Annotated in this window: 47 protein-coding genes and 2 pseudogenes (1 of these 49 running past the window's edge); 29 read left to right on the top strand and 20 right to left on the bottom strand. The window is 49.0% G+C overall.

The features are described 5' to 3' along the window. The 3 genes from yqjA to OGX98_RS11425 all read right to left on the bottom strand — a co-directional run. On the bottom strand, positions 1 to 347 hold the 5' portion of the coding sequence (gene yqjA, locus OGX98_RS11435; RefSeq protein ID WP_045447871.1) for a DedA family general envelope maintenance protein YqjA. It extends 316 nt beyond the left edge of the window; 347 of the gene's 663 nt are visible here — the first part of the coding sequence; the start codon lies at positions 345 to 347; its stop codon lies beyond the left edge, outside the window. Between the two features lie 350 nt (positions 348 to 697). After that, a complete protein-coding gene (gene exuR / locus OGX98_RS11430) occupies positions 698 to 1,474 on the bottom strand; it encodes a transcriptional regulator ExuR (RefSeq protein ID WP_045447868.1) in 777 nt (258 codons plus the stop codon). A 134-nt stretch (positions 1,475 to 1,608) separates the two neighbouring features. After that, positions 1,609 to 2,910 (bottom strand): MFS transporter, encoded by a 1,302-nt coding sequence (locus OGX98_RS11425; RefSeq protein ID WP_045449797.1) that lies wholly within the window; start codon positions 2,908 to 2,910, stop codon positions 1,609 to 1,611. Positions 2,911 to 3,383: 473 nt separating this feature from the next. Between OGX98_RS11425 and uxaC the strand changes: the two genes are divergently transcribed. From uxaC to OGX98_RS11410, 3 genes are all read left to right on the top strand, one after another. After that, complete coding sequence (gene uxaC, locus OGX98_RS11420) at positions 3,384 to 4,796, top strand: glucuronate isomerase (protein ID WP_048220509.1); 1,413 nt, start codon at positions 3,384 to 3,386, stop codon at positions 4,794 to 4,796. 14 nt (positions 4,797 to 4,810) lie between these two features. Continuing rightward, positions 4,811 to 6,298, top strand: coding sequence for a UxaA family hydrolase (locus OGX98_RS11415; RefSeq protein ID WP_200010043.1), 1,488 nt, complete (start codon positions 4,811 to 4,813; stop codon positions 6,296 to 6,298). A 206-nt stretch (positions 6,299 to 6,504) separates the two neighbouring features. After that, the gene (locus OGX98_RS11410) at positions 6,505 to 7,059 is read left to right on the top strand and encodes a YgjV family protein (RefSeq protein ID WP_048220511.1); all 555 of its coding nucleotides are present in this window, start codon (positions 6,505 to 6,507) and stop codon (positions 7,057 to 7,059) included. A gap of 16 nt (positions 7,060 to 7,075) precedes the next feature. Here OGX98_RS11410 and sstT read toward each other — a convergent pair whose 3' ends face one another. The 4 genes from sstT to OGX98_RS11390 all read right to left on the bottom strand — a co-directional run bounded on the left by sstT (position 7,076) and on the right by OGX98_RS11390 (position 11,374). Beyond that, positions 7,076 to 8,320 carry a serine/threonine transporter SstT gene (gene sstT / locus OGX98_RS11405; protein WP_200010041.1) on the bottom strand — a complete coding sequence of 415 codons (1,245 nt, stop codon included), beginning with the start codon at positions 8,318 to 8,320 and terminating at the stop codon, positions 7,076 to 7,078. Positions 8,321 to 8,563: 243 nt separating this feature from the next. Continuing rightward, the gene (locus tag OGX98_RS11400; RefSeq protein ID WP_045447852.1) at positions 8,564 to 9,532 is read right to left on the bottom strand and encodes a TerC family protein; all 969 of its coding nucleotides are present in this window, start codon (positions 9,530 to 9,532) and stop codon (positions 8,564 to 8,566) included. A 270-nt stretch (positions 9,533 to 9,802) separates the two neighbouring features. After that, positions 9,803 to 10,801, bottom strand: a complete 999-nt coding sequence (locus tag OGX98_RS11395; protein ID WP_286595310.1) for a Gfo/Idh/MocA family protein — start codon at positions 10,799 to 10,801, stop codon at positions 9,803 to 9,805. Between the two features lie 72 nt (positions 10,802 to 10,873). Then, on the bottom strand, positions 10,874 to 11,374 hold the full coding sequence (locus tag OGX98_RS11390) for a M48 metallopeptidase family protein (RefSeq protein WP_045447843.1): 501 nt from the start codon (positions 11,372 to 11,374) through the stop codon (positions 10,874 to 10,876). Between the two features lie 82 nt (positions 11,375 to 11,456). Between OGX98_RS11390 and rlmG the strand changes: the two genes are divergently transcribed. Further along, complete coding sequence (gene rlmG / locus OGX98_RS11385; protein ID WP_045447841.1) at positions 11,457 to 12,593, top strand: 23S rRNA (guanine(1835)-N(2))-methyltransferase RlmG; 1,137 nt, start codon at positions 11,457 to 11,459, stop codon at positions 12,591 to 12,593. A 49-nt stretch (positions 12,594 to 12,642) separates the two neighbouring features. On the opposite strand, the gene OGX98_RS11380 is transcribed toward rlmG, so the two are convergent. Together OGX98_RS11380 and ygjG are read right to left on the bottom strand one after the other, a co-directional pair. After that, entirely contained in the window at positions 12,643 to 14,661 is a 2,019-nt protein-coding gene (locus tag OGX98_RS11380) for an oxidoreductase (protein ID WP_048220515.1), read from the bottom strand. 225 nt (positions 14,662 to 14,886) lie between these two features. Further along, positions 14,887 to 16,266: a putrescine aminotransferase gene (gene ygjG / locus OGX98_RS11375; RefSeq protein WP_167493934.1), complete on the bottom strand. Its 1,380-nt coding sequence runs from the start codon at positions 16,264 to 16,266 to the stop codon at positions 14,887 to 14,889. Positions 16,267 to 16,696: 430 nt separating this feature from the next. Between ygjG and OGX98_RS11370 the strand changes: the two genes are divergently transcribed. After that, positions 16,697 to 18,217 (top strand): methyl-accepting chemotaxis protein, encoded by a 1,521-nt coding sequence (locus tag OGX98_RS11370; RefSeq protein WP_048220516.1) that lies wholly within the window; start codon positions 16,697 to 16,699, stop codon positions 18,215 to 18,217. Positions 18,218 to 18,267: 50 nt separating this feature from the next. On the opposite strand, the gene OGX98_RS11365 is transcribed toward OGX98_RS11370, so the two are convergent. Beyond that, positions 18,268 to 18,948 (bottom strand): PadR family transcriptional regulator, encoded by a 681-nt coding sequence (locus OGX98_RS11365; protein WP_167493935.1) that lies wholly within the window; start codon positions 18,946 to 18,948, stop codon positions 18,268 to 18,270. Positions 18,949 to 19,185: 237 nt separating this feature from the next. Here OGX98_RS11365 and OGX98_RS11360 point away from each other — a divergent pair, with 237 nt between their 5' ends. Beyond that, positions 19,186 to 19,971 (top strand): siderophore-interacting protein, encoded by a 786-nt coding sequence (locus tag OGX98_RS11360; protein ID WP_286595309.1) that lies wholly within the window; start codon positions 19,186 to 19,188, stop codon positions 19,969 to 19,971. Here the strand turns inward: OGX98_RS11360 and OGX98_RS11355 are convergent. Next, positions 19,965 to 20,813 (bottom strand): helix-turn-helix domain-containing protein, encoded by an 849-nt coding sequence (locus tag OGX98_RS11355; protein WP_045447824.1) that lies wholly within the window; start codon positions 20,811 to 20,813, stop codon positions 19,965 to 19,967. The two genes, OGX98_RS11360 and OGX98_RS11355, sit on opposite strands and share 7 nt — an antisense overlap. Positions 20,814 to 20,880: 67 nt before the next feature. On the opposite strand from OGX98_RS11355, the gene cfa reads away from it, so the two are divergent. Further along, positions 20,881 to 22,035, top strand: a complete 1,155-nt coding sequence (gene cfa, locus OGX98_RS11350; RefSeq protein WP_045447821.1) for a cyclopropane fatty acyl phospholipid synthase — start codon at positions 20,881 to 20,883, stop codon at positions 22,033 to 22,035. Positions 22,036 to 22,236: 201 nt separating this feature from the next. Here cfa and OGX98_RS11345 read toward each other — a convergent pair whose 3' ends face one another. Continuing rightward, positions 22,237 to 23,895, bottom strand: coding sequence for a glycerone kinase (locus OGX98_RS11345; protein ID WP_045447818.1), 1,659 nt, complete (start codon positions 23,893 to 23,895; stop codon positions 22,237 to 22,239). 277 nt (positions 23,896 to 24,172) lie between these two features. On the opposite strand from OGX98_RS11345, the gene OGX98_RS11340 reads away from it, so the two are divergent. The 3 genes from OGX98_RS11340 to dhaR all read left to right on the top strand — a co-directional run bounded on the left by OGX98_RS11340 (position 24,173) and on the right by dhaR (position 27,572). Further along, positions 24,173 to 24,406: a hypothetical protein gene (locus tag OGX98_RS11340; RefSeq protein WP_045449793.1), complete on the top strand. Its 234-nt coding sequence runs from the start codon at positions 24,173 to 24,175 to the stop codon at positions 24,404 to 24,406. A 50-nt stretch (positions 24,407 to 24,456) separates the two neighbouring features. After that, positions 24,457 to 25,554 (top strand): glycerol dehydrogenase, encoded by a 1,098-nt coding sequence (locus OGX98_RS11335; protein ID WP_045447815.1) that lies wholly within the window; start codon positions 24,457 to 24,459, stop codon positions 25,552 to 25,554. 92 nt (positions 25,555 to 25,646) lie between these two features. Beyond that, the gene (gene dhaR, locus OGX98_RS11330) at positions 25,647 to 27,572 is read left to right on the top strand and encodes a dihydroxyacetone kinase operon transcriptional regulator DhaR (RefSeq protein ID WP_045449791.1); all 1,926 of its coding nucleotides are present in this window, start codon (positions 25,647 to 25,649) and stop codon (positions 27,570 to 27,572) included. On the opposite strand, the gene OGX98_RS11325 is transcribed toward dhaR, so the two are convergent. The 4 genes from OGX98_RS11325 to OGX98_RS11310 are packed head-to-tail and all read right to left on the bottom strand — an operon-like array spanning position 27,550 to position 30,068. Continuing rightward, entirely contained in the window at positions 27,550 to 28,080 is a 531-nt protein-coding gene (locus tag OGX98_RS11325) for a cob(I)yrinic acid a,c-diamide adenosyltransferase (RefSeq protein ID WP_225761440.1), read from the bottom strand. The two genes, dhaR and OGX98_RS11325, sit on opposite strands and share 23 nt — an antisense overlap. Then, positions 28,081 to 28,434 (bottom strand): glycerol dehydratase reactivase beta/small subunit family protein, encoded by a 354-nt coding sequence (locus OGX98_RS11320; protein WP_045447809.1) that lies wholly within the window; start codon positions 28,432 to 28,434, stop codon positions 28,081 to 28,083. 19 nt (positions 28,435 to 28,453) lie between these two features. After that, positions 28,454 to 29,617, bottom strand: a complete 1,164-nt coding sequence (gene dhaT / locus OGX98_RS11315; RefSeq protein WP_045447806.1) for a 1,3-propanediol dehydrogenase — start codon at positions 29,615 to 29,617, stop codon at positions 28,454 to 28,456. Positions 29,618 to 29,639: 22 nt separating this feature from the next. Next, a complete protein-coding gene (locus OGX98_RS11310; RefSeq protein WP_045447799.1) occupies positions 29,640 to 30,068 on the bottom strand; it encodes a GlcG/HbpS family heme-binding protein in 429 nt (142 codons plus the stop codon). A 393-nt stretch (positions 30,069 to 30,461) separates the two neighbouring features. On the opposite strand from OGX98_RS11310, the gene OGX98_RS11305 reads away from it, so the two are divergent. The 6 genes from OGX98_RS11305 to OGX98_RS11280 all read left to right on the top strand — a co-directional run bounded on the left by OGX98_RS11305 (position 30,462) and on the right by OGX98_RS11280 (position 37,249). After that, the gene (locus OGX98_RS11305) at positions 30,462 to 32,129 is read left to right on the top strand and encodes a propanediol/glycerol family dehydratase large subunit (RefSeq protein WP_045447796.1); all 1,668 of its coding nucleotides are present in this window, start codon (positions 30,462 to 30,464) and stop codon (positions 32,127 to 32,129) included. 12 nt (positions 32,130 to 32,141) lie between these two features. Continuing rightward, positions 32,142 to 32,726, top strand: coding sequence for a propanediol/glycerol family dehydratase medium subunit (locus tag OGX98_RS11300; RefSeq protein WP_048220523.1), 585 nt, complete (start codon positions 32,142 to 32,144; stop codon positions 32,724 to 32,726). A gap of 2 nt (positions 32,727 to 32,728) precedes the next feature. After that, positions 32,729 to 33,157, top strand: a complete 429-nt coding sequence (locus OGX98_RS11295; protein ID WP_045447790.1) for a glycerol dehydratase small subunit DhaB3 — start codon at positions 32,729 to 32,731, stop codon at positions 33,155 to 33,157. 10 nt (positions 33,158 to 33,167) lie between these two features. Further along, positions 33,168 to 34,976: a diol dehydratase reactivase subunit alpha gene (locus OGX98_RS11290; protein ID WP_286595308.1), complete on the top strand. Its 1,809-nt coding sequence runs from the start codon at positions 33,168 to 33,170 to the stop codon at positions 34,974 to 34,976. A 140-nt stretch (positions 34,977 to 35,116) separates the two neighbouring features. Beyond that, a complete protein-coding gene (locus OGX98_RS11285; RefSeq protein WP_045449790.1) occupies positions 35,117 to 35,416 on the top strand; it encodes a DUF1889 family protein in 300 nt (99 codons plus the stop codon). 516 nt (positions 35,417 to 35,932) lie between these two features. After that, a complete protein-coding gene (locus OGX98_RS11280) occupies positions 35,933 to 37,249 on the top strand; it encodes a tyrosine-type recombinase/integrase (RefSeq protein WP_286595307.1) in 1,317 nt (438 codons plus the stop codon). A gap of 314 nt (positions 37,250 to 37,563) precedes the next feature. On the opposite strand, the gene yjjJ is transcribed toward OGX98_RS11280, so the two are convergent. Beyond that, positions 37,564 to 38,868, bottom strand: coding sequence for a type II toxin-antitoxin system HipA family toxin YjjJ (gene yjjJ, locus OGX98_RS11275; protein WP_286595306.1), 1,305 nt, complete (start codon positions 38,866 to 38,868; stop codon positions 37,564 to 37,566). Positions 38,869 to 39,112: 244 nt separating this feature from the next. Between yjjJ and OGX98_RS11270 the strand changes: the two genes are divergently transcribed. Then, a complete protein-coding gene (locus tag OGX98_RS11270) occupies positions 39,113 to 39,628 on the top strand; it encodes a Fic/DOC family protein (protein ID WP_286595332.1) in 516 nt (171 codons plus the stop codon). Here OGX98_RS11270 and OGX98_RS11265 read toward each other — a convergent pair. Continuing rightward, a complete protein-coding gene (locus tag OGX98_RS11265; protein ID WP_286595304.1) occupies positions 39,625 to 39,783 on the bottom strand; it encodes a hypothetical protein in 159 nt (52 codons plus the stop codon). The two genes, OGX98_RS11270 and OGX98_RS11265, sit on opposite strands and share 4 nt — an antisense overlap. 318 nt (positions 39,784 to 40,101) lie before the next feature. Here OGX98_RS11265 and OGX98_RS11260 point away from each other — a divergent pair, with 318 nt between their 5' ends. The 5 genes and pseudogenes from OGX98_RS11260 to OGX98_RS24080 all read left to right on the top strand — a co-directional run. Further along, a complete protein-coding gene (locus OGX98_RS11260; protein WP_286595303.1) occupies positions 40,102 to 41,112 on the top strand; it encodes a hypothetical protein in 1,011 nt (336 codons plus the stop codon). Between the two features lie 107 nt (positions 41,113 to 41,219). Further along, entirely contained in the window at positions 41,220 to 41,459 is a 240-nt protein-coding gene (locus OGX98_RS11255) for a helix-turn-helix transcriptional regulator (RefSeq protein WP_286595302.1), read from the top strand. Positions 41,460 to 41,520: 61 nt separating this feature from the next. After that, positions 41,521 to 43,035 carry a YfjI family protein gene (locus tag OGX98_RS11250; RefSeq protein ID WP_286595300.1) on the top strand — a complete coding sequence of 505 codons (1,515 nt, stop codon included), beginning with the start codon at positions 41,521 to 41,523 and terminating at the stop codon, positions 43,033 to 43,035. A 246-nt stretch (positions 43,036 to 43,281) separates the two neighbouring features. Beyond that, positions 43,282 to 43,980, top strand: a complete 699-nt coding sequence (locus OGX98_RS11245; protein ID WP_286595299.1) for an inovirus Gp2 family protein — start codon at positions 43,282 to 43,284, stop codon at positions 43,978 to 43,980. Between the two features lie 248 nt (positions 43,981 to 44,228). Continuing rightward, positions 44,229 to 44,581: pseudogene (locus OGX98_RS24080) on the top strand (IS481 family transposase); the annotation flags it as partial. 88 nt (positions 44,582 to 44,669) lie between these two features. Here OGX98_RS24080 and OGX98_RS11240 read toward each other — a convergent pair. Beyond that, positions 44,670 to 45,146 (bottom strand): hypothetical protein, encoded by a 477-nt coding sequence (locus OGX98_RS11240; RefSeq protein WP_286595298.1) that lies wholly within the window; start codon positions 45,144 to 45,146, stop codon positions 44,670 to 44,672. Between the two features lie 437 nt (positions 45,147 to 45,583). On the opposite strand from OGX98_RS11240, the gene hyoA reads away from it, so the two are divergent. Beyond that, a complete protein-coding gene (hyoA, locus tag OGX98_RS11235; protein WP_286595297.1) occupies positions 45,584 to 49,855 on the top strand; it encodes an NACHT domain-containing antiphage protein HyoA in 4,272 nt (1,423 codons plus the stop codon). Positions 49,856 to 49,858: 3 nt separating this feature from the next. Here hyoA and OGX98_RS11230 read toward each other — a convergent pair. Next, a pseudogene (locus tag OGX98_RS11230) lies at positions 49,859 to 50,018 on the bottom strand (IS3 family transposase); the annotation flags it as partial. A 163-nt stretch (positions 50,019 to 50,181) separates the two neighbouring features. On the opposite strand from OGX98_RS11230, the gene OGX98_RS11225 reads away from it, so the two are divergent. From OGX98_RS11225 to OGX98_RS11200, 6 genes are all read left to right on the top strand, one after another. After that, positions 50,182 to 53,742, top strand: coding sequence for an SIR2 family NAD-dependent protein deacylase (locus OGX98_RS11225; RefSeq protein ID WP_286595296.1), 3,561 nt, complete (start codon positions 50,182 to 50,184; stop codon positions 53,740 to 53,742). Between the two features lie 165 nt (positions 53,743 to 53,907). Then, entirely contained in the window at positions 53,908 to 54,771 is an 864-nt protein-coding gene (locus tag OGX98_RS11220; RefSeq protein ID WP_286595295.1) for a GTPase family protein, read from the top strand. 92 nt (positions 54,772 to 54,863) lie between these two features. Then, on the top strand, positions 54,864 to 55,688 hold the full coding sequence (locus OGX98_RS11215) for a DUF932 domain-containing protein (RefSeq protein ID WP_286595294.1): 825 nt from the start codon (positions 54,864 to 54,866) through the stop codon (positions 55,686 to 55,688). Positions 55,689 to 55,896: 208 nt separating this feature from the next. Next, entirely contained in the window at positions 55,897 to 56,607 is a 711-nt protein-coding gene (locus OGX98_RS11210) for a hypothetical protein (RefSeq protein WP_024198336.1), read from the top strand. Positions 56,608 to 56,632: 25 nt separating this feature from the next. Further along, complete coding sequence (locus tag OGX98_RS11205; RefSeq protein WP_000219797.1) at positions 56,633 to 57,169, top strand: DUF4339 domain-containing protein; 537 nt, start codon at positions 56,633 to 56,635, stop codon at positions 57,167 to 57,169. A gap of 41 nt (positions 57,170 to 57,210) precedes the next feature. Further along, the gene (locus OGX98_RS11200) at positions 57,211 to 57,648 is read left to right on the top strand and encodes a hypothetical protein (protein ID WP_024198335.1); all 438 of its coding nucleotides are present in this window, start codon (positions 57,211 to 57,213) and stop codon (positions 57,646 to 57,648) included. The last annotated feature ends 23 nt before the right edge of the window (positions 57,649 to 57,671 follow it).

The raw sequence follows: 57,671 nt of genomic DNA, 5'->3' as shown, positions 1-57,671 counted from the left end.
TGATGCGCACGTTGATGGTAATGGGCGGGAAGATGAGAAAGCCAGTTCTGTACGATACGGGTGTTACCCAACCACCGTCCCTGTATATAGCTAACCCAACAGCCGAGGCTGGCCGCGGTAGTAAGTAGCAGTACAGTTTGCGGAAAGCCCATTGCTCCTTTGGCAATAAGCACGCCGACCAGTACCAGTAAACTGTCACCAGGTAAAAAGGCCGCAGGAAGCAGCCCGTTTTCCAGAAACAAAATTGTAAACAGGACAAAATACAGCATACCAATCATAGAGGGATTGGCCAGAGTTTCAAAATCCTGAGCCCACAAGGCATTCAGTAATTGAGTCAGTAGTTCCATTCAGTATTCCTGGAGAATCGGTTGTCGTCACGCCGGTTGTCTGGAGTTTGTAATGCCGCAATTTTATTAATGTTTTTACATGGGGCGCGGTCTGACACAAATTCACGGCCTGAACTGTTCCCTGTTAAGTTGTGAAGTAAGCAAGCACTAACACACAAAAATTCAAAACGCTTTTAATTGTAACAAAGGTCAACGTAGTCCGTTATAGAAATTACGGTCGTTGAACTCTGATTTTGCTTATCGCAAAGGAGGGTGGCGAGAGGATTTACACAGGCTGACACTTTATACCTAATGCTTACCGAGCGTTATTCACAGGCACCGCCCTGATGCGCCTGTGAATATAAGAGCGTTTATTTTGCTGCGTTCGCGGCGGTATCCAGATGAACGACCGGATTTTCCGTGAAAAGATAACGGTCAGCGTTGAATTCAAAATCATCGCTGGTTTCGTTGAACAGCATCTGCTTCGTGTTCTCAAGGTGTTGCCACATCGCCAGTTTGGCCGCATGAGGATCTTTACGGATTAATGCCCGCAGGATCTGGTCATGGTCATCACACCAGTTATCTACCGTGCGGAGATCGATGTGATCGTGCAATTTCTTCCAGTAGGGGTTGTGTACGCGCTGAGTCCACATCTTTTCAACAATGGCGGCCAGAGCGGTGTTCTGCGTTGCCAGCGCGACCTGCACATGGAACTGGAGATCCCACTCAGAGTCACGGAAGCTTTTCTCGTTACGCGACTTCTCCTGGATTTCCACCAGTTTCATGATGTCCTGCTTGGTCACCTGGGTCGCGGCAAACTCAGCAATGTTGCTCTCAATGAGCTGGCGAGCCTGGAGAAGCTCAAAGGGACCATAGCTGGCAAACTCCAGGCTTTCATCCGGCGCGACATAGTGTTTTGGCTGGTTAGAGATGACGTGGATCCCCGACCCTTTACGCACTTCAACGTAGCCTTCAACCTCGAGCATGATGATGGCTTCACGGACCACGGTGCGGCTGACATTTTTTTCATCGGCGATAAAGCGCTCGGCGGGAAGTTTATCGCCCACCAGATAGACGCCCTGCTCAATGCGTTCTTTAAGATCAGCAGCAAGTTGTTGATACAAACGTCGTGGTTCGGTGATTTCCATATGCGCTCCAGGCATGATACGGCAGACTATATTTGTTATACCACTTTTGCGACTATGGCTCTACTCGCGACGATAAAAAAGCCGCCAGTTAGCTGGCGGCTTTGCAATTTATAACCTTGCTAAAAAGCGTCAGGTTAACTTTGCGTCGCGGGGTTGTTAGTTTGTGGCCCCGAGTCTATCTCGCTGGCCGGTTTGTTTTGCAACACCGTCCAGATAACCAGCGCACCGAGCAGGTCAAATACTGCCAGCACGGCAAACAGTGGGCTAAAGCCAATGGTGTCAGCCAGGGCGCCAACGACCAGCGCAAACAGGGTACTCGCAAGCCAGGCAGACATACCGGTCAGACCATTCGCGGTTGCCACTTCATTACGGCCAAACACGTCAGAAGAGAGGGTAATCAGCGCACCGGACAGTGCCTGGTGAGCAAAACCGCCGACGCACAGCAGGGCGATAGCAACGTACGGGCTGGTGAACAGACCAATCATCCCTGGGCCAATCATGAGGAATGCCCCCATGGTGACGACCATTTTACGTGAAACGATCAGGTTCACACCGAACCAGCGCTGGAACAGCGGCGGCAAATATCCCCCGACGATACAACCCAGATCGGCAAACAGCATTGGCATCCAGGCGAACATCGCAATCTCTTTCAGGTTAAAGCCGTAGACTTTAAACATGAACAGTGGGATCCAGGCGTTAAAGGTACCCCAGGCTGGTTCTGCCAGAAAACGCGGCAGCGCAATACCCCAGAACTGACGGTTACGTAGGATCTGGCCGAGCGACATTTTCTTCGCGGTGCTGTTTTTATGCTGTGATTCCTGACCGTTGAGGATGTAATCGCGCTCTTCATCAGACAGTTTTTTCTGATCGCGAGGATGTTTATAGAAGACAAGCCAGGACATGGCCCAGATGAAGCTCAGAACACCAGAGATAATGAACGCCATCTGCCAGCTGTGCATGACAATCGCCCAGACTACCAGCGGCGGAGCGATCATCGCACCAATAGAAGATCCGACGTTAAAGTAACCAACTGCAATAGAACGCTCTTTAGCAGGGAACCATTCAGAGCTGGCTTTCAGACCCGCAGGGATCATCGCGGCTTCAGCGGCGCCGACAGCGCCTCGCGCGAGTGCCAGACCACCCCAGCTTCCGGCCAGTGCAGTTGCACCACAGAAGACGGCCCACAGAACGGCGAACATCGCGTAGCCCACTTTTGTCCCGAGTACATCCAGAACATAGCCAGCGACGGGTTGCATAACGGTGTAAGCAGCAGAATACGCTGCGATGATATAGGAGTACTGTTGAGTGGAGATGTGTAACTCTTCCATCAGAGTTGGCGCAGCTGCCGCCACAGTGTTACGCGTCAGATAACCCAGCACGGTGCCAAGCGTCACCAGTGCTATCATGTACCAACGTAACCCTTTAATTTTACGCATGTAAAACCTCATCGTTTTGTTATTTCCGCAAGAAGCGCGGTCATCTTCCTGTGTAGGGCGGAGGATGTTCTTTTACGAAGGGCGTAACCGATAAAAACCGGTACTCCCCGAACTTTGCCATGTAAATAATCTTGCTAATTCGGTTTCCGTACCGGTCAATCCGATGGTGGACCATCGGTAATTTGCATTCCGTCGGCTTATGTATTGCGACGGCAAAAAGATAACTTGTCATACAGCTTTAAAAGGTGAGTGCCATCACAAAAGTGTGAATCTTCGTGTGGTCATTATTTCGATTCAGCAAAGCCAGTGCTGGAGCGGTCTGGCGCACGATTTACCTCTTTGAGAGTAATTTTTTTGTCATCATTAGTTGATCTAACTCACGAAAATATCTTCAGTATATGGAAATTGGTGTGATAACTTTGACAACATCAAAACATAAGCAATCTGACGCACTCGCTGAGAGGAAGACGATAATGACCCCGTTTATGACTGAAGATTTTCTGCTGGATACCGAATTTGCCCGCCGTCTCTATCATGATTACGCTAAAGACCAGCCAATCTTCGATTACCACTGCCATTTGCCGCCGCAACAAATCGCGGAAAACTACCGTTTCAACAACCTGTATGACATCTGGCTGAAGGGCGACCACTATAAATGGCGTGCTATGCGTACCAACGGCGTCGCTGAACGCCTGTGTACCGGCGATGCGTCCGATCGTGAAAAGTTTGATGCCTGGGCCGCAACGGTGCCGCACACTATTGGTAACCCGCTCTACCACTGGACGCATCTTGAACTGCGCCGTCCATTTGGTATTACAGGTAAGCTGCTTTCACCTGCTACGGCGGATGAAATCTGGAATCAATGCAATGAATTGCTGGCGCAGGATAAATTTTCCGCGCGCGGTATCATGCAGCAGATGAACGTGAAAATGGTGGGTACCACCGACGATCCGATTGACTCGCTGGAGCATCACGCCTCAGTCGCAAAAGACAGCACCTTTGCTATCAAAGTGCTGCCGAGCTGGCGTCCGGATAAAGCCTTCAATATTGAACAGGCGACCTTTAACGACTATATGGCGAAGCTGGGTGAAGTGTCTGACACTGACATTCGCCGCTTTACCGATCTGCAGACCGCGTTGACTAAACGTCTGGATCACTTTGCTGCTCACGGCTGTAAAGTGTCCGACCACGCCCTCGACGTGGTGCTGTTTGCGGAATCTAACGAATCCGAACTGGATAGCATTCTGGCCCGTCGCCTGGCGGGTGAAACCCTGAGCGAGCATGAAGTGGCTCAGTTTAAAACGGCTGTACTGGTGTTCCTTGGCGCTGAGTATGCACGCCGCGGTTGGGTACAGCAGTACCACATTGGCGCGCTGCGTAATAACAACTTGCGTCAGTTCAAACTGCTGGGGCCGGATGTAGGCTTTGACTCCATCAATGATCGTCCTGTTGCAGAAGAACTCTCCAAACTGCTGAGCAAGCAGAACGAAGAAAACCTGCTGCCCAAAACGATCCTGTACTGCCTGAACCCGCGCGATAACGAAGTGCTCGGCACTATGATTGGTAACTTCCAGGGTGAAGGTATGCCGGGCAAAATGCAGTTCGGTTCCGGATGGTGGTTTAACGATCAGAAAGACGGGATGGAGCGTCAGATGACGCAACTGGCCCAGCTCGGCCTGCTGAGCCGCTTTGTCGGCATGCTGACTGACAGCCGTAGCTTCCTGTCATACACACGCCATGAGTATTTCCGCCGCATCCTGTGCCAGATGATTGGTCGTTGGGTTGCCGCTGGTGAAGCTCCGGCAGATATCCAGTTGCTGGGTGAAATGGTCAGAAATATCTGCTTCAACAATGCGCGCGACTACTTCGCCATTGAACTGAACTAAGGTCCGGGGTTGATATGCAATACATCAAGATCCATACGTTGGATAACGTTGCGGTCGCGCTGGCAGACCTGGCGCAAGGTACGCAGGTAAGTGTCGATAACCATACCGTAACGCTACGACAGGATGTTGTACGTGGACATAAATTTGCACTGAGCGATATTGCGCAGGGTGAGAACGTCATTAAATACGGCTTGCCGATCGGCCATGCTCTGGCGGATATCGCAGCGGGTGAGCATATTCATGCTCACAATACGCGTACCAATCTGAGCGATCTGGATGAATACAGCTATCAACCCGACTTTCAGGAGCCAGAAGAACAACCGGCGGATCGCGATGTGCAGATCTACCGCCGGGCCAATGGCGATGTCGGGGTGCGTAACGAACTGTGGATCCTGCCGACTGTTGGCTGTGTCAACGCCATGGCGCGTCAGATGCAAACTCGTTTCCTGAAAGAGACTAACGATGCTGAAGGCATTGACGGGGTTCATCTCTTTAGTCATACCTACGGCTGTTCGCAACTGGGCGATGATCATATTAACACCCGTACTATGCTGCAAAATATGGTGCGTCATCCGAACGCGGGCGCGGTGCTGGTGGTTGGCCTTGGTTGTGAAAACAACCAGGTTGATGCCTTCCGTGAAACGCTGGGCGAGTTCGATCCAGAGCGCGTCCATTTCATGGTCTGCCAACATCAGGAAGATGAAGTGGAAGCCGGGATCGAACATCTTCGTCAGTTGTACAACGTGATGCGTAATGATAAGCGCGAGCCGGGTAAACTGGGCGAGCTGAAGTTTGGTCTGGAGTGCGGCGGGTCGGACGGCTTGTCTGGCATTACCGCTAACCCGATGCTGGGGCGTTTTTCCGACTACGTCATTGCTAACGGCGGTACGACTGTACTGACCGAAGTGCCGGAAATGTTCGGTGCTGAGCAACTGCTGATGGATCATTGCCGCGACGAGGCGACCTTCGAGAAGCTGGTGATGATGGTCAATGACTTCAAACAGTACTTCATTGCCCACAACCAGCCGATCTATGAGAACCCATCGCCGGGTAACAAGGCGGGTGGGATTACCACGCTGGAAGATAAATCGCTGGGCTGCACCCAGAAAGCGGGTTCCAGTAAAGTCGTGGATGTACTGCGTTACGGCGAACGTCTTAAAACACACGGCCTGAATCTGTTAAGTGCTCCGGGCAATGATGCCGTTGCGACCAGCGCACTGGCGGGCGCAGGCTGTCATATGGTGTTGTTCAGCACTGGTCGCGGTACGCCTTACGGTGGTTTTGTTCCAACGGTAAAAATCGCCACTAACAGTGAGCTGGCTGCGAAGAAAAAGCACTGGATTGATTTTGACGCCGGACAACTTATCCACGGTAAGGCCATGCCTCAGTTGCTGAACGAGTTTGTCGACACGATCGTTGAGTTTGCTAACGGCAAACAGACCTGTAACGAGCGTAATGACTTCCGTGAGCTGGCTATCTTTAAGAGTGGCGTAACGCTGTAATTATCCTTCATCTTTCGCACCACGATGGTGTTGGCTCTGTTCACTCACCCCGGTCACTTACTTCAGTAAGCTCCGGGGGATACCTGAACTTGCCACCTTGAGGTAGAACGAAATCTTTTGGGTAATTAATCTCGACTGGATTAAAAAAACGGCGTTTCATAATATGGAGCGCCGTTTGTTTTTGTGTTTCCTGACAAGGATCTTCCATGACCGCGTATTGGCTGGCCCAGGGCGTAGGTGTCATCGCCTTTCTGATCGGCATTACCACTTTCTTCAACCGCGATGAGCGCCGATTCAGGCTGCAGCTTGCTGTCTATAGTGCCACTATCGGCGTGCATTTCTTCCTGATGGGAGCGTATCCGGCGGGGATGAGTGCAGAGCTTAACACCATTCGAACGCTTGTCTCGATGCGTACCCGTAAACTGTGGGTGATGACCCTTTTCATTATCCTTACGCTGGTTCTGGGGCTGGCGAAATTACAGCACGCAATGGAGCTTCTCCCTATTGTCGGTACGCTGGCCAGCACCTGGGCGCTGTTTCGCTGTAAAGGTTTAACCGTCCGCTGTGTCATGTGGTGCGCAACAGCCTGCTGGGTTATTCACAATTTCTGGCTGGGATCAATTGGCGGCACGATGATTGAAGGAAGTTTTCTGGTGATGAACGGCCTGAACATTATTCGTTTCAGACGCATGCAAAAACGCGGAATCGATCCCTTCAAAATTGAAAAAAGCGTACAGCAAGAAAACCCCTCCGCACGATGACGGAGGGGAGGAGAGGTTAGCCACGCAGGGCGTTGTTTGCCAGACGCTCGTCTTCAGCCTGGCAAGCTGCGGCGGTAAACAATACATCTGTTGATGAGTTCAGTGCGGTTTCACAGGAGTCCTGCAATACACCGATGATAAAACCGACGGCAACCACCTGCATGGCGATATCATTTGGGATACCAAACATATTGCACGCCAGTGGGATCAGCAGCAGAGAACCACCCGCCACGCCTGATGCGCCACAGGCACAGAGTGAAGCCACCACGCTAAGTAACAATGCTGTCGGTAAATCAACAGGGATCCCCAGCGTATTGACCGCCGCCAGCGTCAGGACGGTGATGGTAATTGCTGCCCCCGCCATATTGATGGTTGCCCCGAGCGGGATAGAAACAGAGTAGGTATCCCGGTCCAGATTCAGCTTCTCGCACAGCGCCATATTCACCGGAATATTGGCGGCTGAACTGCGGGTGAAGAATGCATAAACACCGCTTTCACGCAGACAAGCCAGTACCAGCGGGTATGGGTTACGGCGAATTTTCCAGAACACCAGCAGCGGGTTAATTACCAGCGCCACCAACAACATACACCCGACCAGCACGGCCAGCAGTTGTGCGTAGCCCCAAAGCGTTGCAAAACCGGTGGTTGCCAGAGTGGAAGAAACCAGACCAAAAATCCCGATCGGCGCGAAACGAATCACCAGTTTCACCATAAAAGTAACGGCATTGGACATATCGTTGACGAGATTTTTGGTCGTGTCATTACCGTGGCGCAGTGCAAAACCCAGCCCGACAGCCCATACCAGAATACCGATATAGTTCGCGTTGAGCAGAGCATCAATCGGGTTAGAAACCATGCTCATCAACAGACCACGCATGACTTCGACAATACCTGATGGCGGCACAATATCGTTCGCACTACTGGAAAGATGCAGTGTGGACGGGAAAGCGAAGCTGAACACGACGGCGGCTAATGCCGCAGAAAATGTACCGAGCAGGTAGAGAAACAGAATGGGACGGATATTGGTTTTTTGTCCATGCTGGTGGTTAGCGATAGAGGCCATTACCAGCATCAGAACCAGGATTGGGGCGACGGCTTTTAATGCGCCGACGAACAGAGTTCCTAATAAGCCAGCGGCTTCTGCCGATGGTTTTGAGATCAGCGCCAGCAAAATCCCCAGTATTAAACCCACCAAAATTTGTTTAACCAGGCTCCCTTGCGCCAAACGCGAGATCAGCCCCGATGAACGTTGCGTAGTCATTTCATAATCCTTTCATTGTGTTGTTGCCCGGTCTTTGTGCGTTCAGTCGACGCATCTTTCAGAATGAGGCAAATGTTTGCATAGCTGAGTATAAGGAAAGAAAGAGGTTGCGGAAGAGAATTATCCTTGATTTCGCGGCGAGATCATATTTTATAACTTTGAATTAACATTTTGATGACATGTTAAACAAAAAGCCCGACGCGTATAGTGCGCGTCGGGCCTTGTCAGAAAGCTGGATGAACGTTACTGCATTTGCTGTTTTTTATCGTGCTGGTGGTTGACCCACGCATTTACAATCAGCGTCACAAACAGAATACCGAACACCACGCCTAACGAGATAGCGATAGGGATATGGTAGAAATCAACGATCAGCATCTTGATACCGATAAATACCAGAATGACAGACAGACCGTATTTCAGCATGGAGAAACGCTCCGCCACACCAGCCAGTAGGAAGTACATTGCGCGCAGACCAAGGATCGCAAACAGGTTAGAGGTCAGCACGATGAACGGGTCCGTGGTGACGGCAAAGATGGCTGGAATACTGTCGACGGCAAAAATCACATCGCTCAGCTCAACCAGAATCAGTACCAGCATCAGCGGCGTTACGAACAGCAGGCCGTTTTTACGTACGAAGAAATGCTCGTTCTCGATGGTATCGGTCATGCGTAAATGACCGCGCAGCCAGCGAACTAACGGTCTGTCGCCAATGCCGGAAGCATCCTCTTTTGCCAGCGCCATTTTCACACCGGTAAACAGCAGGAACGCACCGAACACATACAGTAGCCATTCGAATTGGGCGATAAGCCAGCTGCCGGCGAAGATCATAATCGTACGCAGGACAATCGCGCCCAGTACACCATAGACCAGTACCCGACGTTGTAGCGCCGGCGGTACGGAGAAGTAACTGAACAGCATCAGCCAGACAAAGACGTTATCAACCGCCAGCGATTTCTCGATCAAATAGCCGGTAAGGAACGCCAGAGCCTGTGGATCGGCGACGGCACGGCCCTGGGTTTCAGCCAGATACCACCAGAATGCGGCGTTAAACAGTAACGACAGTGTTACCCAGACGATTGACCAGACAGCCGCCTGCTTCATTGACATCGTATGCGCGCCACGACGGCCCTGCAGCAGCAGGTCGATGGCCAGCATAATCACCACCACAACAGCGAAGCCACCCCATAACAACGGTGTGCCGACAGTATTCATTATATTTCCCCATGCATAAAAAAACGGCCAACGCCGAATGACGTTAGCCGCTGCTTTTTATGCATAGACCTTGCCATTCGGCAAGGTCTCACTTACAACAACAAAGGAATACGGTAGCGTATTCCTTTGTTATCGCCCGGTGACCGGATGTGGTTTTTCACACATCGTAATGACGATCAACCGACAACGAAGTTACTCCCCTTTGCGGGTAACAAAGTATTACAGGCCACGTATTCAGTCAATGGCCTGTAACATCTGTTTTACATAATTTTACGCAGTCAGCGATGTATCCGCATGGTCTGCAGGGAAGATGACGCCAGTCTGACGACGAATTTCCGTTTGCAGTTTAGCGGTAATACGGCTGACGGCCAGTGCCGGGTGATCCACTTCGCCAGTTTCTACCAGATGAGCAAAAACCTCTGCCTCATAAAGCATAGTATTGATGTGTTGAGGCACAGTAAGATCCTGCGTTTTACCGCCACGTGGAACAAAGCACACCTTCTGGCACTCAGAGATTTTCTCAATAACCAGAGATCCCGATTCGCCCTGAATTTCACTGTCCAGCACAGAGTCGCTCACTTTGGAATGCTGCAAGGTGACGCTAAAATCACCGTAGTTCATTACCACAACGCCGTGGGCATCGACGCCGCTATCCAGCAGACTGGCGCTGGCCTGCACACTTTGTGGCTCACCCCAAAGCGCAATCGCTGAGGCCAGACAGTAAAAACCGATATCCATAATCGAGCCATTAGAGAACGCCGGATTAAACGTGTTCGGATTTTCACCGTCCAGGTAACGCTGGTAGCGCGACGAGTACTGGCAGTAATTGATAAACGCCTTCCTGATTTTTCCCACCTTTGGCAGGGATTGCTGCAACTGCAGGAAATTGGGCAGGCTGGCGGTCTTGAACGCTTCAAACAGCACGACCTGATTTTCGCGCGCGCAGGCGATTGCGGCATCGACTTCAGTCAGATTTGATGCCAGCGGTTTTTCGCAAATCACATGCTTTTTGTGCTTCAGAAACAGCTCTGTCTGCGGAAAGTGTAGAGAATTTGGGCTGGCAATATATACAGCGTCGATCGCGTCGCTTTGCGCCATCGCTTCCAGTGAGGTAAACAGATGCTCGACGAGATAATCGTTGGCGAAGGTTTGTGCCTGTTCAAGGCTACGGGAATAAACAGCGGTTAACTTATATTTGCCGGTTTCATGGGCGGCATCCACAAACTGGCGGGTGATCCAGTTTGTGCCAATCACTGCGAAACGTATCATAAAGGCCTTCAGGCTGAGAAAAGGGATCCTTTCGCCAATTTAGCATGCCTTGCGGTCAATGCCAGTGCGCTACTACGCAGTTTGCTTGAGTGATTGTTGCGTTAACCACAAACGGGTATCGAACTCCAGTTGATGATACTGAGGTTCCATATGGCAGCACAGTTGGTAAAACGCTTTGTCGTGCTCTTTTTCTTTCAGGTGTGCCAGTTCATGGACGACGATCATGCGCAGAAATGGCTCCGGAGCGGTGCGAAACACGGTTGCGACGCGGATCTCTGCTTTGGCTTTTAGCTTGCCGCCCTGTACGCGCGACACTGCAGTATGCAACCCAAGCGCATTCTTTAGCACGTGGATCTTACTGTCATACATCACTTTATTGAGCGGTGGGGCATTACGCAGAAACTGACTTTTCAGATCCTGAGTATATTGCCAGAGCGCTTTGTCGGTCGCGAAATCATGTGTGCCCGGATAGCGTTTTTCCAGCACTGCGCCCAGCCGCTGCTCGCTAATTAACGTGCGAACCTGGGCCAGCAGGTGTTCCGGGTAGCCCTGGAGATAAGTTAGTTGGTTCATTCATGTCCACGCAAATCATAAAAGTGTATACTCACGCACCCTTTTCAGGGATACGCCGAAATTTTACCATTCAGGAGGGCCGATGAGCCACATAGACAACGGTTTCCGTTCGCTGTCACTTAAACGTTTCCCGGAAACGGATGACGTTAACCCGCTGCTGGCGTGGGAAGCTGCAGATGAATATCTGCTGCAACAGCTGGATGATACCGAGATTAGCGGTCCGGTGATTATCCTGAATGATACTTTCGGCGCGCTGGGCTGTGCGCTAGCGGAACATACACCTTACAGCATTGGCGACTCCTATTTAAGCGAGCTGGCGACGCGTGAAAACCTGCGTCACAACGATATCGCGGAATCCAGCGTCAAGTTTCTTGATAGTACCGCTGAATACCCGCAAGCACCGGGCGTGGTGCTGATTAAGCTGCCAAAAACCATGGCTCTGCTGGAACAGCAACTGCGTGCACTGCGTGAGGTTGTTACGCCGCAAACGCGGATCATCGCTGGTGCGAAAGCGCGTGATATCCACACTTCGACGCTGGAGCTGTTTGAAAAGGTGCTAGGCCCAACCACCACGACGCTGGCATGGAAAAAAGCCCGTCTGATCAACTGTACCTTTAGCAATCCTGAGCTGGCTGAAGCCTCACAAACGTTAAGCTGGAAGCTGGAAGGCACCGACTGGACTATCCACAACCACGCTAACGTGTTTTCACGCACCGGACTGGATATTGGCGCGCGTTTCTTTATTGAGCATCTGCCGGAAAATCTGGAAGGCGAAATTGTCGATCTCGGCTGTGGTAACGGCGTGATTGGTCTGACATTGCTGGAGAAAAACCCGCAAGCGAGCGTAGTGTTTGTTGATGAATCGCCAATGGCAGTGGCATCAAGCCGTCTGAACGTTGAAACCAACATGCCTGAAGCGCTGGATCGCTGTGAGTTTATGATCAACAACGCGCTCTCTGGCGTGGAACCTTTCCGTTTTAACGCCGTACTGTGTAACCCGCCGTTCCACCAGAAACATGCGCTAACTGATAACATCGCCTGGGAGATGTTTCACCATGCCCGCCGCTGCCTGAAGATCAACGGTGAGCTGTATATCGTGGCCAACCGCCACCTGGATTACTTCCACAAGCTGAAGAAGATTTTCGGCAACTGCGTCACCATCGCCACTAACAACAAATTTGTGGTGTTGAAAGCGGTTAAAACGGGCCGCCGCCGCTAAATTCGAGTGCCGGATGGCGGCGTAAATGCCGTATCCGGCCGACAAAAGCTTAAATCTCCAGCGCTAACCTGGTGCCTTGCGCAATAGCGCGTCGGGCATCCAGTTCCATCGCCACATCGCACCCGCCAATCAGATGCACCGTTTTACCTGCCGCATTCAGCGGATCGACCAGTTCGCGTTTGGGCTCCTGACCGGCGCAGATCACCACATGATCCACGTCGAAGATCAGCGGTTCACCGTTGATCAGTACGTGCAGTCCGTCATCGTCGATCTTTTGATAGCTCACTGATGGGATCATTTTTACGCCGCGTGAAAGCAGGGTGGCGCGATGGATCCAGCCCGTTGTTTTACCTAAGCCTTGTCCTGGTTTACTGGCCTTGCGTTGCAACATGACTATCTGACGTGGGCTGCGGGATAAATGCGGCCCTTCCAGGCGTAAACCGCCTGCCTGTTGCAGACTGGTGTCGATCCCCCATTCCACACAGAATTCAGCAATATTTTGACTGGTAGGGGAGCCCGGTTGGCTCAGATACATGGCGGTATCAAAACCGATCCCACCGCAGCCAATAATCGCGACGCGTTTGCCCACCGGCGCTTTATCGCGCAGGACGTCAAGATAGGTCAACACTTTTGGGTGATCAATACCGTCGATCGGCGGCATGCGTGGCTCGATCCCACTGGCGAGGATCACTTCATCAAATGCGTGCAGATCGTGTGCGGTGACAAAATGATTCAGTTTCAGCGTCACGCCGGTCACGTCGATCATTCGGCGGTAGTAGCGCAGCGTTTCATAAAACTCTTCTTTGCCGGGGATCTGTTTGGCGATATTAAACTGTCCGCCGATCTCACCATGCGCATCGAACAGCGTCACGTGATGCCCACGTGCAGCAGCGTTAATGGCAAAGGCGAGCCCCGCAGGGCCAGCACCGACAACCGCCAGGTTTTTCAGTTGAGTGGCCGGAAGGATCGGCATTTTGGTTTCATGGCAAGCGCGTGGGTTCACCAGGCAGGAAGTGACTTTGCCAACGAAGATCTGATCCAGGCAGGCCTGGTTGCAGCCGATACAGGTATTGATCTCATCCGCTCGTCCGGTTTGTGCTTTTGAAAGAAGTTCGGCATCGGCAAGGAACGGACGCGCCATCGACACCATATCGGCATCGCCGCGAGCCAGAATGTCGTCGGCCACGGTTGGATCGTTGATACGGTTCGTGGTGACCAATGGGATCGTCACATGGCCTTTCAGCTTACGTGTCACCCAGCTAAAAGCACCGCGTGGAACCGGCGTGGCGATGGTAGGTATACGTGCTTCATGCCAGCCAATACCAGTATTAATTATGGTGGCACCTGCCTCTTCTATTGCCTGCGCCAGCTGGACCGTTTCGTCAAAGGTTCCACCATTTTCCACCAGGTCGAGCATCGACAGCCGAAAGATAATAATAAAGTCATTACCGGCACGTTGGCGTACCGCCCGAACAACCTCCACAGCAAAACGCATGCGATTGGTATAATCGCCTCCCCATTCGTCATTACGCTGGTTGGTGCGCAATGTCAGGAATTCGTTGATTAGATACCCTTCCGAACCCATCACTTCTACGCCGTCATAACCTGCTTCCCGCGCCAGTTGCGCGCAGTGAGCAAAATCCTCAATCAGTTGTAGAACTTCATCATGGGTCAGTTCATGCGGTGTAAAGCGGTTGATCGGGGCCTGAATGGCTGAAGGCGCGACCAGATGTGGCTGATAGCTGTAGCGCCCGGTATGCAGGATTTGTAGCGCAATTTTGCCACCTTCGTCGTGAACGGCATCAGTAATGATGCGATGGTGCGGCAACTGGCTGGTATCGTTCAGCGTCGCGCCACCCTCCATACCGACGCCAGATAATGCAGGAGCAATACCCCCGGTCACAATCAGGGCTACACCGTGGCGGGCGCGTTCGGCGTAGAACGCGGCCAGCCGTTCTGCACCATCGGGATACTCTTCCAGCCCGGTATGCATCGAACCCATCAGCACACGGTTTTTAAGCGTGGTGAATCCCAGATCGAGCGGGGCGAACAGCGACGGATAGCTCATAAAGGTGTCCAGTATGTAAAATTATTGTTATGTGGTCGGATGAGTTACTAATTTAGCTGGCGCTGCGTAAAAGGGAAAAGGGGAATGGCGTGATTGTGATGGGATTCAAAAAAGATGCGTATGCCTGCGAAGAAATTGCCGGATGGCAGTACTAACGCATCTACTCCGACCTACGGTATGGTGCTGCTGTAGGCTGGTGAAGGCGTAGCCGCCATCCGGCATCTGTCACACTTGCTCCACGCTCACCCGTAATGCAGCCAGGGCTTTGCGCGTTGATCGTATTACCAGTTCGCATTGCTCGATTGTTAATGTTAACGGCGGTTCGATACGGATCGTCTTTGCGTTATTCAGTGTTCCGGCCACCAGTACCCGCTGGCGGAACATCTCACTGGCAAAGTTGTAACCTATCTCATTATCGACAAATTCAATCGCCATTAGCATGCCTTTCCCACGTACGTCATGCACAAGGTCCGGGTATTCCCGCGCCAGCTGTCGGAAGCCATCCAGCAACATATCGCCTTTCTGTTCTGCCTGGGCTGGTAAATTTTGCTCCAGCAGAACATTGATAGTTGCCAGCGCCGCTGCACAGGAAAGCGGGTTGCCGCCAAAGGTGGTGGTGTGCAGGAAGGGGTTATCAAACAAAACGGAGAACACCTCTTCAGTCGCGATTGTCGCCCCAATGGGCATTACACCGCCGCCCAGCGCTTTTGCCAGACACATGATGTCGGGCTGCACGTTTTCGTGTTCGCAGGCGAACATCTTACCGGTACGCCCCATGCCTGTTTGTACTTCGTCGAGGATCATCAGCGCGCCAAACTCATCGCAGAGTTTACGTACGGCGGTCAAATACCCCTGCGGCGGTAGGATCACTCCGCCTTCACCCTGAATCGGCTCCAGAATAACGGCAGCCACATCGTCACCTGTTTTTTTACACTCGCTGAGTACGGTGCGCATCGCGTCAGTATCGCCAAAAGGAACATGACGGAAGCCCGGCAGCAGCGGCATAAATGGTTTACGGAAGGTGGATTTAGCCGTGGCGGACAGCGAACCCAGCGATTTTCCGTGGAAAGCGCCACTGGTGGCAACAAACGTAAATTTGCCGCGCGGTGACTGGTACGCTTTCGCCAGCTTCAGTGCCGCTTCGACTGACTCGGTCCCACTGTTGCTGAAGAAACTGTATTTCAGCTTTCCGGGTGCCAGCGCGGCAAGCGTTTTTGCCAGCATGGCTCGTAATGGATCAAGCAATTCCTGGCTGTGCAGAGGTTGTTTCGCGAGTTGATTCTGTACGGCGGAGACCACTACTGGATTACGGTGCCCCACGTTGAAAATTCCAAAACCCCCCAGGCAATCGACAAACTCCTGTCCCTGGGTGTCGACAAGCGTATTCAGGCTTCCCGCTTGCCACTCTACGGCTCCGTAATCCCCGCCGGCAGTTACAGATTTTCGATACTCTAAAAACCCCGGATTAACATGCTCTTTGAAGTAATCAATCACCTCTCGGTTAAGTGCTTTCATCTCCTCATGATCAAGCGTTCGCTTCTCAATGAGATTCAGTGCGTGTGCGCTGCAGGCCAGAGCCGATGCGCTGGAAGGTAACCTGTTCAAAATATGCTCCCGGAGCTCGCGTATCACATGATACTGAATTAAGTATTGCAGGGATTGCGCCATCCCGGCGCGCTTAACGAAAATCGGGATAAACGCCAGGAAATAACTCGCTTGTGCAACATTTAATCTCAAACATTAACATTTGCTGGTGTTTTGCCCAGGTTTACAGCCAGAAAACAGACGGGAAAAGTGGCCTACTGCGCTAAAAGTGGGCAAAAATTGCACTATTGCAGTGCGTGGAGTGAAGTGTTGTTGAATAGTTTCGTTATGAAAGTATTTTAAATCAATGAATTAGAAAACATACAGATTTTGAGGTTTAATCGCAAATTGCGATCTAAATCAAATTTAACAACTAAAGTTAAAAAGATTAGCGCCGAAATAACATAAGCCGAAAGAGTTAACAACCAGATAACCTGCACAGGACGCAACCATGTCTTCTCATCCCTACGTTAGTCAGCAAAATACACCGCTGGATGATGATATCACCCTCATGTCGACCACCGATTTACAAAGCTATATTACCCATGCGAACGATACCTTTGTTCAGGTCAGCGGCTATCAGCTGAATGAATTGCTCGGTAAGCCGCATAACCTGGTTCGTCATCCGGATATGCCAAAAGCGGCGTTTGCGGATATGTGGTACACGCTGCAGCAGGGCGAGCCGTGGAGTGGGATTGTGAAAAACCGGCGTAAAAATGGCGATCACTATTGGGTGAGAGCCAACGCGGTGCCGATGGTGCGGGATGGACATGTTACCGGGTATATGTCCATCCGGACCCGGGCGACGGAGGAAGAGATCGCGGCGGTAGAGCCTTTATATAAGGCGCTGAATGAAGGGCGTTGTAACAGGCGTATTCATAAAGGGCTGGTGGTACGTAAAGGCTGGCTGGGTAAACTCCCGTCGCTCCCGGTGCGCTGGCGGGTACGTAGTGTGATGGCATTGATGTTTGCCGTGCTGGCCGTTGCGTTGCAGCAGATGGGGACTGAATGGCCGCTACTGCTGATGAGTGCGCTGGTGATGCTGGCTGGAACGACGATCTTCGAATGGCAAATTGTACGCCCAATCGAGAATGTTGCCCGTCAGGCGCTGAAAGTCGCGACCGGAGAGCGCAATAGCGTGTCGCACCTTAACCGCAGCGATGAATTGGGGCTGATGTTACGGTCAGTGGGGCAACTGGGATTAATGTGTCGCTGGCTTATCCATGATGTTTCAAGCCAGGTTTCCTGTGTGCGTAACGACAGCGAAACGCTGGCAAAAGGCAGTGATGATTTGAACCGGCACACGCAACAGACGGTAGAAAATGTGCAGGAAACGGTGACGACGATGAACCAGATGGCGGCGTCGGTGAAGCAAAACTCCGCGACTGCATCCGCTGCCGACAAGCTCTCCATTGCAGCCAGCAGTGCGGCAACGCAGGGTGGTGAGGCGATGGACACCGTCATTAAAACGATGGACGATATTGCTAATAGCACCCAGCGGATCGGCACTATCACTACTCTGATTAACGATATTGCTTTCCAGACTAACATTCTGGCGTTGAACGCAGCGGTTGAAGCCGCGCGAGCGGGTGAGCAGGGGAAAGGGTTCGCCGTGGTGGCGGGAGAGGTACGCCATCTTGCCAGCCGTAGCGCCAGTGCGGCGAATGACATCCGCAAATTGATCGATGCCAGCGCTGACAAAGTGCAGTCTGGTTCCGATCAGGTTCACGCTGCCGGGCGCACAATGGACGACATTGTGGCGCAGGTACAAAACGTTACCCAACTGATTGCCCAAATCAGCCACTCCACGCTGGAACAGGCGGATGGGCTTTCCAGCCTGACTCGCGCGGTGAATGAATTGAGCAGCATTACGCAGAAAAATGCAGAACTTGTCGAAGAGAGTGCCCACATTTCAGCGATGGTGAAACATCGTGCCGGGCGTCTGGAAGATGCCGTAACGGTCCTGCATTAACCTCAGGTGTGAAGGCGGAACAACGGGTTCCGCCTTTTGACCGGTTTGTTTTAATCTAACTGGGTGATGTCCAGTGAGGCACGATCGATAATACCGATGATTTTTTTGATCTGCGCATCGCTGGTATCACCATGATTAACCCGCAGATCCAGTACGGCCTTGAAGTTATCCAGCGCCCGTTTCATTTGCGGATTTTTACGTAATTCAAAACCCACACAACGCGCTTTAATGCGTTCGTGGATATGTTCCAGATGCTCACGGTTTTCATCAAGCCACTGCTGACCTTGCGTGGTGATCGTTATCTGTTTACGTCCGCTTTCTTCATCGTTGATGACAATCAGTTCCTGGTCCTGCAAAAAATCCAGCGTCGGATAAATCACGCCGGGGCTTGGTGTGTAATTACCCTGGGTCAGTGTTTCGATGGCTTTGATCAGTTCATAGCCGTGGCTGGCATCGCGGGTCAAAATATCCAGAATCACCAGGCGCAATTCGCCGTGGCCGAAAAAGCGCTGACGACGGCCGCCGCCGCCCCGGCCATGGCGATGTCCGCAGCCGTGCTCGTGGTGGTGCTCTTTGTTACAACCTTCGTGGCGATGTTCTTCACTTTTGCAGCACCCCTGATGGTGATGCTCGGTGTCATGGCCTTCGTGGTGATGCCCTTCACCTTTGCAGCATCCTTCGTGTTGGTGTTCTGCATTTTTGCAGCAACCTTCATGTTGGTTTTGCATCATCTTCTCCTGATGTTGTTTAGATATATCTAATTTATATCTAAAAACTGGTATTTTGCAACAGTGTTCTTTTTGTTTATTATAATATATTGATTTTTATAGTTTTTAATTCGGTGTTGTCGTTCTGATAAGCAGAGCGGGACTATATCAAAAAAAGTGCTTGCAATATTTGTAACTAGCAATCATTATCATTTAAAAATTAAATTAGATATATCGTATTATTTTCACGAAGGCGGAAAAATGACAAAAAATACCCCACGCTACCCACAGCGCGTTCGTAATGAACTGCGCTTTCGCGAACTCTCAGTCCTGCGCGTTGAACGCATAAGCGCGGGTTTTCAGCGTATCGTTCTTGGCGGTGACGCACTGGATGGCTTTAGCTCACGCGGTTTTGATGATCACTCCAAAGTCTTTTTTCCTGAACCGGGTACGCATTTTGTGCCGCCAGTGGTGACGGATGAGGGCATTGTCTGGGCAGAGGGAGTCCGTCCTGCATCCCGGGATTACACGCCGCTGTATGATGAAGCGCGTCATGAGCTGGCGCTGGATTTCTTCATTCATGACGGCGGCGTGGCGAGTACCTGGGCGATGAACGCCCGTGAAGGTGACAAGCTGACAATCGGTGGACCACGCGGTTCTCTGGTGGTACCAGAAGACTATGCGTATCAGGTTTACGTGTGTGATGAGTCGGGAATGCCTGCTCTGCGCCGCCGCCTGGAAGCGCTGAGTCGTTTAGCGGTGCGTCCAGAGGTGATTGCACTGGTGAGCGTGCAGGATGCAGCCTGCCAGGATTATCTTTCCCACCTCGACGGGTTTGCTATCCAGTGGTTTGTCGGTCACAACGAGCAGGCGGTGAACGACGTGCTGGCGCAACTAAATGTACCTGCAGAAGATTATTTCATCTGGATAACAGGCGAAGGAAAAGTGGTGAAAAACCTGAGTGCCCGCTTTGAAACCGAGGAGTTCGATCAGCAACTGGTACGTGCAGCTGCTTACTGGCACCAACGCAAAGCCGCTGATCAATAATTAGACGGAGGAACGCCAAAGGCCTGGCGAAACGCGTAGCTAAATGCCGCGGTGCTCGAATAACCCACGTCGAGTGCGGCGGCGGTCACGCTTTTATTTTTCTTAAGCATTAATACGGATTCCAGAATCCGCATTTTTTGCTTCCAGACGCTGAAAGGTAATCCCGTTTCTTTTTTGAAATGGCGCGAAAATGTGCGAGGCGACATGCCGAGATGCTGCGCCCAGTACTCTAACGAATGCTCCAGCGCGGGGGATTCCTGTATTGTCCGGCAGATTTTTGTTAATTCGCGATCCTGTGGCCAGGGTAATACAAAGGCAACTTCCGGTAACTGCAAAATAATATCGACCAATACGCTGACCAGCTTCCCTTCTTTTGACTGACGATCGTAATGGCCCGAAATTAAGTTGGTCGCGTAATGAATAAACTCTCGGGCGAAATCACTGATGGCGACCACTTTACACTCATCAATACGTTTCTCCAGAAAGTCCGGTTTAATATCCAGATTCTCTAAATGAACATCATCCAGCGCCCATACCGCATGTTCAATATTATGAGGGATCCAGATTCCATAATGCGCGGGGATTATCCAGCATTTGCCGGCGACATCAATACGCATGCTTCCCTTGCGGGCAAAATGAAACTGGGTAAAAGAGTGTGAGTGCTGCGGTACATGGTTATTCGCTTCAAGGACATATGAGCGAAAGTAAACATCCTGCGGCAGTTCTGCCATTGAGTCATCCGGGAAGGAATTCCACTGTTTCTGCTTGATGGTTTCCATAAAGAAATACGTAATGCTCCCGGTTATGTGGCCTCTACTCGATAGATCTTGTCCGCAAATCATAATACATACACTCTGTTTTCCATAATAATCTTGCCTAAGAATTATTAGCCCACTTTTGGTAAAGACCATGGACACGCTTTGTTCAGATGCTGTAATCGTAAATGAAACAAATGATAATTGGACGCGGATGGGGAAAGAGCTGCTCCAGCAGGCTGATATCCAGATCAATGGTTCGCGTGCCTGGGATATTCAACTTCATCATGCCGGTTTCTTTAAACGGGTACTGCAACAAGGTTCTTTAGGGCTTGGCGAAAGCTATATGGAAGGCTGGTGGGACTGCGAACGGCTCGATATTCTGTTCTGCAAGATCCTCAAAGCAAAACTCGATCAAAAAATGCCGGGCAATCTGAAAGATATTTTACGCATTGCCAGTGCACGCCTTTTTAATTTGCAGTCGCGCAGCCGGGCCTGGATTGTCGGCAAAGAGCATTATGATATTGGTAATGATCTCTTCGCCCTGATGCTTGATCCATACATGCAATATTCCTGTGGCTACTGGAAAGATGCGACCTCATTAGAGGATGCGCAAAATGCAAAATTAAAAATGATCTGCGAGAAGTTGCAACTGAAGCCGGGGATGCGTTTACTGGATATCGGTTGCGGATGGGGTGGCCTGGCAGAATATGCAGCGCGCCATTATGGCGTGGCGGTAGAGGGTGTCACCATCTCGAAAGAGCAACAGAAAATGGCGCAGCAGCGCTGTGACGGGCTGGATGTCACCATTCTGCTTCAGGACTATCGTGACCTTGATAAGCACTACGATCGTATTGTCTCCGTGGGGATGTTCGAACATGTGGGGCCGAAAAACTACGATACCTATTTCAGTATCGCTGACCGCTGTTTAAAACCTGATGGCCTCTTTCTGCTTCACACCATTGGCAGCAATAAAAAAGGGATGAGTGTAGATCCGTGGATCAATAAATATATTTTCCCGAACGGATGTTTACCGGCGATATCGCATATTGCCGAGGCCAGTGAGTCGCGGTTTGTGATGGAGGACTGGCATAACTTCGGTAGTGATTATGATAAAACGCTGATGGCCTGGCACCAGCGTTTTAATCAGGCATGGCCAGAGTTGTCTTCACATTACTCCGCCACTTTTAGAAGAATGTTCAATTACTATTTATGCGCATGCGCCGGAGCTTTCCGCGCCCGAGACATTGAGCTTTGGCAGGTACTGTTTAGCCGTGGCGTCGAGGGCGGTATTCGCGTTTATCGCTAATAGGGTTAGTAGAGAGATTCATGCGAACTCGTGCCAACGCCTGTCGCATTTATCGAGAACATTTGATTCCTGAATCGAGTTCCGCTCACCGTAAAGCGCGCCCTGAGCCAGCATTCATGCTGGCTCTCCTGGCCTTACGGAAACGCGTCGGCAATTTTCAGCCGGCCCCGCCACACCTCACCACCTGAGTTTTTTTAAGGACTATTTGAGAGCATTCTCTGCCAGCGCTTTAAACACCATCGCGACAGCATGTGCGCCGGGGTCCATATTACCGAGCAGGCTTTCGCTATTGAGGTAAGACGCGCGACCCGCGTTGGCTTTGCTCGACAGACAAGTGCGTTCTGCGCCAGCTTGTGCAGCCTCAAAAGCAGCTTGCAGGTTTTGCGGTTGTGCCAACAGAGAGGTTAGTGCGGGCTGCAACGCATCAATCATCGTGCGATCGCCTTCATCCGCGCCACCGTAAAACTTCATCTGAGCCAGACCCGTATTCAGCGCTTCGGCAACCTCAGCACCTTGTTCCAGTTTCTGCCCGGCTGCGGTAAAGAAGATGGACATCAGCACGCCGCTGGAACCTCCCATAACCACAGTCAGACGCTCCCCAATCAACGCGAACAGCGTGGCCAGATCAGCAAGCGGTAGTTGCTTACGCTGTAGCTGGTCGGCAATTTCACGTGCGCCTGCCGCAAAGGTTGAACCGGTATCACCATCACCCACTTTGGCATCCAGCGCGTTGAGATGTGCTTCCAGGCCGGAAAGCGTCCCGGTGACCTGTTCAATGATTCCGGCTACCAGCGCGTTCTCTGAAGGCTGGAATTCCACGCGTGCACTGCGCTGAGATGATGGCACGGTAGTGATTTCACGTGGTGGTACGGGGGTTGGCCAACTGGTGGTTTCCACCTCGGTTAACAGCGCTTTTTCGATGCTCTCTTCCAGCACGATGGCCGTCAGCGAAAAGCCTTTCATATCCAGAGCTGTGACCAGCGAGGCTGGGCCAATCAGCCAGTCGATGCGCGAGTGCAGTGGGCTGGTTGCCAGTTCGTGGGTCAGAATAGCCATTTCCGCAATCGACACGCCGCCGAGGTTATTAATCATCACTGCCAGGCGACCGGTTTCAGGCAGCACGGCAATCAGCTTATCTACCATCAGATTGACAATCTGCGCACTGTTTTGGGTGGAGATCACGGATGCGCCCGGCTCACCGTGAATACCCATTCCCAGTTCTGCATGCCCCGAATGATGACGTGGTGCAGTCTCGGTTTCCTGCGGCAGATGACAACTGGAGAGCGCAACACCAAGGCTGAAGGTGTTGTTTGCCGCATATTGCGCTTCACGCAGGACGGTGGCGAGGTTATAGCCGCGCTCGGCAAAATAGCCGGCAATTTTATGTACCAGAATAGTCCCGGCGATACCGCGAGGATGTTTGTTATCCGGCAGCGAAATGTCATCACCGACGATCAGCATCTCGACGTTATAGCCAAGCCGACGGGCTTTCTCTGCCGCAAGACCAAAGTTAAGACGGTCGCCAGTGTAATTCTTAACGATCAACAGGCAACCTGCGTCACCGGTTACCGCCTGAATGGCTGTCAGTACCGCATCCACGCTTGGCGAAGCAAATACGTCGCCACAGACAGCTGCGGTTAACATGCCCTTGCCGATAAACCCGACATGAGCGGGTTCGTGCCCTGAGCCACCGCCGGAGATCACTGCCACGTTATTTTTATTGAGGTCGCGACGTACCACGATACGAATGGCTGGATCGCTCTCCAGACGTGCCAGGTTGTTCCACGGGCTGGAGATGATCGTACCGTCGATAACGTCGTTTACGAGATGGTTGCGCTGATTAAAAAAGAATTGAGACATAACGGCTCCTGGAGATTAAGAGTAAAACAAACCCCCGGATGCATTGACATGGTGCGGAGGCGATGGAGAGATTTTGGCTGAGTCAGTGCGGAAAAAAACACATGCAAAATGAGTTTCATTACGGAACATGAATGTTCTTTTTTGTTCCAAAATGGAACGTAACTGTACGAAAAAATTACACAATGCGAACCCGAACAACTTTTTTCTCTTTGTATTAGAGAGGGTAATACGTCGCAGGATGCTATTTTCGGATGGTTACGACGGTGGTGGAGAGGAAATGCAAAACCTGATTTTAGTTACCCGCGCGGCATTGGCGCTAAATGAGCGGATCGGGATCGCAAACCTTATTAATTTCAGGGTTAATCGTTCCAATATGGAACGTCAGTCATTTTTATCTGTTTCATATCAGAACAAAAAGACGAAAGATTTTTTTGTTCACGCCTCGCCATACAGTTATTGCATCGCTCCGGTACCCCTTCGTTTTGCTATCTACATCAGGCTAAACAGGTGAACGCCAGGGCTCATCATGTAAAAACATGTACTTATTTGAGGATGAAAGGAATGCTAAAAGTTATTCAATCTCCAGCCAAATATCTCCAGGGTCCTGACGCTTCTATCTTATTTGGTCAATACGCTAAAAATCTGGCGGACAGCTTTTTCGTGATTGCAGATGACTTCGTGATGAAGCTGGCGGGGGAGAAAGTGCTCAACGGCCTGCACAGCCACGACATTAGCTGTCATGCGGAACGCTTTAATGGTGAATGCAGCCATGTGGAAATTAATCGTCTGATTGCCATTTTGAAACAACATGGCTGCCGTGGCGTTGTGGGGATTGGCGGCGGGAAAACGCTGGATACAGCCAAAGCGATTGGCTATTACCAGAAGCTGCCGGTGGTGGTGATTCCGACTATTGCCTCTACTGATGCACCAACCAGTGCGCTGTCCGTTATCTATACTGAAGCCGGTGAGTTTGAAGAGTATCTGATCTACCCGAAAAACCCGGATATGGTGGTGATGGATACGGCGATTATCGCCAGGGCGCCGGTGCGTCTGCTGGTTGCCGGAATGGGCGATGCGCTTTCAACCTGGTTTGAAGCGAAAGCCTGTTACGATGCCAGAGCGACCAGCATGGCGGGCGGGCAGTCCACGGCAGCGGCACTGAGCCTGGCACGCCTGTGCTATGATACGTTGCTGGCAGAAGGCGAAAAGGCACGCTGTGCAGCGCAGGCTGGCGTGGTGACGGATGCACTGGAGCGTATCGTGGAAGCGAATACTTATCTCAGCGGCATCGGCTTTGAAAGCAGCGGTCTCGCGGGCGCACATGCGATCCATAACGGCTTCACGATTCTGGAAGAGTGCCACCATTTGTACCATGGTGAAAAAGTTGCGTTTGGTACGCTGGCACAACTGGTCCTGCAAAATAGCCCAATGGAAGAGATAGAAACCGTGCTGGATTTCTGCCAGAAAGTTGGCCTGCCGGTCACGCTGGCGCAAATGGGCGTAAAAGAAGGCATCGACGACAAGATTCATGCCGTTGCCAAAGCGACCTGTGCGGAAGGTGAAACCATTCACAATATGCCGTTCCCGGTGACACCAGAAAGTGTTCATGCCGCTATTCTGACGGCGGACCTGCTGGGGCAGCAGTGGCTGGCACGTTAATCAGGCGCCGGTAAGCCTCTTTCCGGCATCTTTTCTCCCCTCTGACAGTCTCTGCCGGAGGGGTTGTCTATGGTAAAACAGCGGAAATGGATATGACGGCGCACACTCAGGACATCGGGAAGGAAGTCTCTTCGGTCATCGCCCAGTCATGGCATCGTTGCAGCAAGTTTATGCAGCGTGAAACGTGGCAGGCGCCGCATCAGGCGCAGGGACTGACTTTTGAGTCGATTTGTCGACGTAAGACTGCGCTGCTGACGATAGGTCAGGCTGCGCTGGAAGATGCCTGGGAGTTTATGGACGGACGTCCCTGCGCGCTGCTTATTCTGGATGAGTCTGCCTGTATTCTGAGCCGTTGCGGCGATCCACAGACGGTAGAACAACTGGCGGAACTTGGGTTTCTGGATGGTAGCTACTGTGCTGAGAGCATCATTGGCAGCTGTGCATTGTCGCTGGCGACAATGCCAGGACAACCGACAAAAACCAGCGGGGATCAGCACTTTAAACAGGCGTTGCATCCGTGGTCATTTTGCTCAACGCCGGTGTTTGATAACCACGGGCGACTGTTTGGCTCGATTTCGCTTTGCTGCCTGGTAGAGCATGAATCCATTTCTGATTTATCGCTGACGCTGGCGATTGCCAGGGAAGTCGGTAATTCTTTGCTGACCGACAGCCTGTTAGCCGAATCTAACCGACATCTCAATCAGATGTACGGATTGCTGGAGAGTATGGATGACGGCGTGATGGCCTGGAACGAGCAGGGCGTACTGCAGTTTCTCAATGCACGCGCCGCCATGCTGTTGCATCTGGACGCTCAGGCCAGCCAGGGGAAAAACATTAATGACCTGGTCAATTTACCCACCCTGCTGCGTCGTGCGATTAAACATGCCCGCGGCCTGAATCACGTCGAAGTCACCTTTGAGAGTCAGCATCAGTTTGTTGATGCGGTCATTACCCTGAAGCCGATTGTAGAAGAACAGGGCAACAGCTTTATTTTGCTGTTGCATCCGGTTGAGCAAATGCGTCAATTGATGACCAGTCAACTGGGCAAGGTTAGCCATACTTTTGAACAGATGTCGACGGATGATCCGGAAACCCGGCGTTTGATTCATTTTGGTCGCCAGGCGGCCAGGGGAAGTTTCCCGATCCTGTTGTGCGGTGAAGAGGGGGTGGGTAAAGAGCTTCTCAGTCAGGCCATTCACAATGAAAGCGAACGTGCCAGCGGCCCTTATATTGCCGTGAACTGCCAGTTGTATGCCAATAGCGTACTGGGGCAGGACTTTACGGGCAGTGCACCAACCGATGATGAAAATGGTCGACTGAGTCGCCTCGAACTGGCGAACGGTGGCACGCTGTTTCTGGAAAAAATTGAGTATCTGGCGCCGGAGCTACAATCTGCTCTGTTACAGGTGATCAAGCAGGGGGTGTTGACTCGCCTCGATGCCCGTCGGTTGATCCCGGTTGATGTGAAAGTGATCGCCACTACCACGGTAGATCTTGCGAATCTGGTGGAGCAAAACCGCTTTAGCCGCCAGCTGTATTACGCACTACACTCCTTTGAGATTGTTATTCCACCGCTGCGGGCGCGGCGTAACAGTATTCCGGCACTGATTCATACGCGCCTTAACAGCCTGAAGAAACGCTTTTCATCCAGTCTGAAACTGGACGACGACGCGCTGGCACAACTGGTAGCTTATTCGTGGCCGGGCAATGACTTCGAGCTAAACAGCATTATCGAGAATATCGCCATCAGCAGCGATAACGGCCATATTCGCCTGAGCAATCTGCCTGATTATCTGTTTGCCGAACGTCCAGGTCTGGAGGCCGCATCGTCGCTGCTTCCTGCCAGCCTGACGTTTACCGCCATCGAAAAAGAGGCGATCATCCACGCTGCTCGTGTTACCAGTGGGCGTGTGCAGGAGATGTCGCAACTGCTGAACATTGGGCGTACCACGCTGTGGCGCAAGATGAAACAGTACGACATCGATGCCAGCCAGTTTAAACGCAAACATCTGGAGTAGTTTCTTCAATTCTGGCCATTGAGAAGAGTGCATCCGATAAGCGATTGATGTAACGCTTAAGCTCTCCGCGTACGGCAATTGTTCTGTCCATTGCTGTGAGAATACGCTCCAGTCGTCGTGTCAGCGTTCGCGCAACGTGCAATTGCGCAGATGCCAGATTTCTCCCTGGAGTCACAAACTCTTTAAGCGGGCCACTTTGCGCCATATTGCGGTCAATCAGTTGCTCCAGTGTCTGAATATCCCCTTCGCCAATGGTCTGTTTTAAACGGGAAAGACCTTTTTCATCACTGGCTAGCTCGGCGCCCAGCACAAACAGTGTTTTCTGGATGGCGTGTAGATCCTGCTGTAGCTCTGTTTGCCGGGTCGTAGCGTAGCAGACGCCAAGCTGGGAAATCAGCTCATCTACGGTGCCGTAGGCATTAACGCGGATATCATCTTTGTCGATACGACTGCCGCCAAACAACGCGGTAGTGCCCTTATCGCCGGTTCGGGTATAGATGCGATACATTTATGTTATCTCACTGAAGGGAAGAACTTTGACCAGTTGACCGGCGTTGGCGCCAAGGGTGCGAACCTGTTCGATTCCGGCAGCGATATGCCCACAGACCAGCGCACGATCCTCGGGTAACTGGGCATGGGTTAAGGCAATATCCCCCGTCACGCTGAGGCCGAGACCAACGCGCAGCGCCGAGCTTTTTGCTGCCCGTTTGCTGAGCGCCAACGCGCTCTCATTCTCGTCGTAACTGATGGCCTTGCAGGGGACGCCTTGCTCTTCCAGTCCCCAGCACAGCTCATCAAGCACGCGAGTATCCTGCCAGCGCGAGTGATAAAAAAGATGCACACCTGGAGATGAAAGTGACATTGCGTCCCCCCTTTTTCAGTCAGAACGCCTGGCGGAAGATTTCGGCAACCTCTTTCTCATTCCCTTTACGCGGGTTCGAGAACGCGTTGCCGTCTTTCAGCGCCATTTCCGCCATATACGGGAAATCTTCTTCTTTTACGCCAAGCTCGCGCAGATGCTGCGGAATCCCGATATCGGCAGAGAGGCGGGCAATCGCATGAATCGCCAGTTCAGCGGCGTCCATGGTGGACAGGCCATCTGTGTTCTCGCCCATAAAACCGGCGATATCAGCGAATTTTTCCGGGTTGGCAATCAGGTTATAACGCGCCACGTGTGGCAGCAGAACAGCATTTGCCACGCCGTGCGGCATGTCATACAGGCCACCTAGCTGGTGTGCCATGGCATGCACGTAGCCGAGGTTGGCGTTGTTAAAGGCCATACCCGCCAGCAGAGAGGCATAGGCCATATTTTCGCGGGCTTTCAGGTTGCTGCCCAGCGCGACGGCCTGACGTAAATTACGGGCGATCAGGCGAATCGCCTGGATAGCAGCGGCATCGGTGACCGGGTTGGCATCTTTTGAAATATACGCCTCAACGGCGTGAGTCAATGCATCCATCCCGGTGGCGGCGGTGAGTGGTGCAGGCTTTCCGAGCATCAGCAGTGGATCATTAATAGAGACAGACGGCAGGTTGCGCCAGCTGACAATAACGAATTTCACTTTTGTTTTGGTGTTAGTCAGCACGCAGTGGCGGGTCACTTCGCTGGCGGTACCGGCGGTGGTATTGACCGCAACGATTGGAGGCAGCGGGTTGGTCAGTGTTTCAATTCCGGCGTAGCTGTAGAGATCGCCTTCATGAGTGGCTGCGATGCCAATGCCTTTACCGCAGTCATGCGGGCTACCGCCACCGACGGTGACGATAATATCGCACTGCTCTTTACGAAAAACTGCCAGGCCATCACGTACGTTGGTGTCTTTAGGATTCGGCTCGACGCCATCAAAAACCACTACCTCAATACCGGCTTCACGCAGATGGCTGAGGGTTTTATCTACCGCACCGTCTTTAATTGCCCGCAGGCCTTTATCAGTAACCAGCAGTGCTTTTTTCCCACCCAGTAGTTTGCAGCGTTCGCCGACGACGGAAATAGCATTAGGGCCAAAAAAGTTCACATTTGGCACCAGGTAATCAAACATACGATAGCTCATAATATACCTTCTTAAGTTTAATTTATAATTCAGAGAAGCAATTCAGTGCGCTTTGGGCTAATAACATATCCTGTTCAACAGTGCCGCCACTGACGCCGACAGCACCGATTGTTTTTCCGTTTGATATGACAGGCAAGCCGCCGCCAAAAATAACTATTCGCTGTTGGTTGGTTAGCTGTAAACCATATAGAGAAGTACCAGGTTGTACCACATCAGTAATTTCGTGAGTACCTTGTCGCAGGCAGCAGGCGGTATACGCTTTATTGAGAGAAATGTCACAACTGGTGATAAACGCCTCGTCCATACGTTGCATCAGCAGCGCATTTCCGCCGTGATCAACAACAGAAAAGACTACCGGAACGTTGATTTCATGCGCTTTCGCCTCGACTGTGGCTGCCATTTTCTTTGCTGCCGCCAGTGTGATGGTGGCGATTGGTTGGGTCTTATTCACATTATCTCCTGACAAGATTGTAGGGCTGAGGTCGCGAAAAATATTGTGCGTCAGCTATTTTTTTTAGTGGGTTTTCTTTATTCTCGCGCTGCGTGTTATTAAGTCAATAGGGTGAGGTTTTCTAAAAAATTAAGTTTATTTACTGCTTTTGGCATTTGTTGATAATGATCATTTAACCCTGTCACAATTCGCTGTGAATATTTAAGATAGCCGTTTCAATGTGGAACGGAGAAGTTTAATTACGTACCAAATTGGAACGAAATTAATTTAATTTTTTTATTGGTCTGCTCATTTAAAGTTCGGCTATTGCTGATGAAAGGCGATTGCCGGGGATTTAATCCTCCGGCGATCTGGCCCAGCGTCTCTATTCTTTATCTTTTGAGTCTATAAATTATGAGAAGATCAAAACGATTCGAAGCCCTTGCCCGGCGGCCTGTAAACCAGGATGGGCTTATTGGCGAATGGCCGGAAGAAGGGCTAATCGCCATGGAAAGCCCCTACGATCCGGCGTCGTCGGTGAAGGTGGAAAATGGTCGTATTGTTGAGCTGGACGGCAAGAGCCGCGCGCAGTTCGACATGATTGACCGTTTTATTGCCGACTATGCCATTAATGTCTCCCGGACAGAGCAAGCGATGCAGCTCGATGCGCTGGACATAGCCAGAATGCTGGTGGATATCCACGTCAGTCGGGAAGAGATCATTGCGATTACCACCGCAATCACCCCGGCGAAGGCGGTGGAAGTGATGGCGCAAATGAACGTGGTGGAGATGATGATGGCGCTGCAAAAAATGCGTGCCAGACGGACTCCCTCAAACCAGTGCCACGTCACCAACCTGAAAGATAATCCGGTCCAGATTGCCGCCGACGCTGCCGAGGCGGGGATCCGTGGCTTTTCCGAACAGGAAACGACAGTGGGTATCGCTCGCTATGCGCCGTTTAACGCACTGGCGCTACTGGTTGGCTCACAGTGTGGTCGCCCTGGCGTGCTTACGCAATGTTCTGTTGAAGAAGCCACGGAGTTGGAACTGGGGATGCGTGGATTCACCAGTTACGCCGAAACGGTATCGGTATACGGGACTGAGTCGGTGTTTACCGATGGCGATGATACCCCATGGTCAAAAGCCTTTCTCGCCTCGGCTTATGCTTCTCGCGGACTGAAAATGCGCTATACCTCCGGTACCGGATCTGAAGCGCTGATGGGTTATTCAGAAAGTAAATCAATGCTCTATCTCGAGTCGCGCTGCATTTTTATCACCAAGGGAGCGGGCGTTCAGGGGCTGCAAAACGGTGCGGTTAGTTGTATCGGGATGACCGGCGCGGTGCCGTCGGGGATCCGCGCGGTGCTGGCGGAAAACCTGATTGCCTCGATGCTCGACCTTGAAGTGGCATCAGCGAATGACCAGACCTTCTCGCACTCCGATATTCGTCGCACTGCGCGCACCTTGATGCAGATGTTGCCCGGCACCGACTTTATCTTCTCCGGCTACAGCGCAGTACCGAACTACGACAACATGTTTGCCGGGTCGAACTTTGACGCCGAAGACTTCGATGATTACAACATTCTGCAGCGCGATCTGATGGTTGACGGTGGTCTGCGTCCGGTCACTGAAGAGGAAACCATCGCTATCCGTAATAAAGCCGCCCGCGCCATTCAGGCGGTATTCCGCGAGCTGGGCCTGCCGCTGATTAGTGATGAGGAAGTTGAAGCCGCGACCTATGCCCACGGCAGCAAAGATATGCCTGCGCGCAATGTCGTGGAAGATCTGGCAGCGGTGGAAGAGATGATGAAGCGCAATATTACCGGGCTGGATATTGTTGGGGCATTAAGCGCCAGTGGCTTTGAAGATATCGCCAGCAATATTCTCAATATGTTGAGACAGCGTGTCACCGGCGATTACCTGCAAACATCTGCCATTCTTGACCGTCAGTTCGATGTGGTTAGCGCCGTCAACGATATCAATGATTATCAGGGGCCTGGCACCGGCTATCGCATTTCCGCTGAACGCTGGGCGGAAATTAAAAACATTGCGGGCGTGGTTCAGCCCAACTCCATTGAATAAGGCGGTACTCCTGTGGAATGCACAACTGAACGTAAGCCAGTTTTCACATTGCAGGTCAGTGAAGGAGAGGCGGCAAAGGCAGACGAACGCGCAGATGAGGTGGTGATTGGCGTTGGTCCGGCCTTTGATAAATACCAGCATAAAACCCTGATTGATATGCCGCACAAGGCGATCCTGAAAGAGCTGGTTGCCGGGATTGAAGAAGAGGGACTGCATGCGCGGGTGGTCAGGATCCTGCGTACCTCGGATGTTTCGTTTATGGCCTGGGATGCGGCGAACCTTAGCGGTTCCGGCATTGGTATTGGTATCCAGTCAAAAGGAACAACGGTTATTCATCAGCGCGATTTACTGCCGCTGAGCAACCTTGAGCTTTTTTCTCAGGCACCGCTACTGACGCTGGAAACCTACCGGCAGATCGGCAAGAACGCTGCGCGTTATGCGCGTAAAGAGTCACCCTCGCCTGTTCCGGTGGTGAATGATCAGATGGTGAGGCCGAAATTTATGGCTAAAGCCGCGCTGTTTCATATTAAAGAAACCAAACATGTGGTGCAGGACGCCTCTCCTGTCACGCTGCACGTTGCATTAGTAAGGGAATGACCATGAGCGAAAACATCATGACCGCGCAGGATTATCCGTTAGCGACTCGTTGTCCGGAGAAAATCCTTACGCCTACCGGTAAACCGTTAACTGACATCACCCTTGAGAATGTGTTGGCGGGGCGTGTGGGATCGCAGGATGTGCGTATTTCTCAGCAAACGCTGGAGTATCAGGCACAGATAGCTGAGCAAATGCAGCGTCACGCCGTTGCGCGCAATTTCCGTCGTGCGGCGGAACTGATTGCCATTCCGGATGCCCGTATTCTGGAAATTTACAACGCGCTACGCCCGTTTCGCTCTTCAATGACGGAATTACTGGCTATTGCTGATGAGCTTGAACACACCTGGCACGCTACGGTGAATGCCGGTTTTATCCGTGAGTCAGCAGAGGTGTATCAGCAGAGAAACAAGCTGCGGAAAGGCAGCCAATAACGGAGGCAGTATGTCGTTAGTTGCGGGGATTGATATCGGCAACGCCACGACAGAAGTGGCGCTGGCACAGCGTGGCAGGTTTGTCGCCAGCGGGATTGTCGCCACGACGGGTATGAAAGGCACGCGGGACAACATCGCCGGGGTGATAGCCTCTTTGCAGCAGGCGCTGGATAAAACGCCATGGTCACTTAGCGATGTGGTGAAAGTTTGCATCAACGAGGCCGCACCAGTGATTGGCGATGTCGCGATGGAAACGATCACTGAAACCATCATTACGGAATCGACAATGATTGGCCATAACCCACAAACTCCGGGTGGCGTTGGGGTAGGGATGGGTACCACTATCGCTCTGGAAAAGTTGGCTTTGTTAAACAAAGATCAGTTTGCGCAGGGCTGGATCCCGTTGGTTGGTGAAAAGATAGATTTTCTCGAGGCGGTCTGGTTGTTGAATGAGGCACTGGATCGTGGTGTTAACGTCGTGGCGGCGATCCTGAAAAAGGATGATGGCGTGCTGGTTAACAATCGCCTACACCGAACATTGCCGGTAGTCGATGAAGTGACGCTGCTGGAAAAGGTACCGGAAGGTGTGCTGGCTGCGGTGGAAGTCGCTGCGGCAGGGCAGGTTGTTCGGGTGCTGTCGAATCCCTACGGCATCGCCACCTTCTTTGCCCTGACGCCTGAGGAGACCCAGACGATCGTGCCGATCGCCAGGGCGCTGATTGGCAATCGTTCCGCCGTGGTGTTGAAAACGCCGCAGGGGGATGTACAGTCGCGAGTGATCCCGGCAGGAAAGATCTTTATCAGCGGAGAAAAGCGCAGTGGCGAAGCCGATGTGTCGCAAGGGGCACAGGCGATTATGCAGGCGATGAACGGATGTGCTCCTGTACGCGATATTCGTGGTGAGGCTGGTACGCACGCGGGCGGTATGCTTGAGCGCGTGCGTAAGGTGATGGCCTCGTTGAGCGGCCACGATATGAACACAGTACATATCCAGGATCTGTTGGCGGCAGATACCTTTATCCCCCGTAAAGTCCTGGGCGGTATCGCCGGGGAACATTCGATGGAGAATGCCGTTGGCATTGCGGCGATGGTGAAATCCGATCGGTTACAGATGCAGGCGATCGCCAGCGAACTGAGTACGCGACTGGGTACGTCCGTTGAAGTCGGCGGTGTGGAGGCCAATATGGCAGTGGCTGGGGCGTTGACCACCCCCGGATGTGCAGCACCACTGGCGATCCTTGATTTAGGCGCAGGATCTACCGATGCCGCCATTATTAATGGTGATGGTGTCGTTAAGGCGGTGCATCTGGCAGGAGCAGGAAACATGGTCAGTTTACTGATTAAAACGGAGCTGGGGCTGAACGATCCTTTTCTGGCTGAGGAGATTAAGAAATACCCGCTGGCGAAAGTGGAGAGTCTGTTCAGTATTCGTCACGAGAATGGTGCAGTGGAGTTTTTTCGCGAGCCGCTAAGTCCCTCTGTTTTCGCCAAAGTGGTATATCTGAAAGATGGTGAACTTATCCCTATTGATAACCAGACGTCGCTGGAGAAAATCCGCCTGGTGCGTCGTCAGGCAAAGGATAAGGTCTTTGTGACTAATTGCCTGCGCGCGTTGCGCCAGGTCTTACCCGGCGGCTCTATCCGCGATATTACCTTTGTGGTGCTGGTGGGGGGCTCATCGCTGGATTTTGAAATCCCACAAATGATCACCGAAGCGCTGTCGCATTACGGCGTCGTTGCCGGTCAGGGCAATATTCGAGGCACAGAAGGGCCGCGCAATGCGGTGGCAACCGGGCTGGTTTTAGCCGACGAAGCGTAACAATAGTGCAGAAAATCGCCACCGCAAGCGTTTGGCTGAGGCATGAATCAAATAAAGGTAACGTTCTCTTTGATATCCCGGCTGACTTGGGTTCATATTATAAATGTGTTTATTACGCGGTTAATTTTAAGGATAAGAGCATGCCAACAGCAATTGAGAAAGCATTGGATTTTATTGGTGGTATGAACACATCGGCGTCAGTACCACATTCAATGGATGAAAGTACGGCCAAGGGAATTTTAAAATATTTGAATGAGTTAGGTGTGCCAGCTAGCGCAGCCGATATTATGGCTCGCGGTGAACAAGAGGGATGGAATCCAGAGTTCACGAAAAAAGTGGCCGGATGGGCAGAAAAAATTGCCTCCGGTAATCGTATCCTCATTAAGAATCCTGAGTTTTTTACAGCCTACATGCAGGAACAGCTCCAGGCGTTAGTGTGAGCTGATCGTTTGAATTAGACGCTAACCGGACGTTTCCACTTTCAGAGTGGTGGCGTCCAAAAGCCTTATCAACATGCTGGTGAGTACGGATTATCACTGTACTGCTCAGGACTCCATCGACATCCCCCAGTTTTTTCCGATCGTCATTACCTGTTCAGGTATACAAATTTCAGTTTCGTTATTGATTAGCGCCTCCTCTGGGGACTTGCGCAAATATTCAGAGAGCACACAAAACAAAAAGGACCTGCGATTGCTCGCAAGTCCTTGAAATTTGGTGGCCCCTGCTGGACTTGAACCAGCGACCAAGCGATTATGAGTCATAAAATTGGCATGTTTTTAATTGTTCGCCATTGTCTCTATTTGTATTTTTAATTGTCTATAATCAAACAGTTATGAAGTTGTTTCTGTTTCTGATTGGTTCTCTCATTTCCCCATTGTACTATCCTTACCTGACCCGTTACCTGACCCGAAATGGGCATCGGGTCAGGTAACGCTTATCCTTAGAAAGGTAAACTCATGGCCGCTAATATTACCGAGACTGCCATACGTGGATTGAAGACAAAAAGCACGGCGTACTACGTGTGGAGCAACAGCGCTCAACGTGGTACTGGCAGGCTTGGCGTTAAGGTTCAGCCTTCAGGCAGCAAAGTTTTTTATTTCCGTTACTACGTTGAGAAAGGGAAGAAAGAGAAGTTCATCCAGTTGGGCATCTGGCCTGAGATGAAACTAGTGACCGCCAATGAGCTGGCGAAAAAGTATGGTGCCTGGCTTGTTGAAGGAAAAGAACCCCAGCAAGAGCTTGAGCAACAGCGCTTGGCCGAACAGCACATTATGCAGATCCATCGTTCTCAGGGATCATTTGAAGAGCTGGTGCATGGCTACGTTAACAAGATGAAGCTCGACAATAAGCGGACCTGGGCTGATGTCCTGAAGCGCCTTGAAAAAGAGTGCTACACGGTTATCCCTCGTGATACCAAAGCGAAGGATGTAACACCTCTGCAGATCAAAACCATCCTCTCAGGCATTATCCAGCGTGATGCGGTGGTCCATGCTAACCGGATTCGCTCGTATCTGATGGCAGCATTTAATTACGGCTTAAAAGCCGATAACGATCCGATGAATACCAGCGTGGGTATCACGTTTGGTCTTGAAGTTAACCCGGTCTCGGCCATACCGAAACAGTCTTCGGCGGAAAAAGTGGGTGATACATGGTTAACGCTGGAAGAGTTGCGTGTTGTCATGGAACAGTTCGCCGAGACCACCAACGTTGGGCCGTTGATGCAGCATCTGATTCGCTTCTGTGTTTATGCTGGTGGGCAGCGTCCGTTTGAAATGATTGCCAGCCAGTGGAGTGCAATTGACTGGCAGCAAAAGACATTGCTGGTCATCGCCGATGTATCGAAAAACAAGCGTGAGCACCTGATCCCGCTGACTGAATCGGCACTACAGGAATTAGCCTCAGTGAAAGAACTGACTAAGGAAAGTAACAGTCCTTATATTTTCCCGCTATCAACCAACGGTGAGCGCCCTGTGCGTACCGATAGCCTGGCGCGTTCCATCATGTATTTCAGGACTTTTAATCCTGAGTTTAAGGTTTTCACAGCGCGAGATTTACGTCGGACCTGTAAGACTCTGATGGGGGAGGCGGGGATCAGCAAAGAGATCCGTGATCGTATTCAGAATCACGCTTTGAACGACGTTAGCTCGAAACACTATGATCGTTATGATTACCTGACTGAAAAGCGCAGGGCGCTTGAGATTTGGGAAGATAGGGTTAACAACTATCAGCGACAGCAGGAAAACAACGTTGTGAACTTGTTTGGACGGAGGTAATTGTTTTGGTTTAATTCAGCATCGATCTGGCTTCTAGTACCAGTGCCATCGATATGAAAGATAGCGAAATCAATATGTGCGGACGAACACGTAGATAACTTCACTATTTGCTCGTTAGTTAACTAATACAAATTAGCAAACAGTGCATTAAGGCGAAGTTCGGGCACATCATCATTAAGTCCATCAGCTTAGATGCGCGATCCTCCTGATGACGAAGTTTACGTGTCACCTGTAGCTATACTGTTTATATACCCGCACCCTTTGGATTATATTGAGCTGGAAAATGAGTGGATCAGTAAAGTTGAGCTAGCTTTTTACCCTAGACGGGCTATACGTGATCTGGCCTCGTCAAGATGATGGCGTAATGTCTCAAGGCATGGGACGAAATTGGCGGAGAAACGCTCGCAACTGCTAGCTATAACAAAGAAGTCTTCAGCCAAGCCTAGCGCTTCATGCCAGATATCCCGGCTAATTACTTCGGGTAGTGATGCAGGTCGAAGCTCGTTCACGATTGCGCCTCCCGTTCTGGGAGCGAACCCCATAGGCAGAATGTCGTAGGCCGGTGCAAGGTGATACGGGCGACCGTGGCTGCTGATGAACGACAAGTTCCCGTGATGCATGTCGGTATTGCCAATTAGCATCCCAAATGCCCAAAGCCGGGCGGTACCTGTTGCAGCATCCGGATGGACATGCCCTTCCGTAACAAGGCTGTTAACCAGAACAGGCCAAGGAGCTCTGGCATTTCCGACAAACTCTGCATCAAGTGCCCTCAGCGAGAAGACGCCAATACGACCCAGTTGGCCAACGCGGTCGAATCGGGGGATCTCGAGGAAGCGCTGACTACCAAAATCATATACCTCAGTTTCCACCCCAAGCACCCTTAACGCCAAGTGCTCGGCCAACAGAAGGTCGCGCCAACGTTCGCTAACCGGATTATCGTCTGGGGCCGAGAATTTTACTAAGACGTGACCGCGCTCTGTATAGGTGCAAAATTTCGGCTGTTCACCTCCTGCAGATGATCCCGGTGCTTCACCGGCCCCAGCCGCCAATGCCAACGCGGGGTAGGCTGTGGCGCGCTCAACTGGGGTGGGTTCAGGCATCTCAAGGAAACGCTCTCGTGCTTGTTCCCCTATCAGCAGGTTGCCGATAGCATCATGGCCATGTGCAAGCAATGCCCTGACGACATCCGAGTCAGCCCATTGCTCTGGATTCGCTGGCAAGCCGAGATCGGCCGCATACGTTGATGCGTAGGCTCGCCCGAGATACCCTTGTGGTCGCATGTCAAACAGCCACCACGGTAGTCCGTCGCTATGGAGGCTTACGTTATTGGTCTGCACCATGACAAATCCCTCAGGATGAACCGGGATGAGCTCGCCAAGGGGTCTAACGCGTCCTTCATCAGTGATGCGGTAAATGGGGGCAGACCTGAATCCGCGATAAACATCACGTAGAGCGTATTGAATAGATGGACCAGCTCCAATTCGAACAATGTCATCGCCAATATCTCTCAATGCGCGGGACAGTGTTGGCTGGCTAATGCCCATTATCTCAATGAGTTGCCGAGCTTGCATCGGGCCTTGGCTGAGCAACCGACGTATCCTGTCAGAGCGAGTAGGCATAATGTTGAATCTCTTTTTGAATAGATTTGTGAATAGATATTGAATGCATACCCTATCACTTAATTTACAACTAGTCACCCCGGAGGGAATAGCCCTAACACCTTGGTCGGAGTTTGTCGTGATGTTATTAGTGCAAACCGGATAGTTAAATTCAGCTATATCAATTACAGCAGCAGAGTCGTATCAGCCGGGCTCTGGAGACTTGGAGCTGGCTAATAAGCTGGGGATCATTGATAAAGAGGAAATGAAGGCGCTGGAGTCTGGTCTACTGCTGATGCTTTATGAAAAGCTATTTATCGAAGGCCAGCCGCCTGAAGCGCTGGCTTTTGAGCACATCAGTAGGTGGCATCGCCAATGGCTGGGGAATGTGTACGACTGGGCAGGGCGGCTACGTAACGCGAACCTGACTAAGGACGGTTTCCAGTTTGCTGCTGCCGACAGGATTCCACTTCTTCTTGATGGTTTCGAGAAGCAGTTTCTTTCTCGGTCTGGTGAGCTGAAATCCCTAGCTCGCCCTGAGCTGGTTAGTTATTTGGCTGAATGCCATGTGGAATTTATTTTGATCCACCCATTCAGAGAAGGTAACGGGCGTCTGTCGCGGCTACTTTGCGATGTGTTGTCGGTTCTGGCGGGGAAGGGCTTACTAGACTACAGCCTGTGGGATGAGCACAAGGCATTTTACTTCAAGGCAATACAGGCGGGTGTTTCAGGGAACTATAACCCTATGAAACAGCTGGTGAGCGATATCTTGTCAGACTAGTGAGCGAGACCAACGGTTTTCGCTTGTGCCTGATTTTTTTTAAGTTGCTGCTCAATTTTTTGCACTGAAGCACCGGTTTCTATCGCGGTGGAGCTGGCAACGGCGCGATAAATCTGGGCTTTTGTAACTTGCGCGGATGTTGATTGACTACTCATTTGAGAATTCCTTATGCTACCTAGCTATAATAGTGGTACAGGCTAAGTCTGGCAAGGTTTCTGATAGTATTGTAACACTTATAATTACAACATATTCGATTAGAAAAATTTAATAATTATTCGATAATTATTGATCCTGCTCAGATTACTTCTTTAGCCCACCTCAGTATCTCTATGCAATCTGTTAAATGTGACACATGTAAAAAAACTCTAATGTGAATGGCTTTTTAGTGCTGTACTAATCGAATATCAATTGCGATGATAGCAATGAGTTAAAATTTTGACAGAAATTAAGTCCTCTAGCGTTGGGAGTTGATAATGAAGTCTTTCTATTCTTTATCCGAGGTTGTTGATAGAATTGATCTGGATATTGATTTTTTTATTAGTCAGTGGATGATAGGAAAGCTTTATCTTTTTATCCATTTTGATGGTGAACAATGTACCTTAAGGCATTGTCGCGAAAATAATGATGATTTTAAATATGATGTCATTAATGGAACTGATCTCTTTCAGCATGAAAGTAGTCCACTTCATGAATACTTGGGGTTTATACCTGAAAAGAACTTAGAAAATCATTTTAAATGTAAGTTTAATCATAAGTGGTCTATTCGTTTCTTTAAAGGATATAACGAGTATAGATACCATGGTATGGCATATGGTTACTGGCATATAAGACCAACAAAGACAACACATTTTAACCGTGCACAGTACTTACTATCAGATAAAGAAAATTATGATGATTTAAAAAATAAATCCGGGGTTGTTTTTGTATCTCCTTTTTATAATTCAGATTATGATTATTTAATTTTCAATACACCGGTGACAATAAAAATAAAAGATCTTTATATAGAAAGAGAAACTGTAGAGTTATTATTTAATGAAGTAATATCAGAATCAGTTGTTGAGGATGCTGACAGCGTTAATTCTCATGAAGAAGATGAAAATATAATTTCGTTTTACTATCCACCAAATAGTAGATTTGCATTATACATCCTGATAAATGAATGCTTTGCTAAAAATGGAACGATTACTCCAAGCAAAGTTGCTTGGTTTTTTAAAGAAAAAGGTATTTCGATAAACCAGTCAACGGTAAAAGGATGGTTGGATAACCCTCCTGCCGAACGTAATATAAAGTTTCGAGAAAAAAATAGAGATAAAGAGATGCTGCATATCCTACTGCATGATCTTTTTAACGATAAAAGATTTTTGAGAAATCCCTCTGCAGTTGCAGAAACATTAACCGAAAGAGCACAATCGAATCCTTACAATTTCAATGTAGTTTTTTCTTCCAGAGAGGTTTGTAATTGGTTGAAAATAAATAAAAAATAACAAGCATACTTCTTGCTAAGCACTTACTAAGCTTTAGCAAGAGGTGTAGCACTTTTTTTTAAATCTCTCATAGTTCATTCTTCTTCTGCCAAAACGAAGGAGTCAGAATGGATACAATATTTATCAAACCCACAACTCAACAGCGGCTACAGGTCTTGAAAGATTACGGTGAGCCTTGTGACCGACTCGTTAGAGAGAAAGAACGTCAATACATTACTTCTGTATCACGTTCAACTGCCTGGAAGCTTGAACGCTCAGGCCTGTTCCCCCAACGTAAAATGCTTGGGGCTAAGTCATGTGGTTGGTTGCTTAGTGATCTACTTTACTGGATAAACGAAAAGGAGTGACTATACACTTCCTAATTCATCATTTATTTTTTTTGCCAAAAATAGAGGATAGATACCATGCATGTCTAAAGGAAAAAAGTCTAAGGAAAATGAAGAACTCTGCTTGGAGTTTCAGACACTTCCCACTTTTGCACAACAGTTAATAAGCTACATACATTATAAAACAGGAGCCGCTGCAGAGCTTATTTTTACAGTGTTACTTGGGGGGATGGCGTATGCCTGCCAGGATCTGTTTGATGTTCAACTTAAACACGGGAGAAGCTTTACGTCACTTTACCTCCTGCTACTGGCAAAATCGGGTAGCAGGAAATCAACTGTTTTCAGGATGTTGATGGAGGCAATCTATCAACTGGAAAAAGAACTGAAAGATGATTATCAGGTAAAGAAGGATCTTTACGAGCTAAATTTTGTACCCTGGAATACTAAATTTAAAAAGTTGAACAAGCTATACGGTAAAGCTGATGCAACTGAAGAGTCCGAAGCCCTCAAAGCACTGGGGGAACACCAAAGAAAAAGACCAGTAGAACCAGTAAGACAACGTCTTATTCTAAACGATACGACATATGAGGGACTTAAAAAGGTAATTGCACAGGGATCTCCATCCTTGATGCTGGGTTCTGATGAAGCAGGGGGACTGTTTAGCCGTAATCTTTTCTGCGACACCGCAGGATTCAACTCCCTCTGGGGAGAAGGACGGCTTGCAGAAAGCAGAGCATCTCGCGACAGTTATGATGTTGATGATGTCCGTCTCACCATACTGCTGTTATTGCAATCTAAGTTATTTGATAAATATCTTCGGGGTAAACAGGGAGAAAACGCACAGGATTCAGGATGGTTGGCTCGTTTATTAATGGTTGACCTAGAACAGCTCCCTGAATTTTGTGACGTCCCTGATGATCGTTCATGTTCTGACGAGACAGTACTTGAAGAATTTTTCTCTATTATCACCAAGTACTTACAAGATGGAATGAAACGTAGAGAAAATAATGAAGAACGTATCTGTATTACTTTTTCTCAGGAGGCACAAGCAATATGGAACAGGCAAAGTAAATCAGTTCAGGACCAAATAAATGATAAAGGGACGCCGCAACAGCAACATGATGAGTTGAGTAACCGATTTATGGAGCATGCTTCGAGAATCGCAGCGGTAATGCAAATGTTTATTACACCCGACTCACCCATTATTACTCAGGAGACTTTTATATCAGCATTAGAAATAACGCAATGGTTTACTAATCATTCAATTTGTAAAATAGATGCTACCAGAAAACCTAGTGACGCTGAAGTATTGCTATCTTGGCTTGAGGAACATGTTATCAGTAATAAATCTTTCGACTTCAGGAGGCATAGCATTCGTAGAGATGGTCCAAATTCTCTTAGGAACATAGAGCGCCTGATCTCTGCTTTAAATAAGCTTGAAAGTGATGGAAAGGTTCAGTTATTCAAGGAGAGTGGTGTTGATTACGTGAAATTTATTGGTTCAGAAATGAAGGCTGAAGATTTGGCTAGTGCATTAAACATACCATTAATTTCATCTGGATCTGTTGGTTTTAATAAACTACCACGACATGAATAACTTCAGAGTAACCAAGGTCTTTCTGATTAATATTTTTCAATCTAAAAGCTAGCAACGCTGCGGATTCAGCTTAAATTATTATCGAGGGCAATCAATGGATTTTAACTGGCATATGTAATATACCTTCAGCAATGTTATAACCCTATATCTTAACATCCCCTACCTGGGATTAAATCCAACATCACATGGGTAGCGTGAGGGCTACCCATTATCCAATGATTAATATTTACAGGATTAAGGATTATTATGGAATCACAATATTCACTTACCAACGAAGAAACCGATGACTTGGTAGAAATAGCCTCCAGAAAGTATAGATCACCCATTGACCTCAATATTCTCAACCCACTACTTAATATGGTCTACGGCACTTTGGAGCAGAATAACCGAATACTAGGTATTCGTACTGACACTAGGTTCGCTCTGTCCCATGTGCCGGGAGAGCCTGATCTCCCCCTGTGCTTTCAAAGAGATGATATGCAGGCAATCACTCGCTTCACAGAGTCACTTAAAAGCCAACTACGGGCAGATCATAACCGGTCCATGAGAGCGGGTGAACCTACATTCCCATCTTATGGATGGTGCAGGGAACGTGATACTAGTGTACACCCTCATTATCACCTTGCGTTGTTGTTCAATGCAGACGTCTATGGGTACTTGGGTAATTACCAGGACCCCAATGCTGATAATATGGCTACCCGAATACAGAAAGCCTGGTGCAGTGCTGTAGGGCTTGCTCACGAAGATTACGCAACATTAGCTGAGTTTCCACCAAATGCTGTTTACAGGTTTAGCAGATTTGATGCACTGGATCGTAACCCAGTCTACTGGAATTTCCTGATTCGACTGGCGTATTTGGCCAAAACCAGAACTAAGGATACCTACAGCGGTTACCGTAACTTTGGCACAAGCCAATGCTCGCGGTCGATCGGATTAACTTACTAATGGTTCTACAGGTAGGGGGCTGATCCCCCTACTGATCATTAACATAACCGTCACATTTTGCAGTAAAAAATAAGATAATGTGCCTCAGTACCCTGCTACAACCTGCTACATGTAGCAGCTGTAGCAACTTTCAGAGATCAGGATATACATTTTGGGCTAATAGTTACGGGTATGCTACAGCCTAAGATATAGGTGTTTAGTCTCGAGTTTTAATGGGGCATTTTATCATCAGAATGAAAGAAAGTACTATGAGCCAAGTTTTACACAGCAGCGCCACAACGACAGAGGTAGCCTGTCGCACTGAGAGCGCTTTCTGTGCGCTATAGTATCCAGTGGTGAAGTGGTATAAACGGACCTCTTTCTCCGATTTCTCCGTATGGCCAAGGCTGGCTCGCTCCAGTATTTTGTCCGTTGAGGATGAAGCTGCCATCGTTGCATTGATGCCTTCAACCCTATGGAATTTCTCTACTACCTGAGGTAAAGAGTAACAAGTCAGCCAAAAAGAAGTTCAAAAGTTACCCGATTGGTTATTTCTACGTCAACCTAGCAGAGGTGCAGATAGCTGAAGGTCATAGGCAGAACCTCAAAGTTCGCTTTCACATAACTTCATTGCACTGCTAGCAAGATAATTGGTGTATATATTCTATGCAACTCTCGTCGGTGCAGTACAATGAGATGTAATTCATTCATCAAACTTTTCGGTATGCTGAATATATATCCCAGAAAGGAAAAAGTACTCTTGAGCATAAAACACCAATTATAACTCCAAATGTTATATTTGATATTTCAACGGTTGCTAAATCTACATATAGAGCGCTTGCCTTCCCCGTTACGACTACAGAGATAAATGTAATTATTATTGCAATTAACGCGAGTGCATTAGAAAAAGCATCAACTATTGCTTTTAATTTTTTTTGTTTTTCTGGGAAAGACACGTAGTGATAATAAACAGCCAATAAATATATGGTGGAAACACAAGTTGTACTACCAATAGAAACCCAAACATCTTTATTTTTGATGTCACTTTTATCTAAGATAATAACCAGTGCAAACATTAATACTGCAATGGAATGAAATAAAAAACGAAGATTACGCAGTCCCTTAGGTGACATTCTATTTTGTACAGGCAACTCTATTTTTTCAGTTTCATTAGCTTTATCCATCATTAACTCTCCTGATAATTAGCGACAAACAAAATAATACCTAGACTTATAGCCTAGACACAATACTTCCTTTAGACAAAGAATCCATTTCCTTGCGGTATCCATCGAGACAGTCCAGCATTATCATTTAGTACCTCACTCGTCAATTTTTTCGGTCTTCCGAGGTATTTGAATGGCGGCATGAGCAAGAAGAAAAAATACAATTTTTTAACCTACTGTAGAAAACAGCTTAACGAATACCGTGGTGTATTAATCGATGGGGAGTAGGTCAGCATTTCACTGGTGCGATCGACGTGACGGTAACCAGATCCATACTGGTTGAAGGATAAAATGCGCTAACAGTGATGAGTAGTCTTACAACACTTTGTTATTACTTTGATTTACTGATTCGAGTGCGATAGGCTCGTTTAGGGAAACCTAACGGTAATGGCGAGAAAAAATTGGCTGATGACTACATTGAACTAGAGCGAACATTTCATGAGCTTTCTCTGAGGGGGGAGGAAAGCGATGAGTTTGATTTCCGTAATTCTTATTTTGGTGAAAGACTGAGCTGGGCAGACATTCTGGCTGGATACAGGACGATTATCTTATCAGAGGCGGGGGCGGGGAAAACCGCGGAGATTCGCCATTCAGCCAAAACACTCCGCCATGAAGGAAAGATAGCGTTTTTCCTGCGTCTCGAACACGTCGCCGATGATTTCGAGATTGCCTTCGAGGAAGGGAGTCTCATGGAGTTTGAGCAATGGTTGCCCTCCGATGAAGAGGGGTGGCTATTCCTTGATTCCGTTGATGAAGCGCGATTGCGAATACCAATGGATTTTGAACGTGCTATTCGCAAATTGAGAACCCGTCTTTCTACTGCATTGCAAAGAACACATATTGTGCTTACTAGTCGAGGTAGTGCATGGCGGCCGGTAACGGACCTAAAGCTCTGCCAACAGCAACTTCGGTATGTCGAGCCTGTGCTGATTAATGATGAAAAACAACAAAACGACACGATTGGCAATCTAGATAATACTTTTAGAATAGTTGCTCTAGACGATCTCGGGATAGTGCAGGTTGAGAAGTTTGCGAGAGCTAAAGGCATCACCGCCCTTGAACCATTTGTAAATGCCATTGAGCGAGTGGATGGTTGGTCCATGGCAGCTCGGCCTGATGATCTTACCGAACTAATAAGTTACTGGAATACACATAAGCAAATCGGTAATCGACTTGAATTAATGCAATCTAGTATTGCACGACGATTAGTTGAACGAGATCAGAATCGAGAAGAAGCACTACCTCTTTCATATGCAGATGCAATAGCGGGAGCGCGAAGTGTTGCTGCGGCGGCGACCATGACTCAAGAATCGACTATCCGCGTCCCGGATGGTTCCGAAAACTTGAAAGGGATTACGATAGCGGCAGTTTTGCCTGGCTGGGATAACAAGAAATACGCAGCACTTCTCGCTCGTCCTATTTTTGACGAAGCGATTTACCAGACAGTACGGTTTCATCATCGTACTGTTCGGGAATATCTAACAGCTGAGTGGCTCAAAGGGTTACTCGACCACGAAACATCACGGCGAAAAATTGAGTCCCTACTTTTCCGAGAACAATATGGTCAAGTTGTAATCGTACCGACAATGCGTCCTGTCTTGGTTTGGCTCATTTTGTTAGACGACAAGATTCGAGAGCGAGCGTTAAGTATCTCGCCGGAGCTCATTTTCGAAGGTGGCGAGCCGAAAGCATTACCCCTCAAAATACGCCAGAAAATCTTATACGATGTATGCGAGAGCATGCACAGCAGTACTGCATGGGGTGCTACAAGCGATTATCGTGCCATTCAGCGTTTCGCTGACAAGGACATAGCTGCAGACGTGAAAGCATTGTTCGCAAAATATGTTTCAAGCGATAATATTCAGTGGTTCCTCCTGCGCATGATATGGCAGGGCGAGCTATCGGATGCTTTACCCGAAGCGAGACATGTAGCGTTGAACAATAAAGCAGAGCAATATTCGCGCATCGCTGCCTTCCGTGCTGTACATGCAGTGGGTACAGAAGATGATAAGCAGGAGGTCTATGAGAAGTTCTTACATGAAACTCCGTCACTAAGTCGTAAGTTGTTCGCAGAATTACTGTCGGATTTATCTCCGACAAAACAATCAGTGAAGTGGGTTCTGTCTTGCATTATCAAACTAAAACCGAAAGAGTGTCATAGCACTGATGGCTTATCACTGGCTCTCGACATCTTTGTTCAATCACTCACTCTAGAACTTAGAGCAGAGATGCTCGAAGGAATGACTTCCCTTATATCCAAATGGCCGTATGTGGAGCAGTTCAATTGTGAAATTTCTAAACGGTATGGCTGGCTACTCAGAAGTGCTGCTCAGGCAGTAGAGCAACTCATAATCGCCCGCCATCCAGCAGCATTGCAGACACCAACTCTCTCGGTCTTACAAAAAATGCCCTCTGCACAGCATCTTATTGATTGGGATTTACATGGTATCAGTCCGAATATCCCCGCATTGGTACCAGCATGGCCTGAACTAAATTATGGATTATTTTGGTACGAAGTTGGCCAAGCTCAAAGAGTTCGAAAGAAAAATAGAAAAGAGCGGTTAACTGATTTCTGGCAAGTGAACGTGTTAGGTGGCTACTGGCAGTTCGGACATGGCGATTTCGACATCATTTGTACTAATTTAGAATCTCGCCCTTTACGTAATGAAAGACTTATCGCACTTTCGCTAGCATTTTATTTGTATATTCAGGCAGGGCGACCACAGAAATGGCTCAACGCGTTGAAAATAGCCGTTGCGAAAGAATCTTTGCTTCGCGTTGCTCTTCATAAGCAACTACACCCAGCACCGAATCCAGAGCACAGAAGATGGAAGCGACAAGAAGCCAAATGGAAACTGCAGAATAGTAAACGGCAGGCCACAGAAGCAAAATGTGAGCAGGAATGGAAGGACTTTCTTTCTAATAATATCGATAAAATACGCGAGCCACGGCTTCCTAATCCAACTGATTTTTCAAACGCGCAATATTATTTGCACGAAAAAATGCAACAATTGAGTACCAATTCTTCCCGTTGGACTGAAGGGCGTTGGTCGGTTCTCAAAACTGTATTTGGAGAGGGGGTTGCACACGCTTTTCGTGACGGTGTAGTGGCCTACTGGCGTCGCTATCGTCCCAAACTTCGTTCTGAAAGGAAAGGGAACAACAGCATACCATTTAGTGTGATCTTTGGGCTTACGGGACTCAGCATAGAAGCACGTGAGACAGAAAATTGGGCTTCTACATTGACTAATGTCGAAGCCGAAATAGCATTTCGCTATGCCATGGCAGAGCTCAATGGTTTTCCTGATTGGATTCCTTTGTTATTCGAGGCATTTCCTAAACTTATCACGGAGCTATTGTTACATGAGGTGGATTACGAGTTGCGAATCGAGAAAGCCAAAATGGATAGCCATTATATTTTGGTAGATCTGAATTCTAGTGGATCGTGGGCTTGGGTGGGGGTTGGTGAGGGTATGCTCGAGCGACTAAAAAAACGCGAACCCAAAAATCTGACCAATCTTAGCTACATGCTAAACATTGCCCATGCAGCAGGCATAAGTGCGGAAGACATTGCTCGGTTGGCGGAAGTTCGCTCCGCGGATAGTCGTCTTGCTCATTCTGCTTGCTGGTATGCAGTATGGGTCGGAGTTGAGAGTAATAAAGCTATCCCATCACTTATTACTCGTTTAAAGGTAATCAACAAGGTTGCAAAACAGACAAGCTTTGCAATGGAATTCATCACTCAATTGTTGGGAAATCGTCGACACACTATCAATCGTGGAGATAGTTTTCGCACGCCTGAACATCTTAAAAATCTCTATGTCCTCATGCATGACTATATCCGCCAAAAAGAAGATATCCAACGTGCGGACAAAGGAGTTTACTCCCCGGGCCTACGAGATGATGCTCAGGATGCGAGAAATCAGCTGCTTGCATTGCTAAAAGAGATACCTGGTAAGGAAGCCTATTTGGCATTAATGGAGTTAGGGCATCTTCACCCTGAGCCTTCTTCACGGCCATGGATGCAACATCATGCTAAAACTAAGGCGGAACTCGATGCAGATATCACTCCATGGACGATTGAGCAGACCCTTGAGTTCCAAACGGCGATCGAACGTACGCCCGCTAACCATCGTGAATTATTCGAGCTAGCAGAAATGCGTTTTCTTGATCTTAAGGACAATCTTGAACATGGTGACAGCAGTATAGCAAACATCCTCATTAAGGGAGCGACACTAGAAACTGACATACGCAAGTATATTGGCGATTGGCTCCGTGAAAAGGCACAGGGCCGTTATACAATTCCGCAGGAAGAGGAATTAGCTGATGATAAGCGTATGGATCTACGGATGCACGGTATGGGGTTTGATGCCCCAGTGCCTATAGAGCTAAAGTTGGCAGAAAATTGGACTGGTCCAAAGCTATATGAGCGGTTAGAAAACCAGCTTTGTGGTGATTATCTCCGTGATAACCGCTCTAATAGAGGGATCTTCGTTATGGTATATCGTGGTGAGAAGACTAAGTGGGAACTCCCTGGTGTAGAGAGGTTGGTTGGATTTTCGGAGCTGGTAGTTCGATTACAGGAACATTGGACTACACTTTCTAGTAAATTTCCAAATGTTGATGACATCCGCGTTATCGGTATCGATTTGACGCTTCGCGCAAAATTATAAAGGTCACCTGAAACTGGCTACCATGCTAGCGTTTTTCCTGTATCGATTTTCCGATTCATTAGGTGGTAGCCCATAGTTATATTCATGCGGCCTTAGCTTGCTGTAATACCCAACGATATAGTCTGTTATCGCCTAGGTTATTATCGCTGAAGTTGATGTACCCGTCACCGCAACAACCTCAGCTCTGGTAGATATTCATCATGCCGGAATTCTGTTTCTGAATGGAGCAAGATTTTTGGTCAGACTAACTCTTATCTTACCAGTTATAAATTAGTAAATTACATTAATTATTAACGATTCTCTTATTCGATTTCGGATGGATTAAAATGGATACAAAATTATCTTCCCTTCCCGATTACCCAGCCTTAAAAAAACTAGCTTCGGCATTATGGCAGCAAGATAACACATATCATGGTGCGGCAGTTATGGTAGGAGCAGGTTTCAGCCGAAGTTGTGCGTCAACGGGTGATACTTGTAGAAAACTTCCACTATGGCTCGACTTTTCAAAAACCCTTTCGAAAGAGTTAGATTCTGGAAGCAGCGACCCTCTCCGTTTGGCAGAAGAATATGACGCATACTTCGGTAAACAGGCTCTTCATGAGCTGATAAAAAAAGAAGTAAATGATGCAGCATGGATCCCTGGAGAACTTCATTACTCTCTTTTAGAATTACCATGGTCCGAAGTATTAACAACTAACTGGGATACCTTACTGGAACGAGCTTCCACAAAGGTACATAGCCCCGTGTATAGTATCGTTTCCAAGCAGGAAGATCTCTCAAATGCAAGGTCTCCACGAATCGTCAAATTACATGGTACCATTGATGTAACAAAGAGACTTATATTCACGCAAGAAGACTACAGAAAATACCCACAAGCTTACGCCGCATATGTGAATTTCGCACGGCAAGTTTTCATTGAAAATGAATTATGCTTATTAGGCTTCTCTGGTGATGATCCTAACTTTCTTCAATGGGCTGGGTGGGTCAGAGACAATTTGGCTACACATTCTCGCCGAATTTATCTTGTTGGAGCCCTGAAACTGAACGCTGCAAAGCGGAAATATCTTGAGTCCATTAATGTATCGCCAATTGATCTAGAAGATCTGGTTGCTGATTACGATGATCTTGATATAAAACATCAAAAGGCAATGAATATATTTCTCGGCTTCTTACAAAATATGAAACCGAATAAAACATGGGAATGGCAACCTACATCGCCACGATGCAGTGAGCTAACTGAAGAAGAACGGAAAAAGACATACCATGACTCTTTGTATGCTTCAAAATTTTTTGAAGAACAACTCCCTATATTACAAAATGACAGAAAATCCTACCCTGGGTGGCTAATATGCCCACATTCAACGCGTTGGGATTTACAAAACCAATTCCATATTCCAACTTTAAAACAGAGCCATCTATCATATATGACAACTGAAGTGCGCGAGCAATTTTTATATGAAATTTGTTGGCGTTATGAAAAAAGTTTTGATGCGCTGCCAAGTTGGTTGATTGATGATCTATTAATGGTCTGCGATCCGAAAAAAACTTGTGTTTTAAGCAAGAGGCAGCAACTTGAAATTGCTTTGCAACTTCTTAAAAATACACGTTGGGTCGACAATTCTAAAGCCGAACCGATTATTCAGATAACCAGTAAAATATTAGAGGATGGCATCGAATACTGGCCGGAATGTAATAACGAACTAGCATACCATCAAGCTATAGTTTCGCGAGACCGCTTCGATTATATAGTTTTAGAGGAATCTATTAAAAAAATAACCAGCTGTAATCCAGAATGGAAAATTAAAAAAGCCTCGTTGCTTGCGGAAATTGGGGATTTTGATAAAGGGGAAGAGTTAATTACTGAGGCATATAAAGAATTATTGGTTCAATATCGAAATGATAAAAACTCTATTTATATACTATCCCGTTTGGCATGGGCTCAGTTTTTAATGAAGGGTATTCACTCCTGGTTATCGGAAAAGGAATATAATGCTGTACCACTTGACACGAAGATACAGAAATGTGACCCATGGGATCATATTGAACATAGCAGAAAGCGTATTGCTGATGAGTTAACTGAGCAACAAAATCAACAGATTATTGAGCCGTCGTTTGAACCTGGTCGTTTTAAAGACAACTCTAATAAAATAACTTTTAGTAATGCTGAGCATCCTCTTCTTTTACTAGAAGGTATAGCAGTAACTGCTGGGTTACCAATGTGTTGGGATTTTTCAAGCTTTTTTGCTCAACAAGCCACTATGTTATCTGGTTTGGAATCGATGAATAATATTCACCGATTTTCTCTAGCTATACGTTCTGCAAACAGTGATACATCGGACTCTTTAAAAAACGTCTTTTCAAGAATCCGAGTTGCATGTTTTCCACAAGAAGATGTGGAATATTTACTGAGCCAATGTACAAAAGCAATAGAATATTGGAGCCAAAAACGTAAGGAAGGGGAGAGTAAAATTCGAAACCATTCTATTGATCGCTTGAGAGTTTTTATTGAAGTATTAGCAAGGGTATCTATACGGGCGACACCCGAACAAGCTAGAAGAATATTTCTCCTAGCTTTGTCATTAGGTAAAAAAAATGAGTTTCATCATTTTTGGCTATTCGACTCATTAAAAAACCTCATGGAATTCTCTCTTGAAAGTATACCTGAATCAGAACATTCAGAATTACTATTAGAGACATTAATGTTCCCTCTCAGAACAGAAATAGAACTCAGTGGACCAAAAGAATGGGTCAATCCAATAATTGAGCATCCAGGGAAAAGAAAACAGAATTCAGTTCTCGATCGCCGCCTTGATGAAATAATCGACCGTATTGCTCCATGTTCATCACAAAGTGCACCAGCTCTTCTACGACTCCTTCCGTTGCTTGAGAGTAAATTTCTCACGCATGAGGAAGAAAATAGAATCGCAGACCAAGTATGGGGAAAAAAACCAGACTATGAGAAAATTCCCGATACGGGACTTTATTTTTTCGCTCTATTAAAAATCCCATCAAGAGATATATATTTATCTAATTATCTTCTCAGAAGTAAATTATTTGAGGCTAAAGGTGAATTATTATTAAACAATGAGCAATTAATAAATATAGTCAATGCAACAAGAATGAAAGAACTCAATGAGTTTCCAACATCTGAACAGGCGGTTTTATACTTTAATGAGCTTGTTACATGGAGTTCAAATAAAATTGACAATGACGTTCTTGGTCTGAAAGTTGCGAAAGAAAATCGTATTGCTGAGTTAATTGGATATGCGTTAGCGTACTCAATTATCCCTGCTTTATCTTCTTCAGAATTGACAGAGAAAAACTTTGAGTTATTATATTCGTTCTATGAAAGCTATGATTCCTCAGAAGTGTTAATAGCCCTTGCATATTTCGCTGCTGCGAACGAAACTTTCGCTTCTCGTATGGAAAACATTTACAAGAAAACTCTTCAGGATAAAAATCCAAGTAAGGTAGTATGTACTTCATGGGCTATTTACACATGGAGAAAACTAAATAAATCACATGTGGTAGAACGTTTAATAATTAGATTGATCTATTTGATTGGTCCAAATAGAACAATTGGATTAAAAGGTCTCCTACAGACTGCCAACAAAATGTATTCTTCAGGGTATCTATCTGAAAAAAATATAGAACCTCTTGTTGAAATACTACCCATTATCTTCGATAATACAGACTATAATGATATAAATCCAACTAGTCGAGAATCTGTTAGTATTTCACTTGTACGAACAGAATGCGTCAAGCTAGCTAATGATATTTTGGAAGGCAGGGGGAGTGATAATAAAGAATTACTCAGAATTCTTGAGGAGGCAACCCTTGACCCTCTCCCGGAGGTTAGGTTTTCAATTATAGATAAGTTCGAGTGAATAGCGGACTGGAGAATATTTAAAAAGCGTTAGAGCGATTTTTTTAAAATTTCGAACGCAATATTAAAGAATTTTAAGATATATATCATCCTCATGAAAGTGACCAACAAAGCGGCGACTCCATATCGGAGTCGCCGCTTTGCTTTATTTGTTTTAGGAGGTTTTATGAAAAATCAGGAAGGCTTACATTCGCTGCAGAACTCACTTACAGGCTTACCAGAATGGGCCTCAGAACGAGTCATGCAGAAAGTTTGTCAATTGACAAATTACGAACCAATGATCGGCATTATGGGTAAAACCGGAGCCGGGAAATCCAGCCTGTGTAATGCCCTATTTGTCGGCGAAGTATCCCCGGTCAACGATGTCAGGGCCTGTACCCGTAAGCCTTTGCAATTCCGTCTGCAGGTTGGCGACCGCTATATGACCATCGTGGACCTGCCCGGCGTAGGCGAAAGTGGCGCTCGCGATATCGAGTATGCTGCACTGTACCGCCAACAACTTCCCCGACTGGACCTGGTACTGTGGCTGATTAAGGCCGATGACCGGGCGCTGGCGGTGGATGAGCACTTTTATCATCAGGTGATTGGTGAGACTTACCGGCATAAAGTGCTGTTTGTTATCAGCCAGTCGGACAAGGCCGAACCCACCAGCAGTAATGGTCAATTGTCTACGGAGCAGAAACAGAACCTCAGCCGAAAAATCTGCCTACTGCATGAGCTGTTCCGGCCCGTACATCCGGTGTGTGCCGTGTCGGTCCGCCTTCAGTGGGGATTACGTGTCATGGCTGAACGGATGATTCGTTGCCTGCCGCGGGAGGCCAGTAGTCCGGTGGCAGTACAGCTTAGTGCTCCACTTCGTACCGATGTCGTTAATAAAAAAGCCCGTGACGATTTTGGTGAAACGGTCGGCTCGGTACTCGACACAGTAAGTTCCATGCCCCTGATACCGGCCCCGGTTCGGACAGTCATCCAGTCTGTACGCGACATCGTGGTATCGGTCGCCCGTGCCGTCTGGAATTTCTTCTTCTGAATTCTTAGTAAATTAACCCGTTATTTCCTGAGCCCTGTCGCCTGTGCGACGGGGCTTTCTTTTATTGTTTTCCCGTTATGAGGAGTCTGCATATGACCCGTCTGGCTTCGCGCTTTGGCGCAGCAAACCTTATTCGTCGTGACCGTCCGTTAACCCGTGAAGAGTTGTTTCGGGTGGTGCCCAGTGTGTTCAGTGAGGACAAACACGCGTCGCGTAGCGAACGGTATACCTACATTCCCACCATCTCCCTGCTCGACAGGCTGCAACGCGAAGGCTTTCAGCCGTTCTTTGCCTGTCAGACTCGCGTTCGTGACCCCGATCGCCGTGAGCATACAAAGCATATGTTACGCCTGCGCCGGGAGGGGCAGATTACCGGTAAACAGGTGCCGGAAATTATTCTGCTCAACTCTCACGATGGCTCCAGTTCGTATCAGATGCTACCGGGACTATTTCGTACGGTATGCCAGAACGGACTCGTCTGCGGTGAGTCGTTTGGCGAGGTGCGGGTGCCGCACAAAGGAGATGTCGTGAGTCAGGTGATTGAGGGGGCGTATGAAGTGCTGGGTATTTTTGACCGTGTGGAAGAGAAGCGGGATGCCATGCAGTCGCTGATGCTGCCGCCGCCCGCACAACAGGCTCTGGCACAGGCCGCACTGACGTACCGTTTTGGTGAGGACCACCAGCCGGTGACAGCACCTCAGATACTCTCCCCACGCCGCTGGCAGGATGAGAGCAATGACCTGTGGACCACATACCAGCGTATTCAGGAGAACCTGATTAAGGGCGGGCTCAGTGGCCGGAGTGCAAAAGGTGGGCGAACACATACCCGCGCCGTGCGTGGTATCGACGGCGATGTGAAGCTCAACCGGGCTCTCTGGGTGATGGCGGAAGCGATGCTGAGTGGGTTTCAGTCCTGAGCTTGTTATCAGCATGTTGGGAAAGGACACTCCCTGTCCGTTTTACCTCCATTGGATTGAGTGTTTTATCACCGTATTTCACGGTGCGCCGCGTTGGGCTTGCCTCCGGTGGCAGATAAAAAATAGTTCATTCCATGTCCATACCCTGTCCGCCCCCCTCTTTAGAATCATTTCATATTCAGTCAGTTAATTATTACGGAGATTTGAGATAACACAGGCAGAGCGCCGTCACGACCGACTGGCTGTCAGGCTGTCACTGATAATCAGCCGCCTGGTTGCCGGTGAGACGCTGAACATGGCCCGGCTGGCTGCAGAGTTTAGTGTGTCAGTCCGTACCCTGCGACGGGATTTTCGCGAACGGCTGATGTATCTGGACCTGGAGTATCGACGAGGGCAATGCCGCCTGCGCAGCACCAGTGGGGGCGTACAGGGTGAGCTGGATGCGCTGACCTTTGCTCACCGGTCCGGACTGGCCGATATCTTTCCGGGGCTGGACCGGCGTCTGGCGGGCATGCTGCTCACAGCAGGAGGGATGCCCTGTCTGGTGTGGCAACCGCCACAGACTATATCACCGGCCACCTCACTGGTGTTCTACCGTCTCGTCAGTGCTATTACCGCCTGCCAACGGGTACTGCTGCTGGCTGAGGGAGAGCGCTGTGACGGACTGGCCCCGTACCGCCTGATATCACTCGACGGCTGCTGGTACCTCACCGGTGAACTTAACGGGCATATCACCGTGCATCCACTGGCGACCATCCATGCGGTGACAGTCCTCAATACAACTTTCACCCCGCTAAAACGTCTCAGCCAGTTAACCACACAGGCGGGCTTTATCCGGGCCCTTCCGCACTTCAGCTGTATCCGTGAAGTCCTGTCTCCTGGGCCCTCAGAGGAGGAGCCGGGCAACACACTGATTTAATTACCTCTGTTAAGAAGGAAAAACAATGACCTGGCATTACGAGAAAAATGGCATACGCCACGACAATGTGACCGAAGACGACATCACCAGCCTGATTATGCGCGGTGAACTGACTGCATCCACTCTGGTGTGGCGACAGGGAATGGCAGAGTGGCAGCCGGTCTCCGCTACTCCGCTGGCTTCGACGCTGCTCCGGAGCACCACACCACCAGCGCTGCCGGGGAACCGCATTCCGGGTGGCGTTGTGTGGACGCTGGCATTTGCTCCCTTCATTGGCTACGCGCTGGAGTTGTGGACTGCAGGATTGAGCGGGATGTCATTTGACGAGGCATATGATGCCGTCTCGGGTGGGCAGTACTGGTTTATCACGCTGCTGCTCAATATTGCTCTGGGGTATCTCGATGAACGACGCCTGCGTAAGGCCGGAGTGGACACCACCACGTTCGGCAAACTGGCCTGGCTGGTGCCGTTCTATCTGTGGCGGCGGGCGAAAACTCTCGGTCAGAAACCGGCTTACTTCTGGGTATGGCTTTTGATGCTGGCCCTGACTGTCTGGGCCTGAATGACCGCTACCTGATTCTTTCTCTGTTTAGGACCAACGTAATGAAAACACTGATTAAAGTACTGGGTATTACCGGCAGCCTTCTGCTCTGTGTGGGCGCTCAGGCTCAGCCTTATAACCGGACCCTCCCTGCTGTAGTTAATGACAACAACGGGAACATTTTCTGGTGCGATGCGCATCGTCAGGTTACCGGAAAATGCGAAGCCATGTCTGTTGACCGCCTGGGCGGGATGGTCACGGTGCGTTCCGCACCCTTTAAAGACTGCGAAGGCGGCCTGTGGGGCTGGATAACTATCATGCGCAACGATGTGTCGAAAGGATTCACCATTACTCCGGACAAGAAATACGGACTCACCGTAAAAGACCTGTGCCGTCCGGGCACGGTAGTGACCTTTAAACCCAACCAGAAGAAGCCGGAATATGACGACCTGGTGGCACTTTACCAGGGCAAAGAGCTGTTTCGCTACCGGCGCTTCTGATAACACCCGATATCAACCTCTCT

Origin of the sequence: Citrobacter sp. Cm046, from assembly GCF_030333065.1 — a bacterium.
In the GTDB taxonomy this organism is placed as follows: Bacteria; Pseudomonadota; Gammaproteobacteria; order Enterobacterales; family Enterobacteriaceae; genus Citrobacter; species Citrobacter murliniae.
The sequence above is the reverse complement of the archived record's forward strand: the minus strand, read 5'-3'. Positions and strand labels throughout refer to the sequence as shown.

Bases quoted from the DNA above. Each gene is read 5' to 3' on its own strand.
- exuR (WP_045447868.1), bottom strand. From the start codon at position 1,474: ATGGAAATCACCGAACCACGACGTTTGTATCAACAACTTGCTGCTGAT.
- OGX98_RS11425 (WP_045449797.1), bottom strand. From the start codon at position 2,910: ATGCGTAAAATTAAAGGGTTACGTTGGTACATGATAGCACTGGTGACG.
- uxaC (WP_048220509.1), top strand. From the start codon at position 3,384: ATGACCCCGTTTATGACTGAAGATTTTCTGCTGGATACCGAATTTGCC.
- OGX98_RS11415 (WP_200010043.1), top strand. From the start codon at position 4,811: ATGCAATACATCAAGATCCATACGTTGGATAACGTTGCGGTCGCGCTG.
- OGX98_RS11410 (WP_048220511.1), top strand. From the start codon at position 6,505: ATGACCGCGTATTGGCTGGCCCAGGGCGTAGGTGTCATCGCCTTTCTG.
- sstT (WP_200010041.1), bottom strand. From the start codon at position 8,320: ATGACTACGCAACGTTCATCGGGGCTGATCTCGCGTTTGGCGCAAGGG.
- OGX98_RS11400 (WP_045447852.1), bottom strand. From the start codon at position 9,532: ATGAATACTGTCGGCACACCGTTGTTATGGGGTGGCTTCGCTGTTGTG.
- OGX98_RS11395 (WP_286595310.1), bottom strand. From the start codon at position 10,801: ATGATACGTTTCGCAGTGATTGGCACAAACTGGATCACCCGCCAGTTT.
- OGX98_RS11390 (WP_045447843.1), bottom strand. From the start codon at position 11,374: ATGAACCAACTAACTTATCTCCAGGGCTACCCGGAACACCTGCTGGCC.
- rlmG (WP_045447841.1), top strand. From the start codon at position 11,457: ATGAGCCACATAGACAACGGTTTCCGTTCGCTGTCACTTAAACGTTTC.
- OGX98_RS11380 (WP_048220515.1), bottom strand. From the start codon at position 14,661: ATGAGCTATCCGTCGCTGTTCGCCCCGCTCGATCTGGGATTCACCACG.
- OGX98_RS11370 (WP_048220516.1), top strand. From the start codon at position 16,697: ATGTCTTCTCATCCCTACGTTAGTCAGCAAAATACACCGCTGGATGAT.
- OGX98_RS11365 (WP_167493935.1), bottom strand. From the start codon at position 18,948: ATGATGCAAAACCAACATGAAGGTTGCTGCAAAAATGCAGAACACCAA.
- OGX98_RS11360 (WP_286595309.1), top strand. From the start codon at position 19,186: ATGACAAAAAATACCCCACGCTACCCACAGCGCGTTCGTAATGAACTG.
- OGX98_RS11355 (WP_045447824.1), bottom strand. From the start codon at position 20,813: ATGATTTGCGGACAAGATCTATCGAGTAGAGGCCACATAACCGGGAGC.
- cfa (WP_045447821.1), top strand. From the start codon at position 20,881: ATGGACACGCTTTGTTCAGATGCTGTAATCGTAAATGAAACAAATGAT.
- OGX98_RS11345 (WP_045447818.1), bottom strand. From the start codon at position 23,895: ATGTCTCAATTCTTTTTTAATCAGCGCAACCATCTCGTAAACGACGTT.
- OGX98_RS11340 (WP_045449793.1), top strand. From the start codon at position 24,173: ATGCAAAACCTGATTTTAGTTACCCGCGCGGCATTGGCGCTAAATGAG.
- OGX98_RS11335 (WP_045447815.1), top strand. From the start codon at position 24,457: ATGCTAAAAGTTATTCAATCTCCAGCCAAATATCTCCAGGGTCCTGAC.
- dhaR (WP_045449791.1), top strand. From the start codon at position 25,647: ATGACGGCGCACACTCAGGACATCGGGAAGGAAGTCTCTTCGGTCATC.
- OGX98_RS11325 (WP_225761440.1), bottom strand. From the start codon at position 28,080: ATGTATCGCATCTATACCCGAACCGGCGATAAGGGCACTACCGCGTTG.
- OGX98_RS11320 (WP_045447809.1), bottom strand. From the start codon at position 28,434: ATGTCACTTTCATCTCCAGGTGTGCATCTTTTTTATCACTCGCGCTGG.
- dhaT (WP_045447806.1), bottom strand. From the start codon at position 29,617: ATGAGCTATCGTATGTTTGATTACCTGGTGCCAAATGTGAACTTTTTT.
- OGX98_RS11305 (WP_045447796.1), top strand. From the start codon at position 30,462: ATGAGAAGATCAAAACGATTCGAAGCCCTTGCCCGGCGGCCTGTAAAC.
- OGX98_RS11295 (WP_045447790.1), top strand. From the start codon at position 32,729: ATGAGCGAAAACATCATGACCGCGCAGGATTATCCGTTAGCGACTCGT.
- OGX98_RS11290 (WP_286595308.1), top strand. From the start codon at position 33,168: ATGTCGTTAGTTGCGGGGATTGATATCGGCAACGCCACGACAGAAGTG.
- OGX98_RS11285 (WP_045449790.1), top strand. From the start codon at position 35,117: ATGCCAACAGCAATTGAGAAAGCATTGGATTTTATTGGTGGTATGAAC.
- OGX98_RS11280 (WP_286595307.1), top strand. From the start codon at position 35,933: ATGGCCGCTAATATTACCGAGACTGCCATACGTGGATTGAAGACAAAA.
- yjjJ (WP_286595306.1), bottom strand. From the start codon at position 38,868: ATGCCTACTCGCTCTGACAGGATACGTCGGTTGCTCAGCCAAGGCCCG.
- OGX98_RS11270 (WP_286595332.1), top strand. From the start codon at position 39,113: ATGAAGGCGCTGGAGTCTGGTCTACTGCTGATGCTTTATGAAAAGCTA.
- OGX98_RS11265 (WP_286595304.1), bottom strand. From the start codon at position 39,783: ATGAGTAGTCAATCAACATCCGCGCAAGTTACAAAAGCCCAGATTTAT.
- OGX98_RS11260 (WP_286595303.1), top strand. From the start codon at position 40,102: ATGAAGTCTTTCTATTCTTTATCCGAGGTTGTTGATAGAATTGATCTG.
- OGX98_RS11255 (WP_286595302.1), top strand. From the start codon at position 41,220: ATGGATACAATATTTATCAAACCCACAACTCAACAGCGGCTACAGGTC.
- OGX98_RS11250 (WP_286595300.1), top strand. From the start codon at position 41,521: ATGTCTAAAGGAAAAAAGTCTAAGGAAAATGAAGAACTCTGCTTGGAG.
- OGX98_RS11245 (WP_286595299.1), top strand. From the start codon at position 43,282: ATGGAATCACAATATTCACTTACCAACGAAGAAACCGATGACTTGGTA.
- OGX98_RS11240 (WP_286595298.1), bottom strand. From the start codon at position 45,146: ATGATGGATAAAGCTAATGAAACTGAAAAAATAGAGTTGCCTGTACAA.
- OGX98_RS11225 (WP_286595296.1), top strand. From the start codon at position 50,182: ATGGATACAAAATTATCTTCCCTTCCCGATTACCCAGCCTTAAAAAAA.
- OGX98_RS11220 (WP_286595295.1), top strand. From the start codon at position 53,908: ATGAAAAATCAGGAAGGCTTACATTCGCTGCAGAACTCACTTACAGGC.
- OGX98_RS11215 (WP_286595294.1), top strand. From the start codon at position 54,864: ATGACCCGTCTGGCTTCGCGCTTTGGCGCAGCAAACCTTATTCGTCGT.
- OGX98_RS11205 (WP_000219797.1), top strand. From the start codon at position 56,633: ATGACCTGGCATTACGAGAAAAATGGCATACGCCACGACAATGTGACC.
- OGX98_RS11200 (WP_024198335.1), top strand. From the start codon at position 57,211: ATGAAAACACTGATTAAAGTACTGGGTATTACCGGCAGCCTTCTGCTC.